This is a genomic window from Frankia tisae, assembly GCF_025403405.1.
Classification (GTDB): domain Bacteria; phylum Actinomycetota; class Actinomycetes; order Frankiales; family Frankiaceae; genus Frankia; species Frankia tisai.
The window spans coordinates 1-40928 of sequence record NZ_JANEZT010000009.1 but is presented as its reverse complement, the minus strand read 5'-3'; the positions used below and the strand labels follow the sequence as shown (position 1 = coordinate 40928).

The following is a 40928-nucleotide window of genomic DNA, read 5'->3' as shown; positions in this document are numbered from 1 at the left end:
GTTCGGGCTGGGCGGGGCGACGGGCGCGGGCCCGGCGGTTGTTCAGCAGCGCGCGCCCCGCCTCGCCGGACACGTCGCGGATCGCATCGGCCAGCAGGTTGCTGCCCCATACCGTCGCCATGATCAGGGCGGCGGGAACGACCGGAGCCCACGGCTGGTAGGACAGGTAGCCGAGGTCGGAGGCGAGCAGGCCCCCCCAGGTCGGCGCCGGCGGCTGCACGCCGATGCCGAGGAAGCTCAGGCTGGAGACGACGACGAAGCCGATACCGATGGTCTGGGCCAGTGCCACCGCGACGGGCGGCAGCACCTTTCCCCACACGTGGCGGCGGGCGATCCGGCCGATCGAGGCGCCGGAGATCAGTGCCGCCTCGACGTACTGCGACCGGGCGACCGTCAGGGTCGCCGCTCGCGCGACCCGGTAAAACAGCGGCGAGACGAGCACGCCGACGGTGAACATCGCCTGCGGGATCCCGTTGCCGAGCAGCGCGGTGACGGCCACGGCGTAGATGAGGAACGGCAGTGCGATGAGCGTGTCGGCGATCCGCAGGGTGAACCACTCGAACACCCGGCCGAAGTACACCGACAGGATGCCCGGGACGACGCCGACGGCCAGCGCTATCAGCGCGACCTCGACCGAGCCGAGCACGCTGGTGCGTGACCCGGCGAGCAGCCGGCTGAAGACGTCCCGGCCGAGGTAGTCCGTCCCGAGCCAGTGCTCCCAGGAGGGGCCGGCCAGGGTCAGTGCACTCGTCCCCAGCGGGTTGTGCGGAGCCAGGGTCGGGCCGAGGATCGCCAGCAGGACGATCACGGACAGGATGCCGACGGCGAGCCGGCCGGTCGGCAGCGCCAGGACGCGACGGACCATGTCACACCCCCCGCTGTGAGGCCGGGGTGACCCGGCCCAGGACGACGTTGACGATCAGGTTGAAGGTGACGACCAGCACAATCGAGACGACGAGCACGCCCTGGACCGCCGGCACGTCCCCGGCCTGCGCGGAGTCGTTGGCGAACCGGCCGAAGCCCTGCAGCCCGAAGATCCACTCGGTGACCACGGAGCCGCCGATGAGCGTGGGGAACCGCCAGCCCAGCACGCTCAGGGCCGGCCCCACTCCGTTGCGCAGCACGTGCCGGAAGAAGATCCGCCGCGGGCTGAGCCCGCGCACGATCGCCCCGGTCACGTAGTTCTCCTGGTAGGAGGCGATGAGGCCGGAACGAAGCTGGCGGGCGACGTCGGCCATCGGGTCGAGGCTGAGCGCCAGCGCCGGCAGCAGGATGTGGGTGAACCACGGCCACGTCCCCGCACTCGCCGGCACGTAGCCGGCGGCCGGCAGCCAGCCGAGCCCGACGGCGAAGACCGTCACCAGGACGATGCCGACCACGAAGGGCGGCATCACCGAGAAGACCGTCAGGAAGCCCGTGATCGCCCGGTCGATCCAGGTCGTGCGGCGCACCGCCGCCAGGGTGCCGAGCCCGAAGCCGAAGAGCACGCCGATGACCAGTGCCAGCGTCACCACCGACAGGCTGATGGCCAGGCCGTTGCTGATCAGCTCGGAGATGTTCGTGCCGTTGGACCAGCTCGCGCCGAGCTGGCCGTGCAGGATGTCGGTGAACCAGCTCCAGTACTGGGCGAGGAACGGGCGGTCCAGGCCCCACTGGTGCTCGATGCGGGCGACCGCGTCCGGGGTGGCGCTCTCCCCGAGCTGGATGCTGGCGGGGCTCAGGCCACTGATCGCCCGCAGGGCGAAGGTCAGGAAGGTCGCCACCAGGAAGACCGGGACGAAGATCGCGACCGAACGGGCGAGGGTGACCAGGACGCGGCCGGCGGCCCGCCGCGCCCTGGCGGCGGCGAGCGCTGCGCCCGGGTCGGCAACGACCGCGTGGTCAGCCGTGCTCACCGCCATGGGTTGCCTCCTGTCTCTTCAGGCCGGATGGGCGTGGGTGGGCATGGGATGAGCGCCGCGGGTCGGCGCAGGTGCGGTCGGGGTGGGCCGGATCAGTCGCCGATGGTCACACCGGTCCAGTCGATGTGGGCCGGGTTGGCGGGCAACGCGGAGATCGCCTTGCTCTTGGCGAACAGGTTCGGGCTGGAGTAGTCGAAGACGAGCGCCTTGCTCTGCAGGCCCGCGCGGGTGGCCGCCTGCAGGACCTGCGGGTAGTCCGGTGCGTCCAGCGGCGTCTGGCGGACCTTGGCGATCGCGGCCTCGAAGCCTTCCGGCTCGTACGGCGAGCTGAGGTTCAGCGGACCGTCCGGGCCGAAGTGCGCCGTGAGCGTCTGGACGGCCGAGTCACGACCGGTCGTGCCGTACAGCGAGAACGTCAGATCCTTGGCGAAGAAGGGCGTCGCCCAGTTCTTGTTGATCTTGATGGTGACGGTGATCCCGATCGCCGCGAGCTGCGACTGCACGATCTCCGCCGCCGGGTCCTCCTTCGGGATGACCAGGTCCAGCTTGATCTGGCCCGACTTGAAGCCGGCCTGCTCGAGCAGTTGCTTCGCCTTCGCGGGGTCGTACGGGTACAGGTTCGCCGACTTCTCGTCGTAGGCGACGTAACCCGGCGGGAAGGGCTGGTTGGTCGGCTTGCCGTACCCGAAGGTGAGCTTGTCGACGAACTCCTGCCGGTTGGTGGCGTAGCGGACCGCGTCGACGACCTTGGGGTTGTCGAACGGCGCCTTGTTGATGTTCAGGCTGATGTTCGAGGCGTTGAAGCCCGGCTGCACGAAGACGTCGAGACCGGCCGCCTTGGCGGCCTTCGCCTGGCTCGGGGCGAGGTCGGCGAAGTTGTAGACGCCCGTCTGCAGACCGGAGACGACCGTCGACACGTCGGGTGCCGAGACCAGCTGCACGTTGTCGATGTGGATGTTCTTGGCGTCCCAGTAGTTCGGGTTCTTCTTGAGCACGACCTTCGTGCCCGGAATCAGCTGCGTGACGATGAACGGTCCGGCGCCGACCGGGTTCTGGTCGAGCTTCGCCGGGTCCGCCGCGGCCTTGGGACTGGCGATCTGCAGCACGCGCTCACCGAGCAGCAGCGGGATCTGGTGATCGACCTGGGTGAGGTGGACGACCACGTCCAGGTCGCCGCCGGTCGTGACCGACTTGATCGAGGTGAGGTCACCGAACAGCGCCGAGTTCTTCTGCGTCTTGGCCCGGTCGATGGCGTTCTTGACCGCCGCGGCGTTGACCGGAGTGCCGTCGCTGAACGTCAGGTTCGGCCGCAGATGGAACGTGATCTCGTCGCCGGTCCCGTTGTAGACCCAGCTCTGTGCCAGATCCGGGACGGCGTTGCCCTTCGCGTCCGTCTTCGTCAGTGCCGCGTAGGGCAGGGCGAGGATGCGGAACTGGGCACCGCTACCCCCGACCACCGGATCCCAGTGCGTCGGGAAGAAGGAGGAGGCCCATTTGAGAGTGGTCGATTTGCCGCCACCGCCTCCGCCGCCGGCGGCCGCGGTGCCGGAGCCGGAGCCGGAGCCGCAGGCGCTGAGGACGAGGGCCGCGAGGGCCACCAGGGCCCCGAGGACGGCGCCGCGTCTCGTGCGGCGGGCGGACGGCAGATGTTGCGCGGAGGTCATTGGCTTCTTTCTCTGTTCGGATCTCGACGGGAATGTTGCGTGGTTCAGGGGACGAGCACCGGGGCCGTACTGTCGGCCACCGCCTCGCCGGTGGACTGCTCCTGGCCGGTGGACTGCTCCTCGCGGCGTCGGGCCGCCGTGTACCGGTTCTCGGGAATCGGCAGGCCGAGGTTGCCGCGCAGCGTGGTCGCCTCGTATTCGGCGCGGACGACGCCTCGTTCGCGCAGGATCGGCAGCACCTGATCGGTGAAGCGCGCGAACTCGCTCGGCACGTTCACGGTGATGTTGATGCCGTCGAAGCCGCCGCCTTCGAACCAGCGCGCAATCTCGTTCGCGACGGTCAGGGGCGATCCGACGAAGGGCGAGCGGCGGGCCTGCAGCTGACGCTCGACCACCTGGCGCAGCGTGAGATTGTTCTCCCGCGCCAGCGTGGTGATGGCGTCCGCGTGGGTGCGGAAGCTGCGCTCGGCGATCTCCCCCACCTCGGGGAACGGCGCATCCAAGTCGTACTGCGAGAAGTCGTGCCAGCCGAAGGGCCGGCCGAGCTCGGCCAGGGCCCGCTCGAAGCTGCCCTCCCCGACGATCGCATCCTCCTTGGCACGGGCCTGCTCATCGGTGTCGGCGATGATCGGGAAAATCCCGGGGACGATGAGCAGGTTTTCCGGGTCGCGCCCCTTGGCCGCCGCCCGGGCCCGCAGCTCGGTACGGAATGCCTGCGCCTGCTCGAGCGTCTGCGAGTGGGTGAAGATTGCGTCGGCGATACTCGCGCCGAGGTCGCGCCCTTCCTCCGAGTCGCCCGCCTGGAAGATGACCGGCTGCCCCTGGGGAGTGCGCTCCAGGTTCAGTGGTCCGACCACGGAGAAGAATTCGCCCTTGTGATTGAGCGCATGCTGACGGCTGCGGTCGAAGAACTGGCCGCGCTGCTTGTCGCGGGGGAAGGCGTCCGCCTCGTAGGAGTCCCAGAGCGCCTGTGCCACCCCCACGTGTTCGAACGCGCGCCCGTAACGGGTCGGATAGTCGTAGTGCTCGTCGCGGCTGTAGTTGCCCGCCGTTCCGGAGTCGCCACTGGTGACGACGTTCCAGCCGGCGCGGCCGCCGCTGATGTGGTCGAGGGAGGCAAGGCGGCGGGCGACGTTGAAGGGCTCGTTGTAGGACGTCGTGATCGTCCCGACCAGGCCGATGTGGTGGGTGTGAACGGCGATAGCGGACAGTAGCGTCAACGGCTCGAGCCGGCTGAGGTAGTGGTTCGGGGAGTCCGCGGTGATGAACTGGCTGTCCACGATGAAGACGTGATCGAACTTTGCGGCCTCCGCCTCCTGGGCGCGGGCGATGTACCAGCGGACGTCCACGCTGGCGTCACCCGGGAGCTCGGGGCTCAGCCACGTGTTGTGCTGCCCCGGACCGCCGACGCCGATGAGGACGGCGCCCAGTTTGAGCGTGCGAACAGACATGGTGGGACCTTCCCGAGCTGGGGACGGAACGCGCATGACGACAGCGGCGTCCATCGGGACGAATCCGGTTCCGGTTACGGCTCCGGTTACGACGTAATGGGCGCGCTCAAGCACGCGGAAAAGGGAGGGAGATACCTACGTCGCGTCGCGACGGGCGACGGCTTTGGCTGCGGCTGCGCAGCGACCGGTCAGGTCAGCGACAGAGCGCTGCCTGGCCACGGGCAAGATCGAGCCAACGGCAACACGTGAGCAACACGGCCGTCGACTGGGTCATGTCGATGAGCATGCTGGTCCGGCGTCAAAATGTCCAACGACGCTTCGTTATGGCGATCAATCGCGTTCGGTTATGAATGTCCAGTACCCTGACCGACATGCGACGAGTACTGGACATCGCCCCGCTGCGCAGCTTCGTCGCTGTCGCGGAGTGTGGCGGCTTCCAGCGGGCCGCGACGTCACTGCACCTGAGCCAGGCGGCGGTGAGCCAGCACGTGCGCCGGTTGGAGTCCGCCACGGAGCGCGCGCTGATCGAACGCCAGGGACGCGGCTCCCGGCTGACCCCCGACGGCGAGCACCTGCTCCGCCAGGCCCGGCGGATCCTGGCCATCCACGACGAGACCCTGCACGGTTTCGGCATGGAGACCGAGCAGACGGTCGTGATCGGCTCGACGGAGCATGCCGCGGCGCAGCTGCTGCCCTTCCTCGCCGCGGCGCTGGAGCAGTCCCTGCCCGGCTATCGCATCCGCTTCCGCATCGACCGCGGCACCACCCTGCGCGAAGGGCTGGACGCGGGGCGGATCGATCTGGCGTTGCTGCTCGGCCCGCCCAACGACCTGCGCGCGACGCCGGTCGGTGAGCTGGAGCTGACCTGGTATTCCTCCCCCATGTGGCGGCGGCCGGCGGCGGCGCAGCCGGTGCCCGTGGTCGCCTTCGACCATCCCTGCGCGCTGCGCACCTGCGCGCTGGAGGCATTGTCCTCGCAGGCGATCCCCGCGGTGATCGGCGCGGAGGCGATCCAGCTCGCCGGCGTCCAGGCGGCCGTGGGCGCCGGCCTGGGGGTCGCGTTGATGGCCACCATGGGGCAGACGCCCGAGGGACTCGCGGCGCGCGACGACCTGCCGAAACCCGCGCCGCTGCCGCTCGCGGTCTGGTCCCGGCACGGCCTGGCCACGATCATTTCGGAGCGGGTCGCGGCGGCGTTGGGGCGGCTGCTCGCCGAGCCGGCGGCGGCGGAGACGGAGACGGTCGTCGAGAGCCTCCAGCTCGTCAGGAGAGCCTGAAACTCCCTGTACCGTGCCGCGGTGCCGACGTGCCGCGGTGCCGATGCCCGGTGGCCGCCGCCCCGGCCCGCTCAGACGTGCGGGAGCACCTCGGCGGCGATCAGGTCGAGGTGGTCGAGGTCGTCCAGGTCGAGGACCTGAAGGTAGATCCGGCTGGCCCCGGCGCCGTCGGGGCCGAAGGTCGCGAGCTTGGCCAGGATCTCCTCGGGAGTGCCGGTGAAGCCGTTGGCGCGCAGCTCGTCGACCTCCCGGCCGATGCGTTCGGCCCGCCGGGCGAGGTCAGTGTCCGACTTCGCGCAGACGACAACGTTCGCCGTGGAGTAGACGAGGCCCGCCGGATCCCGCCCGGCCGCCGCGGCCACCTCCCGGACTCGGGCGAACCGCCGCCCGACCACCTCGGCGGGGGCGAAGGCGGCGTTGAACTCGGCCGCGTAGGCGACGGCGAGCTGCGGGGTGCGCCGCGGCCCGGCTCCCCCGATGATGATCGGCGGCCGGGGCCGCTGCGCCGGCTTCGGCAGCGCCGGGCTGTCGGCGAGCTGGTAGTACCGGCCGTCGTGGGAGAAGGTCTCGCCGGGTGGGGTTCCCCACAGCCCGGTGATGATCGCAAGCTGCTCGGTCAGCCGGTCGAACCGCTCCTCGACCGAGGGAAACGGGATGCCGTAGGCGGTGTGTTCCGCCTCGAACCATCCGGCGCCGAGGCCCAGCTCCACGCGGCCGCCGCTCATCGCGTCCACCTGCGCGACGGCGATGGCCAGCGGCCCGGGCAACCGGAAGGTCGCGGAGGTGACGAGGGTGCCCAGCCGAATCCGCGAGGTCTCGCGGGCCAGGGCCGCCAGCGTCACCCAGGAGTCCGAGGGGCCCGGCGACGGATCACCCGGCCCCATCCGCAGGTAGTGGTCGGAACGGAAGAATCCGTCGAAGCCGGCGTCCTCGGCGGCCCTCGCCACGGCGAGCTGCCGCTCGTAGGAGGCGCCTTGCTGAGGCTCGATGAAGATACGCAGGTCCATCCGTCCACCCTGGCAAACGGCCGCCCGATCCGCGCGGCGGCCCCCCGGGCCGGGAGGTGGGGTCGAGCTCGGGCGGGCGGCCCAACGCCGGTAGGATGATCGTCAAGGCATTTCCGGCGCTGCGGCGGGACGTGACGAGGGCGAGGAGGTGGCACCATGGCGGTCCTGGACGACCAGGACGACGAGCGAGAACTGATCATGAACGCCGCCTACCGGTGCCTGCTCGCGAGCGAAGGCGTCTCCGTGTCGATCACCGACATCCTGCACGCCGCCGGCCTGTCGACGCGCGCCTTCTACCGCCACTTCGCGTCCAAGGACAGCCTGTTGCTGGCGCTGTTCCGCCGCGACTGCGAGCGCGTCACCGCCGAGCTGACCTCGTCGATCACCGCGGCCGCGACCGCCCGCGAGGCGTTGCACCGCTGGATCGACGGCGTGCTGCACCTGATGTCGACGCAGCCCCGCCGCCGCCGCGCGCTGATCCTGAGCTCCGAGGAGACCCGCCGGGCCCGCGGTTTCGCCGCGGAACGGGAGCGGTTCCAGACCACGCAGGAAGAGGCCCTCGCGGCGATCCTGCGCCGAGGCGTCGAGGATGGTTCCTTCCCCTGGGCGGACCCGCGGGCCGACGCCGAGCAGATCCAGGCGGTTCTCGGCCGGGCCCTGGACCGCCAGCTCCTGTGCCCGTCGGCCGACGGCACCGACGGCACCGACGGCACCGACGAGACGGCGGACCGGGTTACCGACTTCGTCTTCCGGGCCCTCGGCGCGTCCGGCGGCGCCACCGCCGCCTGATCCCCGCCGCCACCGCCGCCTCAACCGCCGACGACGTGGCGCGCGCAGATCCTTGATCTCTCCGTCAGCATGACAGTTGTCATGGCGGGACGGTGACGGTGATGACTGGGGCGGCCGGCCGCGAACCGGGACCCTCGGACCATGACGAGAACCCCCTCGCCGCCCGGATCGGCGTTCCGGGCCGGCGCCGAGTCCGACCCGACGCCGCCGCACAGCGTGCACCTGGTCGGCGTCCGCAAGCGGTACGGCAGCGTGCAGGCCGTCGACGGCGTCGACCTGGCGATCGCGCCCGGCGAAGTGGTCGCCCTGCTCGGGCCGAACGGCGCCGGCAAGTCGACCACGATCGACATGCTGCTCGGCCTGACCCGCCCGGACTCCGGCACTGTGCGACTGTTCGGCCGCGCCCCGCGCCAGGCCTGCACCGCCGGGCTGGTCGGCGCGATGCTGCAGAACGGCGGGCTGCTGCCCGAGATCACCGTGGGGAAGATGCTGACGGCGGTGCGCGCCCTCTATCCCCACGCGCTGCCGACCGCCGAGGTGCTGGCCCGCGCCGGCATCGGCGATCTCGCCGACGCCCGCACCGACCGGCTCTCCGGCGGGCAGCGCCAGCGGGTCCGCTTCGCCCTCGCCCTGCTCCCCGACCCGGACCTCATCGTCCTCGACGAGCCGACGGCCGCGATGGACGTGGAGAGCCGCCGGGCGTTCTGGGCGGCGATGCGGGCCTGGGCGGCCGGCGGACGCACTGTCCTGTTCGCCACCCACTACCTGGAGGAGGCCGACGCCTTCGCCGACCGGATCGTCCTGCTGCGCCGCGGCCGCGTCATCGCCGACGGCCCGACCACCGAGGTCAAGGCCCTCGTCGGCGGCCGGACGATCCGGGCCACGCTGCGTGGGCTCGACGACGCCGGGCTCGCCGGGCTCGGCCGGCTGCCGGGCGTGGCGCGGGTCGAGAGCCGCGGCGAATCGATCACCCTGACCTGCCCCGACAGCGATGCGGCCCTGCGTGCCCTGCTCGCCGCCCACCCGGCGGCCGAGGATATCGAGGTCGTCGGCGCCGGCCTGGAAGACGCCTTCATCGCCCTGACCAGCGACGACGTAGCCACCACCGGCGCCGCCGCGGGCCGTGAGGAGACCTCGGCATGACCACCAGCCCCGCAGCCAGCCCCGCAGCCGTGCCCACCGCCGATGCCCCGATCACCGCGGTCCCGATCACCGGCGCGGCGGTCACGTACCTGCGCTACGTCCGGTCCGAGGTCAGCCGGGTCTGGCGCAATACCCGCCTGCTGATCTTCAGTCTCGCCCTACCGATCATCCTGTTCGGCGCGTTCAGCTCCTCGGGCGCCGACGACCGGCTGGGCGACCTCACCGTCGCCCCCTACATCATGATCAGCATGGCGTCGTTCGGGGCGATGAACGCCGTCCTCGGCACCGCCGGGCGGATCGCGACCGAACGCTCCATCGGCTGGAACCGGCAGCTTCGGCTGACCGCCCTGACCGGCCCGCAGTACGTGCTGGGCAAGGTGACCACCGGTTTCACCCTGGCCGTGCTGCCGATCGTCGCCGTGTTCGCGGCCGGCGACGCGATGCGCGGGGTCCGCCTGTCGGCCGGGACGTACCTCGGCGCGGGGGCGTCGATCCTGCTCGGCCTGGTGCCGCTCGCGGCGTTCGCGATCTGGCTCGGCTACCTGGTGCGCCCGGAGAACATGCAGGCGATCACCGGCGGGGTGTTCAGCCTGCTGGCCCTGGCCGGCGGGATCTGGGTGCCGGTGGAGAACTTCCCGGGCTGGCTCGCCGATATCGTGAAGCTGCTGCCCATGTACTGGTCGGCCCAGGCCGGCCGGGCGGTGCTCGCCGGCGGCTGGGTCGGCGGCCGCGGCCTGGCCACCCTGGCGGTGTGGACGGTCGTCCTCGGCGCCGTCGCCGGCCGCGCCTACCTGCGCGACCAGCTCCGCACCTGACGGGGAGGCGTTGACAATGCCCGAGCGGATGGCCGACACCGGCGCGGGCGGTACGTCCGCGCCGGGGGTGCTGCGCCGCTGGCTGTTGCAGCCGGCGCTGCCGCATCCGGTGCTGCCGGATCAGCGGAGCCGTGTCGGCATGGACCCGTGGCGGTGGCGTCGGGTCGCCAGCGTGTTCCTGATCTATCTCGGTTATGCCGTCTCGGACATGTTCGCCCTGCACGACGGCGTCGGCGTCATCGTGTTCGGCTTCGGCGTGCTCGTCGCGTTCAGCCTGCTCTACCTGTGGGCCATCCCGCTGATCGCCTTCCATGGCCGACGCGAGCTGCGGGTGCCGGTGCTGGTCGCCATGGCGGCCTGCATCGCCGCGTACCTGCCGCTCGTCGGCGGCGGCGGCCTGGTGATGACGACTTACCTGGCCGTGGCGCTGGTCCTGCTGCTTCGCCCGATCGTCTCCCTCCCGCTGATCCTCGCGATCGCCGCCGTGGACACCTGGCTGCCCGAACGGATCGGCTGGTGGCAGACGCACGGCGAGCAGTGGTCGCTGTCCGGGCCGGTGCTGTTCGTCGCGTTGACCATGTTCGGGATCCGCGCCGGTGCGCGTAACCAGGTCGAGCTGTCCCGCGCCCATCGGGAGATCGAACGGCTGGCCAAGGAGCAGGAGCGGCTGCGCATCGCCCGCGACCTGCACGACCTGCTCGGCCACGCGCTCACCACGATCACGGTGAAGGCGGAGCTCGCCTCGAAGCTCGCAGGCCGGGATCCGGCACGCGCCGCCGTCGAGATGGCCGAGGTCGCCGCCCTCGGCCGGCAGAGTCTGGCCGACGTGCGGGCCACGGTCGCCGGCTACCGGGAGGTCAGCCTGGTCACCGAGCTCGCCGCGGCGCGCCAGGTGCTCGCCGCGGCGGGGATCCGTGCCGAACTGCCCGGTTCCGTCGACGGGGTGCCGGGGGCCCTGCGGGAGCTGTTCGGCTGGGTGCTCCGCGAGGGGGTGGTGAACGCGGTACGCCACAGCGGCGCGAGCCATCTGCGGGTCACCGTCGACGAACGCGGCATCGAAGTGGTCGACGACGGCACCGGCCCGCGCTGGAGCAGCACGCCTGGGAGCAGCTCGCCCGGCGTCGGTCCGCACGGCGCGGCCCCGAACGACGGCGGTGGGCGTGGGGGCGCCGGGCTGGCGGGACTCTCGGAGCGGGTCGCGGCGTTCGACGGCCGGCTCGAGGCCGGGCCCGCGACCGTGGGCGCCGAGACACCCGGCTTCCGGCTGCGCGTCGTCGTCCCGCCGCAGACGCCGACCCCGGCCAGCGCCTCGCCGCCGGCCCCGGCGGCGAGGACTCTGCTGCCGGCCGCCGGCATGGACGGCGCGCAGACGGGCCCAGGAGAGACACCGCGATGATCAGAGTCCTGCTCGCCGACGACCAGCATCTCGTCCGAGGCGCGCTCGCCGCGCTGCTCTCCCTGGAGGACGACATCGAGGTCGTCGGGCAGGTCGGCCGCGGCGACGAGGTCGTGGCCCAGGTCGGCGCGCTGCACCCGGACGTCGTGCTGATGGACGTGGAGATGCCCGGCATCGACGGCCTGGCCGCCGCCGCGGCGGTGCGCGCCACCGCGCCGGCAACCCGGGTCCTGATCGTGACCACCTTCGGCCGCACCGGCTACCTGCGCCGGGCGATGGAGGCCGGCGCGCTCGGCTTCGTCGTCAAGGACGCTCCCGCCGAGGCCCTCGCCGACGCGATCCGCCGGGTCGCCCGCGGGGAACGGGTCGTCGACCCCACCCTCGCCGCCGCCACCCTCGCCGGCGGAGCGAGCCCGCTGACCGGCCGGGAACGTGACGTCCTCGTCGCCGCCCGCGACGGCGCGACCGTCGCCGACATCGCCGGCCGGCTGTTCCTCTCCGAGGGCACCGTGCGCAACTACCTGTCATCCGTGATCGCGAAGACCGGCACCCGCAACCGGATGGAGGCCCTGCGCGTCGCCGAGGACGCCGGCTGGCTGTGACCGTCTCAACGGAGCCGGGACGGCGGTCCCGGCCGCGCCGATCCGAAGGCGGACGACGGCCGTGCTGCTCGCCGAGGACCTGCTGCTGCTCGCCGACGTCCACGCCGTGCTCGGCACCGCCCGCGGGCGGCGGGCGGTCGATCAGCTCTACCGGTTGGACTCCGCGATCGGCGGGGGCTGGTCACGGGTCGTCGACGGGCTGGTCGACGCCGGCGTGGTCGGCCGCCACCGTGCTCGCCCTGTCCGGGCCGTCCCGCCTGCTGGAGGTCGTCGCCCCCGCGCGCGCCGACCGCCGCCACGCCAAGGCGCGCATCGCGGACGCGACGGAACAGACCCCGATCGCCCCGATCGTGCGCAAGGTCATCGAAATTGCGCAGCATGGGGCCGCCGCTGCCGCCGGGACCGCCATCACCATCGCCAGCGTGGTATCCGGCTGACCGGGCGGGCCGGGCGGGCCGGCGGTTCGCCTCGCTCCCACCCCGCGACGCCATGCGCACCCGTCCGGAACGGACCACACGTCGCACGCTGAAAGCCTCCACCCACACTGACAGTTCAACCTACGGGAGTTCCCCGCCTGGTTCACCGGCGCCGCGTTCGCCGCGGTCGCCATCGGCGCGCTGGTCCCTGCGGCGATCATGTCGATTGCGGCGGCGAACCTGTTCACCCGCACGGTCTACGTCGGGTACCTGCGGCCGGGCGCGACCGCGGCCGAGGAGGCACGCGTGTCGAAGGTCGCCTCGCTGCTGGTCAAGGCCGGTGCGCTGGTCTTCGTCCTCGGGTTCGACACCCAGAACTCCATCAACCTGCAGCTGCTCGGCGGGGTGTGGATCCTGCAGACGTTCCCGTCGGTGGTGCTCGCCCTGTGGCGGCCGCGGCTGCACCGGTGGGCGCTGCTGCGGGCCGTGGGCGTCCCGAACGGGCCCGACGCCACCGCGGCCGGGCCGGTCACTCTCGTGCCCGAGCAGGCCCGTCAGCCGGTGGCAATCGGCGGCACGGCGTCGTCGTAGGTGCTGATCTCGATCAGGTTGTCATCCGGGTCGCCGAGGTAGCAGCTGGTAATCGACCCGGTGGCGCCCGTGCGGCCAACCGGCCCTTCCTCTGTTCCTGCTGGCCGAAGGCCAGCGCCCGCCGGCCACCGCGGAACGTCACCGGCGTCATGCCCGGGACGCGCGTGTACCAGTCGGTGGTGCGGTCGATGCCGGCCACGGTCAGCACGAGATGATCGATACGGTCGATGTGCATGTTGCCCGCCTTCGGTGTTGTCTGAGCTATCAGGCTCCAGCACGAGCCGGTGAGCGGGTCCACCGATCGGTCCTCCAGACCGCCGAAGCCGCGGTGCGCGCGGACTTCGCACATCATCCGTGTCAAGCCTGCTTGCCGCCGCCTGCGGAGAGGACAGCCATGTCGCTGCTCGACGATGCCCGCTCCATGTCGGACGACCTCGTGCTCCTGCGGCGCCACCTGCACCGGGAACCGGAGATCGGCCTGGACCTGCCGCGTACCCAGGAACGGGTGCTCGCCGCCCTCGCCGGGCTCCCGCTGGAGATCACCACCGGCCGCGGCGCGACCTCGGTGACGGCGGTCCTGCGCGGCACCGCACCCGCGCCCAGTGCCACGCTCCACCCGGATCCCGCGGCGGCGGCGAACGCGCGCCCGCCGGCGGTGCTGCTGCGCGGGGACATGGACGCGCTGGCCGTGCAGGAACGCACCGGCCTCGACCACGCGTCCACCATCGAGGGCGTCATGCACGCCTGCGGCCATGACCTGCACACGGCGATGCTGGTCGGCGCTGCCCACCTGCTCAGCGCGCACCGCGACCGGCTGCCCGGCGACGTCGTGTTCATGTTCCAGCCCGGAGAGGAGGGCTGGGAGGGCGCCCAGCAGATGATCGACGAGGGCGTGCTCGACGCCTCCGGGCGCCGGGTGTCCGCGGCCTACGGGCTGCACGTGTTCTCCGGGGAGCTGCCCCGCGCGCAGTTCTGCGGCCGGGTCGGCGCGATCACCTCGGCGTCGGCGATGCTGGGCGTCACCGTGCGCGGCGAGGGCGGGCACGGCTCGATGCCGCACCGCGCCCACGACCCGGTCACCGCCGCCGCCGAGATGGTCCTCGCCCTGCAGACGATGGTGACCCGCCAGTTCGACGTGTTCGACCCGGTGGTGCTGACCGTCGGGGTGCTGCGGGCCGGCACCCGGCGGACCGTCATCCCGGACGAGGCGTACTTCGAGGCGACCGTGCGCACCTTCTCCGCGCGCACCGGCGAGCGGATCGAATCGGCCGTGCGCCGGCTGCTCGGCGGGATCGCCGACGGGCACGGCGTCGAGGTGGACATCGGCTTCGTGCCGGAACGGCCGGCGACAGTCAACCACGCCGCCGAGACCGCGCTCGCCGCCCGCGCCGTCGCGGAAACGTTCGGCGAACGCCGTTACACCGAGCTCACGCACCCCCTGGCCTGCTCGGAGGACTTCTCCCGGGTGCTGGCCCTCGTACCCGGCACCTTCGTCGCGATCGGCGCCGGCACCGCCGGCTCGGACCCGCGCACCGCACCGTTCAACCACAGCCCGCGCGCCCGCTTCGACGAGACGGTCCTGCCCGACGGCGCGGCGCTGCACGCCGAGCTCGCCCTGCGGGCCCTCGCCCTCGCCGCCGCCAGCCCGTGATCCGACAGACCTGCGAGACGCCCCGGAATGACGGCCCACCAGACCACGCCCGCCTCCTTGCCCGCGGCGACCGGGGCCGAGTGCTGATCCGTTCGCTGGGCGTCACCGCGGCCTGGCCGGCGGCCGCGCCGTGGAATGCCACGGCCCGTGCCATCATGAGGCGGCGGCATTCGAAGACCATCGGCCGACGGCACCGACCCCGTACAGACGACGAGTACCGACGATGAATGAGGAATACAGATTGAACGATCGGGTGATCTCCGTGGTCCGGGACTATCTGGTCGCGCATCCGAGGGAGGCCGAGAGGCTGGTCCCGCTGCTCGAGCTGGCGACCACCGCGGCGCCGGTCACCGCCCGCACCACCCTGCCAGGCCACGTGACCTGCGGGGCGATCGCCGTGAACACGACCTTTCGCGTTCTACAGGTCCGCCACCGCACCCTCGACCGCTGGCTTTTCCCCGGCGGCCACGTCGACGACACCGATCCCACGCTCGTGGCCACGGCCCTGCGGGAGCTCGCCGAGGAGACCGGCGTTCTCCCCTCGACGGTCCGGCCCCTGCGTACTATTCCGGTGGACATCGACGTCCATTCGATTCCCGAGAATCCGGAGAAGGGCGAACCGGAGCACACGCATTACGATTTCCGGTTTATCTTCCAGATCCTGCGGTCCACCGGTCCGGGCACGGTGGACCTGCGTCACGACGAGGTCACCGACCACCGCTGGATCCCGGTGTCGGATCTGGATGGGCCCACCGGGGCGAGAATCGCCGCCGTGCTGGCAGGCTGACCCGCACCGGCCGAGCACCGCCGAGCGACCGAGCGACCGAGCGACCAGCGCCGGGCGGACTGCGCCGGGCGGACTGCGGCATCGACCCGATGCCGCTGTGAGTACCGGTGGCGGCCCCGAGGAGCCGGGACGGCCGCCGCTGCCCTGACACCGGTGGTGCTGACCGTCAGGAGTGAGGCGGTTATGTGTCCGCCTGCTCGAAAATTTCAGCGGCGGGCCCGAGGGCGGCGTTCCCCCCGACATCGCTGCTCGCTCGATTCGTCAGGATCGCGCTCGCGACAACACCGAAGAGATGATCGGCTCGCGGCGCGAGCGAGGGTTGGTCGCCGAGCCACGCGAGCGCCCCGGCCAGCGCAAACAGGTCAGTGCCATCGATGTCGGCCCGCGCCACCCCCTCGGCCTGAGCGCGGGTGAGGAGCCGCGTGCCTGCCGCGCGCATCGTGACGCACGAAGCATGGAGTGCGGACTCGGTGTCTTCGATGGCGGCCATCATCAGCGCCACAACGCCCCGATACTCCTGTGCGCACGCGACGAAGTCGCGTAGCCACGACACGAGAGCATCCTCGCGCGAGCTCGACGTTTCGAACTCGGCTGCCTGTGCCGTCAGCTCGTCGAAGCCTGTGCGGAGCAGGGCCTCGAGCAACGCCTCCCGCGTCGGGAAGTGACGGTACAGCGTGCCGAGCCCGACGCCTGCTCTGCGGGCGATGTCGCGCAGCGATGCGTCGGCGCCCTGCTCGGTCACGACGGCGCGCGCGACGGCGAGTAGGTGGTCGTAGTTCTTCCTGGCGTCGGCTCGCATATGCCTACCTTGACAATCGGAGCACTGCTCCATATATTTGGAGCAGTGCTCCGTTAAGAGTAACCCGGCAGCCGGGCGCTCCGGGGGTCGACGCCGTTGCCGTCCGGCAGCGATACCGACCGCAACCTCGACAGCACTCATGGTTAGTACCGGCCCTCGCGGCACGCGTGGCGCTGGCACCAGCTGCAATGAAAGGAGAAACCGATGCCGACAAACACGATGAAGGCGATTCGGCTACACGATTTTGGTGGTCCCGAGGTGCTGCGTTACGACGAGGTGCCGATTCCCGAGCTGAAGCCGGGTGAGGTGCTCGTTCACGTTCGCGCGGTGGGCGTCAATCCCCCCGACTGGTACGTGCGCGAAGGAATGACCAACGTGCCTCCTGCGATGAGGCCGCCGTTGAGTTTGCCCATCATTCCGGGAACGGACGTGTCAGGCGTTGTCGAGGCCGTCGCCGCGGATGTAGCTGACCTCTCTGCCGGCGACGAAGTTTTCGGCCTCCTTCGCTTTCCCAGCCTCGAGGGCAGCGCCTATGCCGAGTACGTGGCCGCGCCTGCGTCGAACCTCGCACGCAAGCCGGCTCGCATCGATCACGCGCAGGCCGCAGGGGTGCCCATGGCAGGGCTCACCGCGTGGCAGTTCCTGATCGAGCTCGGACACGATCATCCATCGCCCTTTCAGGAGACGCAGCATCACCCGATGACACTGGACGCCGAGACGACGGTGCTCATCAATGGCGCCGCTGGCGGCGTGGGGCACTTCGCGGTACAGCTGGCAAAATGGAAGCGTGCGCGCGTCGTCGCGGTGGCATCGGGCGCGCATGAGTCGTTCCTGCGCGAGCTCGGCGCCGACGAGTTCATCGACTACACCAAGAGCCGTCCCGCGGAAGTCGCGCACAACGTTGATCTCGTTCTTGATACCGTCGGCGGTCCTGACAGCAGTCGTTTCCTGCGCACGCTCAGGCGCGGCGGCGCGTTGTACCCGGTGTTCTTCGGCGACTACGACCCCGCAGAGACCGCGAAGCTAGGCGTCACGACCTCGGGTACCCAGGTACGCTCGAACGGCCCACAGCTCGCAGAACTCGGACGCCTACTCGATGCGGGCACGCTTCGCATCGCCATAGACAGCACGTTTCCGCTTGCGGATGCCCGAAGAGCACACGAACGAGCTGCGCGTGGGCACATCCAGGGCAAGATCGTGCTCACGGTCGCGTGAGAACGGGCCGTTCGTAACGGGGCCCTCAGGGAGTACGCCGCCCGCCGGTGTGCAGCTGCCTGTCCGCGGTGCGGTCCTCGTGGGAATGCTGAGGCTGCGGAGAATGCTGGGGCTGCGGAGAATGCTGGGGCTGCGGAGAATGCTGGGGCTGCTGGGGGTGGCGGCGCGACCACAGCCACCGGCCGGCCTCGATGGCCACGGTGACTGTCCCCGCCAGCCCGAACGCGAGCAGGAAGCCCTTCCACGGCGCGTCGGTGAAGGTGGACCCGCCCACGAATCCCAGCAGCGCGTTGTAGCCGCTCCAGCCGACGGCGCCCACCGCGGCCGCCGGCACGAACCGCCGGTAGTCGAAGTGGGTGGTGCCCGCCACCAGGGTGGTGGCGGTCCGGCCGCCCGGCACGAACCTGGCGGCGATGATCAGGGTGACGCCGCGGCGGTCGAGGGTTCGCCGGGCCCAGTCGAGCGTCCGTTCCCCGCGCGGTCCCCGGACGACCAGGCGGGCGACGCGCTCACCGAACAGGTGCCCCAGGCCGTAGGCGAGGTTGTCGCCCGCGAACGCCCCGACGGCCCCGGCAACCATGATCAGTATGAGGTTGAGGTCGCCGGAGCTCGCGAGCACCCCGCCGGTGATGACCATCGTCTCGCTGGGGACGATCGGCAGGACCGCGTCGAGCAGGCAGATCCCCCAGACCAGCAGGTAGGTCCACCAGGCACCGGACATGGCGTCCACGAGTTGATCGAACACAGCACAAGTCGTTTCCCACCGGAGCCGACACAACCGCACGGGCGTCGACGGATCCGCCCGGTGGCACGGGCGTCACCCGGCGAGACGGTCTTGCTCTGCAGGCCGGCGAGGACGAGGCCGAGACCTACCGTCCGGCGCGGAAGGCCGGCGCGTGGTCCTCGGCCCAGGTGGCGAAGGTGCGCGCCGGCCGGCCCGTGACCGCGCCGACGGTGTCCGACACCGCGACCGGCCGGCCGTCGCTGTCCGCCTGGTAACGCAGCAGCGTGTCCACGATCCCGGGCCACGCGGAGGCGCTCATCTGCGTCAACATCTGCGCCCGGGCCTGGTCGAGCGGGAGGGCCTCGAAGCGCAGGGGACGGCCGATCGCCGCGCCGATCAGCTCGACCTGCGCTCGCGCCGCCAGCGACTCCGGGCCGGTGAGGGCGTAGTGCTTCCCCTCGTGGCCGGGTTCGAGCAGCGCGCGGGCGGCCACCGCCGCCATGTCCCGCTCGTGGATCGGCGCGGAGTGCGACTCGGGGTAGGCGCCGCGCACCACGCCCTCGGCCCGGATCGACGGCGCCCAGCCCAGCGCGTTCGTGGCGAACGCCCCAGGCCGGACGAAGGTCCACGCCAGCCCGGACGCCGCGATCGCCTCCTCCACCACCGCGTGCCGGTGGACGATCGGATTCGAGCGATCGGACTCCTGCGCCGACTGCGAGGACAGCAGCACGATCCGTTCGACCTTCGCCGCCGCAGCGGCGTCGAGAAATCCGTCGATGCCCGCCGGTTCCGCGTAGAGGAACACGGCGGTGACGCCGTCGAGCACCGCCGGGATCGACTCCGGCCGAGCGAGGTCGGCCGCCGCGACCTGCACCCCGGCCGGCACGTCCGCCCGGGCCGGATCCCGGCTCACCACCCGCACCGGCGCGTCCACGGCCAGCAGTTCGTCGATCAGCGCATGGGCGACCGACCCGCGCCCACCCGTCACCAGAACCGTCATACGACTGCAGCCTCCTCGCGATACACAGGCAGTACTACCGTTCAGCCATGGTGCGGCATCGGCCGGCCCGGCGGGCGTGACCTGCGTCGAGGCGTTCCGAGTCGGGTAGCCGCACTGCCGAGAGCACCCCGGTCGGGGTCAGGGAGCGCGGTCGGGCGGCGTCGGCGTCCAGATTCCGGCGTGGCGCTCGACGACGACGGGAACGAGTCGGTCACGGCGAGGTGCTGGACGAGCCGGGCGTGGAGGACGAGCCGGGCGTGGAGGGACGGCCCCGTCGTGGGTGACCCGGCCGGAGACGTCGCGGCGAGCCGCGGTGCCCAGGGTGGTCAGGAAGCCGTACGGATTGCGGCGCAGCAGGGCCTGCGCCGCCGCCAGAGCCTCCTCGACGGGTCCCGCCCCCGCCGCGGGCTCGGGAACGGCATCGGGCATGGGACGGACGATAGCGATCGGCCGGGGCCGCCCACCGGCAGCGGCCGGCAGCGGCCGGCGGGAGCCTCCCCGGTGCCCCGATCTGACCGGATCGGATACCGTCCAGGTGGCAGGTACGGTTCCGGCCGGGCCACGGTCGGATCGCACCGCGGCGGGCAACCGCTGGGACGATCGTCAGGGAGGCGTGGGACTGTGCGAGCAACCCTGCTGGAGGACGTCGGGAAGATCGCGCTGCGGGAGTTCCCCGACCCGGTCGTCCAGCGCCCCACCGACGCGGTGGTGCGCGTCACCGCGAGCTGTATCTGCGGTTCGGACCTGCACCCCTACCGCGGCAAGACGCCCAGCGTGTTCCCGAAGCGCATCGGGCACGAGTTCGTCGGGGTCGTCGAGGACATCGGCGACCAGGTCGGCACCGTGCGGCCCGGCGACGTGGTCGTCGCCCCCTTCCTGATCAGCTGCGGCGCCTGCCGGTACTGCCGCGCCGGCCTGCAGACCTCCTGTGAGAACGGCTCGGTCTGGGGAACCGACGACGGGTCCGGCGCCCGCTCCGACGCCTGCCAGGGTGACCTGATCCGGGCGCCGTTGGCCGACGGCACCCTGGTCCGGGTCGGCACCGAGCTGCCCGACGCGTTGCTGCCCGACGTCCTGGCGCTGTCCGACGTGATGGGCACCGGTCACCACGCCGCGGTCAGCGCGGGGGTGGGTCCGGGTTCCACCGTCGTGGTCGTCGGCGACGGCGCCGTGGGCCTGTGCGCGGTGCTCGCCGCCCGCCGCCTCGGGGCGGAGCGCGTCGTGGCGATGTCGCGGACGCCAAGCCGGCAGAAGCTCGCGGCCGAGTTCGGGGCCACCGACATCGTCGCCGGTCGCGGGGCGGAGGGCATCGCGCAGGTGCTCGAGCTGCTCGGCGATGGAGCCGACGCTGTCCTGGAGTGCGTCGGATCGCAGGAGTCGCTGGAGCAGGCCGCCGCGGTCGCCCACCCCGGCGGGCGGCTGGGCTGCGTCGGCGCCCCGCTGGGCAACCTGCCCCTGGGCCCGTTGTTCATGAAGAACGTGCGGCTGGCGGGCGGGGTCGCGCCGGTGCGCGCCTACCTGCCCGAGCTGCTCGCGGACGTGCTCGCCGGCCGGGTGCGGCCGGGGCGGATCTTCGATCTGGAACTGCCGTTGGACGAGGTCGCCGAGGGCTATCGGGCGATGGACGAGCGCCGGGCGATCAAGGTGCTGCTGCGTCCCTGAGGCCGCACCGCCGCGGACGCCCCGGACCGTGACGCGAGCCGAGCCGAGCCGAGCCCGGTGCGCGTTTCGTGCCGCCGACACGCCGTCCCGCCGGGCACGACGGGCATGGCGGTGGACTGCACCATGGCCGGGGCATACGGTTGTTTCATGCGCGCGGATCCCACTCTGGTCTGCCGCCTGCACGTGGATTTCGCCCGGGTGGCCAGCGCGCTGTGTCGCGTCCCGCGCCGCCCGATGTCCCACTGATCGGCGTCGCGGCCGGCCCGTCGAGCGGCTGATCCGCCGGCAGGATCGCGGGGCTCGCGTCCACCGGTCCGGACGCGCCGTCGGTCCGAGGCTCAAGCCCTTCAGCTCGTCCTTCCGGTACCTGCCCCTCGCCCTCCGGCATACGGGAGATCCGCGTGAGCGTGCATGCACACTGGTTCCTGCCCACCTCGGGAGACAGCCGCAACCTCGACGCCGCCGCGGTGAGCGCCAAGGAAGCCCCCCACCTGCAGCCCGCCGCGCAGCGGCCGCCGAGCATCGAATACCTCGCCCAGATCGCCGGCGCGGCCGAGCACCTCGGGTACGAGGCCGTGCTCACCCCGACCGGAACCTGGTGCGAGGACGCCTGGCTCACCACCGCGGCCCTGCTGCGCGAGACCACCCGGCTGCGTTTCCTGGTGGCATTGCGGCCCGGCTTCCTCAGCCCCACCCTCGCCGCGCAGATGGCGGCGACTTACCAGCACATCTCCGGCGGACGGCTGCTACTCAACGTGGTCACCGGCGGCGACGCCGACGAGCAGCAGCGCTTCGGCGACTGGTTGAACCACGACGCCCGGTACCGGCGTACCGAGGAGTTCCTGCAGATCGTCCGGGGGGCGTGGACGGGCCAGCCGTTCACCTTCGACGGCGAGCACTACGCGGTGCGGGGTGCCACCGTCCGGGAGCGTCCCGATCCGACGCCGCCGATCTTCTTCGGTGGTGCCTCCCCCGCGGCCGAACTCGTCGCCGCCAGACAGTCCGACGTCTACCTGCTGTGGGGTGAGCCGCCGGCCGCCGTCGCCGAGCGGCTCGACCGGATGCGGCCGCTGGCCAAAGAACAGGACCGCGAGCTGAAATTCGGCATCCGGCTGCACGTCATCACCCGGGACACCGCCGGCGCCGCCTGGGCGGTCGCCGACGAACTGCTCGCCCAGCTCGATCCGGCGGCGATTGCCGCGGCGCAGCGGCGTTTCGCCCAGACCGAGTCCGTGGGACAGCAGCGGATGGCCGCCCTGCACCGCGGCAGCAGCGACGCCCTGGAGATCTCCCCGAATCTCTGGGCGGGCTTCGGCCTCGTCCGCGGCGGCGCCGGCACCGCGCTCGTCGGCAGCCACGCCGAGGTCGCGGACCGCATCGCGGAATACCACGACCTCGGCATCGAGCACGTCATCCTCTCCGGCCATCCGCACCTGGAGGAGGCGTACTGGTTCGCCGAAGGCGTTCTGCCCCTGCTGCGCCGCCGAGGCCTGCTCGCCGAGACGCCCTAGACCCCGGACTTATCCCGCGGGGGCAGGACACCGGCCGGATACATCCCGTCTCTTAGCGCAGGCGCGAAGTCACCCACTATGGTGGTTTGGTGACATTCCGCCAACACGAAGGGCGTGACACGGTGACGGGAACCGAGAGCGTACTGAGCACCGTCGGCGAGAGCCCCGAGGAATCCGGTGGCACGCGGGCCGGACAGGCACCGGACGGCGCAGGCCAGGACCTGAAGGTCGACGTGCCTCACCCGGCTCGCATGTACGACTACTTTCTCGGCGGCAAGGACAACTTTCCCGCCGACCGCAAGACCGCGGAACAGATGCTCGGCGTGTTTCCGAGCTCCCGGATCGTGGTCCGGCAGAACCGCCTGTTCATGACCCGGACGACCCGCTATCTGGCCGCCGAGCTCGGGATACGCCAGTTCCTGGACATCGGCACGGGCATCCCGACCTCCCCGAACCTGCACGAGGTCGCCCAGGACGTCGCCCCCGACGCGCGGGTCGTCTACACCGACAACGATCCGCTCGTGCTGGCGCAGGTTCAGGCGTCTCACCAGCATCTTTATTAGGTAGTCGGGCCAGCCCTTGGTCCGCACCCGCGTTGCACACGCCGCACGGCTCGGGTGCAGTATGCCGACCACCGCGCGGCCAGACCCTGTTGACGACGCCGTCCCCGAACCAGCCCCGAAGAAGTCGAAGACGGCCCAATACGATCACGCAAACCTACTGGTCAGCATCCCGACTGCTCGGATAAGGCGGCGCACTCTCGGAGCAACAGCCCGTCCCGCCAGCCGTAGGGACGCACGGCCGGCGCGCTGGTCGGCCTGCTACCAGTGCTTGCGTGAGCGTGGCGCGTGAGGCGGTGTAATGGGGTGAGGACGAGGGTTGTCGCTGGACGGTCTGCCCCTCGTGCTCAGCGGACGTGGTAAAGCCAGCATTTTGATGGAGGTGCCCCCAGCCCAGCGCGCAGGGGGATAGTTGAACGGATGGGACGGGATCGGTGTTCGGGACGGGTGAAGCAGTGAGGATCGAACCGGCGGACGATGCCATGTTCGGCGAGCGCACCGCCTGGCGGTACGACCCGCCCTACGACTTCTACGACGACGACGGCCTACCCGTGAAGAACCCCGAGCGTTTCTTCGCTGTGCGCGACGACGACGGTGCGCTCATGGGTTTCTACTTCTTCGAGTTGCACGGCGACGCGCTGTTCTACGGGTTCGGCCTGCGGCCCGATCTCACCGGCCGAGGGCTCGGCGGGCAGTTCGTGCTGGCCGGGTTGGAGTTCGCCCGCCCCTTCTACGGGCAGCGCCGGGTCGTGCTCTACGTCGCCGCCTTCAACGAACGCGCCATCCGCCTGTACCAGCGCCTCGGTTTCACCGAGACCGGCCGGCATGCCGAGACGTTCGACGGTTACGGGGCCGTGGAGTTCGTCGACATGGAAAAGCCAGGCTGAGCGCCCTCTGCGCCGGGCCGGGTCGATGCGGAGGGCATGTTCACCGAGAACGGCCCGTGGCTCGTAGACGCCCGAGAGCATGTGACAGAACGCCACCGAGAGCGGCGACTGCTCGGATAAATCTGACCGCTGCTCACGTACTGCTCATATACACGGTCGGTTGCTCAGCTGTACCCGACGCCTACTGTAGAGATCGCTGGATCATGGCCAGTCGCCGTGCCTGGCAACGAGCTTGTTGGCCACCGGCCGTGGGTCGACCGTCGTCGTAGTTCGCCAAACGCGTCGGTGCCGATGGTGATTCAGTACCGGTCCAACGCGTGCGCGTAGGGCACCGGCAGCGCCGCCGTGCCGCCACCCGGAAACCACGCCGAGCATGTTCGCCGATGGTGTTCCGGGACGACCGCCGCGAGCGTCGACGCGTCAGCGGCCGAGGAGTATCCGAGGAGCAGGCGGACCAGAAGCCCATTGCCGGGGATGAGCTCCCCGCGGGCCAGCTCGTCCATCGCGACGTCGACGGCGGCGCCGACGGCGGCGCCGCGGTTCCGGCGCCGAAGTTCCGACTCAAGGGCTGCCAGCAGCCCCGGCCGGTTCAGGATCGCGGCCATCATCCCGCCGGTCGGCGGGAACTCCTGCTGGTACGCGCAGCCCAGGTGCCGCGCGAGCCGCCCCACGACGCCATCGGACGGCTCCCGCACCCGAAACTCGCTGACACGCAGCTCCCAGGCCATCGCGGCTACGTCGGCGAGCAGACAGAGGGCGACGTCCGCGTCGCTGGCCGCCATCTCCTGGACAGTCAGCCCGAAGTAGCCGTCGCCGAACGACCGGCCCGCCACGATCGCATATCCCGCGAGCATCCCCTCGGCCTCCGCGACGAGGATCTCCGAGCCTGGCCGCCAGGTCGTCCGGGTTACCAGACGGTTCCAGTCCGCGGGGCGTTCGTGGGTCCACGGCCGGTGGGCGTGCGTCGAGTTGTAAAGGTCCACCATCGCCGGCAGGTCCTCGGTCGAGCCAGGCCGGACCCGCGCGGTGGCCGGCGCAGCGGCGGCAGCGGCGCGTTCGACGTCGCGAACGCGAAGGTCCAAGTGGCCCTCGGCAACGGACGTGGCGAAGCCGAACTTCTCGTACACGCCCTGGATACCGTCGGAGACCGCCGCGACGGTCACCCGGCGTGACATGCGCTCCAGCGTCTGGCGGAGAAGCCGGCCCATGTGGCCACGCCGACGGAAGGACGGTTGCACCTCCACCCCGCCGATACCCTCGGCGTCGACCGCCATCGCACCGAAACGCCACCGGAAGGAATCCTCCAGCTCGCCCACGGGCGTGTCCTCGTCTGCCACGAGCCGGCAGTAGCGCACGGACCGGTCACCCGCACCCGACTCGATCGTCTCCATGTAGCGCAGACCGGGCTCCAGCACGACGTCGACCACCGGATGCATGTCCCGAATGTCTTCCCTCCCGGTAGATCGCGCAAATCACTGGCTGTGCCACGGTGACGTCAGCTGTCCAACGGCCTGGCGTCGCCACGGGAGCCTCAAGAGTAGGCATGCGCAACCCAGGGGTGGTACCGACCGTCCTTGCCCGTCTTTAGGCTTCTGACCTGTGCCTTTTGACAATCTGGCCGGTCTGGGGTCCGTCCGTCCCCGGGCTGCACATGCCGCGGGGCTCGGCCGGCAGCGGCCCAGGGACTGTCCGGTGACACGGTCCCGGCGGCCCGACGTCTGGTGGAGTCCCGCCGCGAGCGTTCAGGCCGGGTGGTCTGGGACGACCTCATGTCGCGCTAGCAGGGGGAGCAGGGTGTCGTGGCCCTGGGTGATGTTCCACTGCTCCGCAGCGAGACCAGCGATACGGGCGCCTGCGATGTTTTTCTCGTTGTCGTCGATGAACAGGATACTGGCCGAGTCCACCCCGATGCGGCGGGCAGCCTCGACGAAAAAGGCAGGGGCAGGCTTGGCGATGCCGAGATCGCAGGAATAGCAGCTGACGTCGAACAGGCGGTCGTAGCCAAGCGCCGAGCGCATGTAGGAGGCGCGGCGCCGTTCCTGATTCGTGCCGAGATGGACGCCGTAGCCGCTGAGCCGGAAAGCCCGGACCAGGGCTAGAGATTCGTCCATGACGTCGATCCGGTGCCACACGTCTCGGTACACATCTTCGACCGGTGTCGACACAGAGAACTCGGCCAGGGTCGCCGCGAGCACCGGCATGTAGTCACCGCGTCCCGCGAGCATCGGGAGCTCGTCCTTCCAGGTTCGGTGGAGGAACTCCCTCGAACGCTCGCCCAGGTACGGCTCCATCGCCGCGTACCAACCTCCAGGGATCTCCTGAAGGACTCCGTCCGCGTCGAACAGCACGTGCCTGACGCCTGCCACCGATCTTCGTCTCCTTTTCGAAATCGGGTCGATGGGGCAGCCGTTCTCACAATATCGAGAAGATGTCCCACAGAGTCCCGTCCGCCAGGCAGAGGCTGCTGGTGGGGGGCCTTCCACAAGATGCCCGGGGGTGTCCAGTCGTGAGGGGAGGCTGATGTACGGGGAGCGCCGGGCGATGCGTCAGCGAAGCAGGCCGAGATAGCGCGAAAGGGTGTGCTCAACCTGCGCCATGTCGTCGCGGGAGAGGTAGTCCACGAGTTCACCCGTGACATAGGAGCTGTCGATGGTCCGGATCTGGTCGATCAGGATCCTGGTCGACCGTCCCGCAATGATCAACTCTGGCCTGAAGGCGGATGCCTGCGCGCCGGTCGACGTGGGAACGATCGTGACCGTGGACCATGCGTTCTGCTCAATACTCATGACGAGACCGAGCCGACGCCCCCGCTGCTCATGCCCGCGCTTGGCGTCGCCAAGGTCCACCGGGTACACCGCCCCACGAATCACGGTTGGTCCTGCGGCCTGACTGGTACCGCGAGGTTCGTACCCGTGATCACGATGTTGCCGTTGGTGTCGTATTCCCATGCATCGGGCTCGGCGGACAGGTCCTCGTTCCGCAGCCGGTACATATCCTCGCGGGCACGCACCTCCCACGCCTCCCGGTCAAGCAGTCGCAGGGCGCGCCGGATGACGTCGCTGGTCTTCTCGTCCTGACGGCGGTTGGCCTCAACGATCCGGAGGTCCTCTTCGGTGGGGCGGAATCCGACACTCATGAGGTCACCGTACAACAAACGTACAACATCGGGGTGGCCGGTGGACGCGCAAGTCGGGGGTGTGTAGCCGAGGGGTGGTACCGATCGTGATTGCCCCGCACACCTCCGCCTGGCGGCCATCGCTCGCCCGGTTGCGCACGCCAGGCGTCGCGGGCGAACGTACCAGCCGCCGCGCCGCGGAACCTTCGCGTGTAGCGTTACTCCGAACAAGCCCCAAGCGCACACAGATGATCTAGCGTGACCCGACAAACCTGCTGGTCGCGACGCCCCGAACGGTTGGCAGGACTGCGCTCTCTCGAAGGCGGCTGCGTGCATGCGCTGCCGTTGCGCCGTCGTGTGACGCGGCTCCAGTGACTATGCGCCCGGCCATCAAGCGGACGCGGCTAGAGCGATTATCCTTCCCAATCGCTGGCAATCGCATCAGCAATCGCCCATATCGCGTCTGAACTCATGTCTGCGACTACGCAGAGCGGCAGACGGCCCCAGTCGCCGACGCTTAACGCAGCGCCGAGAAGGCGGTTAGCCACCGTAGAGCTGTCGGCTTGAGCGAGAGCCACCGCCACCAACGCCCGAGCCTGGGAGTCCGGGTCGGTGATGGTGCGGGCGAGCTGCTCAGCGTGGTCGTTTGCCCCAGCCTGGACCAGAGCCTCGACCACCGCCTCCAACGCGGGGCCTGAAAGTACGGGTGGGTGATGCCACGGGCGAGCTGCTCGGCGCAGGCCGCGGTGTCGCCGCCGGTCAGGTCGAGCATCCGGTCAGGTCGAGCATCCGGTCGTGGCGTGCCTGGTCGGTGGCGCAGTCGACGGCGCGAGCTAGATCACCGGCTGCCAGCAGGAGCCGGTAATAGCCGCGTAGCAGGTATTCCGGGGTGCCGTGGGGCCAGCGTCGTTGCCGGTAGTCCTGTGCCCAGGCGTGGAGCCGGTCCCGGTAGGCGGCGAGTCTCCTGGACCCATAGGCGCGGATGGCGTCCTGTTGGAGTTCCTCATGGCCGAGCAGGTACACCCGCGGTCCGTCGGTCGGGTTCCAGTGCGAGGCGCGGCTGGCGAAGCTGCGGCCGGCGACGGTGGACAGCAGGTGCTCGATGTGCCATTCGGTGACGTCGTGATCGGTCGAGAGCTCTTCGAGGTCACGGCCGGACAGACCACCGCCCGCCGCGGTCACCAGACCCAGCAGCTCCCGTTCCTGCGTGCGACCGGTCAACAGCCGGAGCAGATCAGCCTGCATGTCCGCCCTGATCGCGGCAGCGCGCTCGGACCGGTCCAGCACCTGGATGATCACCGGGTCGCGCAGCGGATGGCCGGGGGGAACATCTGCGGGGATCGGCGGGTCCGGGCGGCCCGCGACCACCACCCGCGCACCGTGCGGCGGGTTGGCGGGTAGCAGCCCGGCGATGCTGCGCGCCCCGGGTCCGGTCACCCCCCGGTCCTCGTCCAGTCCGTCCACGACCAGCACCAACCACTGCCCACGGGCTTCGCAGTACGCGGCGGCGTCCGCGAACCACTGGAACCACAGCCGCTCCCGGCGGCCCTCGTCCTGAAACGGGGGGAACCGACTCGCCGAGGAGTTCAGCGAGTTGCTCGGTGACGATCTCGACGAACGCGGCCCGGTCGCTGTTACCCGCATATCGGGCGGTGATGAAGAACGACACCACCCGCACCCCCGGCGGAGGGTCGAGCACGAAGCGGGACATCAACGCGGACTTCCCCGTCCACGCCGCCGCCCGCCACCACGCATACCGGCTGCCCGTCGCATCGTCCGGGGCGGCGCAGAACGCGGCCAGCCCGGCGAGTTCCGCCTCCCTGCCAAGCAGGCGTGGCGGTGCGATCTGCCGCACCTGCTCCAGATACGCCGACCGGGCGACGGGAACGGACAGCGCCCGATCGTGCCGTGAGGGTGACGGCGCTCTCGCGCCCGGTCCCGCTATCGCGGGAAAGCAGGCTCTACCCCGGGCTTTCGGCGGCGCGGCGTGATCGCGTCCAACAGCCGTCGCCGCGCCGTATCCAGGTCGACACCGAACAGGTCCACCGACACGACCGGGCGCAACAGCCCCGGCCGCTCGCAGTCCTCTACCCGCGCGACGAGCAGAAGACGCTTTGTGCCAGCCGGGTCGGCCGCCCACGCGGCCTGCCACTCCGTCGTCGCGAACGCCGACGTCAAATACGCAGCCGACAAGACAACCACGATCCGCCGGTCGTCGGACAAAGCCCGGTGCATCTCGTCGACAAAATTCGACCCCGGGCCGAAGTCCCACGCCTGAATCAGCGCCTCATGACCGGCGGCTTCCAATGTCCAAGCGACCCACACCGCCCACTTGACGTCAATACTTGTGTACGACACGAAGAAGCGCTGCGCCCCGCCGTCCCCACCGGCCATACGATCAGCACCCCACACCACCCGCGAACAACACCCACGGCCAGCGCACCCCCAGCAGCGAAAGGCCACCGCACCAGCGACGGCCACCCATCCGCCCCACGCCGTTGGAGCATTGCACCGCTGAATCCCTGGACAGCAGCGGCGCTACCGGCCCGCGCCTCGGGGCGCTGGTATGCCTGCGATACGTGGATCGGCATCGGAGTGGCATGTGCAACCAAGGGGTGGTACCGATCGTGCTCGCGCACGCCCGCGCCCTGCTCGCCAGCACCCCGCAGGGACGCACCGCCTACATCGACGCGGACCTGCGCGACACCCGGCGCATCCTCACCGCCCCCGAGCTGCCCGAGACCCTCGACCTGACCAGGCCGATCGCGCTGTCACTCATCGCGATCTTCCACTTCATCCCGGGCGGCGACGACCCGTACGGGATCATGCGTCGCCTCGTCGACCTGCTCCCCTCGGGCAGCTACGTCTCGCTGACCCACCTGACCGCCGACCTGGATCCGGCGATGCGCGAGGTCGAGCGGGCCTACCTGGCCAGCGGCGTCCCCATGCACCTGCGCACCCACGCCCAGGTCGAGCGGTTCTTCGAAGGCCTGGACCTCGTCGAGCCCGGCCTGCAGGTCGTCCACCGCCGGCGGCCCGAACTCGCGGACCCGGCCGAGACGACCCCGGTCGAGACGACCCCGGTCGAGACGACCCCGGTCGGCGACGGCGCGAGCGCGACGGACCCGGCCTCGCGGGTAAACGCCATCCCGCTGTCGGAACTGACCGACGCGCAGGTGAGCATCTACGGCGCGGTCGGCTACAAGCCCTGATGCGGGCCGGGCCCCGATGGTGGCGGCGCGTCAGGTGGCCGCCTCCGACCGGGCAGCGTAGCGGCTCGGTGGACGCGGCAGGCCGAGGTGCTCGCGCAGCGTGCGCCCGGTGTAGGCGGTGCGGAACAGGCCGCGGCGGCGCAGCTCGGGGATGACCAGGTCGACGAAGTCGTCCAGGGCGTCCGGTAGATACGGGAAGATCACGTTGAAGCCGTCGGCGGCGCGCTGCTCGAACCACTCCTGGATGTGGTCGGCCACGGTCGCCGGCGTGCCGACGAGGGTCCGGTCGTCCCGGGCGATCTGCTCGGCGAGCTGGCGGATGGTCAGGTTGTCCGCCCGCGCCTGGTCGAGAATCTGTCGCTGGCCGCTGAGACTCTGGTTGGACGCCGGCAGCTCGGGCAGCGGGCCGTCGAGCGGGAACGCGGTGAGATCGAAACCGCCGAGCCGGTAGGCCAGGTCGGCGAGTGCCACCCGCGGGTCGAGCAGCGAGCGCAGCGCGGCGATCTTGTCCTCCGCCTCGGCCTGGGTCCGCCCCACGATCGTGGACAGCGCGGGCAGCACGAGCACGTGGTCGGGGTTGCGCCCGGCGGCCGCGGCCCGCGCCTTCATGTCGGCGTAGTGCGCCTGCGCCTGCGGCAGGGTCGGCGGCGCGGTGAAGATCACCTCGCCGACTCGGGCCGCGAGCTCCCGGCCCGTCTCGGAGGCGCCGGCCTGGACGATCACCGGCCGGCCCTGCGGTGGCCGGGCGATGTTCAGTGGCCCGGCGACCCGCAGGTGCGTCCCGGTGTGGTTCAGCCAGTGCAGCTTCTCCGCGTCGAAGTAGATCCCGGACGCCTGGTCGTGGCGGAAGGCGTCGTCGTCGAAGCTGTCCCACAGGCCGGTCACCACGTCGTGGAACTCGGCGGCGCGCGCGTAGCGCAGCTCATGGTCGACGTGGCTGTCCAGCCCGAAGTTGCGCGCCTCCGCGTCGTTGAGGGAGGTGACCAGGTTCCAGCCGGCCCGCCCGCCGGAGATGTGGTCCAGCGAGGCGAAGGTCCTGGCCAGGTGGTAGGGCTCGTTGTAGGTCGTCGACGCCGTCGCGACGAGCCCGATCCGGGTGGTCGCCGTGGCGAGTGCGGCGAGCAGGGTCGTCGGCTCGAACGAGTCGTTGACGACCGAGACGCGGGAAAGCACCTCCTGGCTGGTCAGCGGGACACCGACCAGATCGGCGAGAAAGATCGCGTCGAAGGTCCCCCGCTCGGCGGTGCGCGCCAGCTCGATCACGTGCCGGATGTTCACCCCGGCGTCGGCGACGGCATGGGGGTGGCGCCAGGCGGCGAGGAACTCCCCCGGCGGCTTGAGGAAGGCGTTGAGGTGCACCTGACCGGTCCGCCGCGGTTCGGTCGATGTCATCGGGCTCCCGCCTTGCTCGTTTCGGCACCGGGCTCGGCGCGGTCCCGCGCGCCCGGCCGCGGCAGGCCGAGATGCCCCCGCAGCGTGGTCTCGGTGTAGGACTCGCGGAACAGGCCCCGGCGGCGTAGCTCCGGCACGACGTGGTCGACGAAGTCCTCGGCGGCGCCGGGCAGGTAGGGGAAGCCGACGTTGAAGCCGTCCGCGCCGCGCCCGGTGAACCATTCCTCGATATGGTCGGCGATCGTCTCCGGCGTGCCGGTGATCATGCCGCCGCCCGAGGACCGCCGGGCGAGCTCCCGGATCGTCAGGTTCTCGCCGCGGGCGAGGCCGACCATCTGCTCCTGGCGGCTGCGGCTGCCGTTCGTCTCGCCGATCTCGGGCAGCGGCCCGTCCAGCGAATAGCCGGACAGGTCCAGGTCGCCGACGGTGTCCTGGACGAGGCGGCGGGCCACGTCGTCATGGATGAGATCCAGCAGCTCGTCGCGCCGTGCGCGGGCGGCGGCCTCGGTGTCGGCGACGATCGGCGCGAGGACCGGCCAGACCAGCAGATGGTCGGGGTTGCGCCCCCGCGCCGCGGCCCGCGCCTTCACGTCGGCGTAGAACCGCTGCGCGCCGGCCAGCTCGCGCTGCGCGGTGAACACCACCTCGCCGTCGCGGGCGGCGAAGTCCTTGCCCGCCTCGGACGAACCGGCCTGGAAGATGACCGGGTGGCCCTGCGGCGGGCGGGAGATGCTCAGTGGCCCGCGCACGGTGAAGTGCTCGCCGCGGTGATGCGGGGTGTGCAGGCCGGCGGGGTCGTAGTAGCGGCCCGCGGCGGCGTCCCGCAGCACGGCGCCGTCGTCGAAGCTGTCCCACAGCGCGCGGACGACGTCGACGAACTCCGCGGCACGCCTGTACCGCAGGCCGTGTTCGAGGTGGGTGTCCCGCCCGAAGTTCGCGGCCTCCCGCGGGCTCACCGAGGTCACCACGTTCCAGCCGGCGCGGCCGGCGGACAGATGGTCGAGCGAGGCGAACTTGCGGGCGACGTGGAACGGCTCGTTGTAGGTCGTGCTGGCCGTGCCGACCAGGCCGATCCGCTCGGTCACCGTGGACAGCGCGGCCAGCAGGGTCAGGGGTTCGAACGTGTTCGACCGGGCGGTACGGGGCAGCGAGTCCAGGTGCGCGCCCGAGACCGCGAGGAGGTCGGCGACGAACACGACGTCGAAGGTGCCGCGCTCCAGCGTCTGCGCGACCCGGATGTGATGGGCGAGGTCGAGCCCGCCGTCGGGCGGCGACAGCGGATGGCGCCAGCCGGCGATGTGACCGCCGGCGCCCTGCAGCACGGCACCGAACGCCAGCATCCGCCGCCCACGGCCATTGCGGGTGGTGGTCATCTACTGTTCCTCTCCGGGCCGATCGGAGTCGGCCTGTCGGGCACGGGTGCGTGCACGGGTGTGGCCGCGGGCCGCCAGCCCAGTGCCGGGGCGATCTCGGTGGCGATGAGCTCCATGCGGCGCAGCGTCGCGTCGAGATCGGCCGCCGCACCGGTCTCACCCTGCACCGCGGCGATGAAGTACGACACGGCGGTGGGGCCGACGGGGTTGGTCGCGAGACTGTGGATCACCACGCCGACCGGGCCGTGGTGGACGTTCATCGCGTCGAGTGCGGCGCCGTCGTCGAGGTCGGGGGAAAAACCGAAGTGCCCCAGGTAGGGGCGGAACCGGGCGATGTCGGGGGCCAGGTCCACCCGGGCGGTCAGCCGGTCCGGCCCCGGGAACACCCCGTGCGAGACGGCGAGCCGCGCCCCCGCGGGCACCGGCCGGGCAGCCAGGTGGACAGCCGGGTGGACAGCCCGGTGGGCGGCCAGATGGGCGGCCAGATGGGCGGCCAGGTAGGCGTCGGCGAGGGGACGCTGCGCGGAAGCCGCCGGGCCGATGCCCAGCAGCAGCCCGTCGCCGGCCCGTGCCGCCGCCCGCGCCCCGTCGGCGTTCGTCGTCGAGTCCCAGAACCGGCTGGTGAGGGTCGGCGCGGGCGGATGCAGCCGCAGCCCGTCGGTCCCGGTGATCTGCTCGCCGGCGAGCAGCTCCCGTAGCCGGGCGCGAGCCTCGGCGAACAGCTCCCGGCGCCGGGCGGCGTCGCGCCCGAAGGCGCCGAAGGCGGGGGCACTCGGGCCGCCGGTGCCGAGCCCGAGCTGCAGGCGACCGCCGCTGAGCGCGTCGAGGACGGCGGCGTCCTCGGCGAGGCGGATCGGGTCCTCCAGCGGCAGGACGACGACGGCGGTGCCCAGCTCGATGCGCCGGGTCGCCTGGGCGGCCGCGGCGAGCAGCAGCAGCGGCGACGGCAGGCGACCGTAGTCGGGCGAGAAGTGATGCTGGGCGAGCCAGCCGCCGTCGAACCCGAGCTCCTCGCCGGCGACGAACAACTCCACCAGCTCGCGGTAGACGGCGCCGACCGGCCGTCCGCGGCCGTGCACATGGGTCAGGAAGCCCAGCCTGAACGGGCCGGGTCCGCCGGGTACGGTCATCGTGTCCCTTCTCTCCGGGTCGGGCGGCTCTCATTGGGTCGGGCGGCTCCCGTCGGGTCAGGCGGCCTGCCCGGTCAGGGCGGCGGCAGTCGTGGCACCGCCGCGAGCAACGCCTGGGTGTAGGGATGCGCCGGCCGGGACAGCACGGCGTCGGTCGCGCCCTGCTCGACCAGCGTGCCATCGCGCATGACGGCGATCTGGTCGCAGAGCCGGGCGACCACGCCGACATCGTGGGAGACGAGCACGAGGCCAAGCCGGTGCCGCTGCGCCAGCCGGCCGAGCAGATCCAGGATCTGGGCGCGGACGGCGACGTCGAGAGCGCTGACCGGTTCGTCGCCGACGAGCACCCGCGGCCGGGGCGCCAACGCCCGGGCGATGGCGATGCGCTGGCGCTGGCCGCCGGAGAACTCGTGCGGATAACGCCCGCGGACGTCGGGATCGAGGTCGACCGCCCGCAGCACCTCGTCGACCCGCTCGCGGTGGTCGCCGGGAACGCCCAGGCAGGCCAGCGGCTCCGCGACGGCCGCGCCGACGGTCATCCGCGGGTCGAGCGATCCGGCCGGATCCTGGAACACGACCTGGACCTCGCGGCGGAACCAGCGAAGCGCCCGCGGGCGTCCAGGGACGACCGGCCGACCCCGGTAGCGGACGGTGCCGGCATCGGGGCGGTCCAGGCCCAGGAGCAGGCGGACGAGGGTCGACTTGCCCGACCCGGACTCGCCGACGATGCCGAGCGCCGCGCCGTCGGCGAGGCGCAGGGTCACCTCGTGCACGGCGTGGCGGACGCCGGGCGGGCCGAACGGGGATGTCCGCGGCAGGCGGTAGCTCCGGCCGAGCCCCTCGGCCTCGAACAACGGCACGGCGGCCTCGGCGGTCTCGGCGGTCTCGGCGGCGGTCGCGTCGCCGCCGGCCTGCTCCCTCGCCGCGGTCACGGGCTCGTCCTCGCCGCCGCGGATTCGGCGGTCGGAAGATCCCACTGGGTGAGCCGGGCCGCCGCCAGCAGCTCGCGGGTGTGCGGGTCGGCGGGGGCGCGCAGCACGTCGTCGGTCGCGCCGGTCTCCACGACCCGGCCGTGGCGCAGCACGGCGAGCCGGCGGGTCACCGCGGCGACCACCGCCAGGTCGTGGGTGATGAACAGCAGAGCGGTGCCGGCCTCGGAGACGAGCCGGCCGAGCAGGGCGAGGATCTCGGCCTGGACGGTGACGTCGAGCGCCGTCGTCGGCTCGTCCGCGATCAGCAGCGCCGGCCGGCACGCCAGCGCCGCGGCGATGCAGACCCGTTGGCGCTGGCCGCCGGAGAGCTCGTGCGGGTAGGACCGGACGAGCCGCTGCGGGTCCGGCAGCCCGACCGCCGCGGCGAATTCCACCGCGGCGGTCGCCGCCGCTGTGCGGGAGTACCCGCGGTGCAGTCGTAGAGGTTCGGAGATCTGACGGCCGACCCGCATCAGCGGGTTGAGCGCGGTCGACGGCTCCTGGAAGATCATCGCGAGCTCGCGGCCACGCAGCCGGGACAGCTCCCGGTCGGAGCCGCCGAGCAGCTCGCGGCCGTGCAGGCGGGCGCTGCCGGTGACGCGCGCCCCCGGGGGCAGCAGGCCGAGAACGGCGAGCGCGGTCAGCGACTTGCCCGACCCGGACTCGCCGATGAGCCCCACCCGTTCGCCCGCGGCCAGGGCGAAGCTGACACCGTCCACCACATCGACGCCGCCGAAACGCACCCGCAGGTCGGTCACCTCCAGCAACGCCACATCGGCCGTCATGTCTGGCCCGCCCGCTCGGCCGAGCGCTCGACCGCCCGCTCGCGCAGCCGCGGGTCGCCGGCCTCGCGCAGGCCGTCCCCGAGCAGGTTGAAGCCGAGGACCGTCAGCACGACCGCGAGGCCGGGCCACAGCAGCGTCAGTGGGCGCAGGGTGAGGTACGGCTGGAGCTCGGCGAGCGTCCGCCCCCAGGACGGGGTCGGCGGCGGGGTGCCGAAGCCCAGGTAGGACAGCGCCGCCTCGGTCAGCACGGACAGGCCGAGGATGAGCGAGAGCTGGACCCACACCGTCGGCGCGATGTTCGGCAGCACGTGGCGGCGCACGATCCGGCCGGTGCCGGCGCCGGCGGCCCGCGCGGCGAGCACGTAGTCGGCGCCCAGCACCCGGCGGACCTCGCCACGGGTGACCCGGCCCAGCCCGATGCCCGCCCCGACGCCGATGGCGACGATCGCGGTCCAGCGCGAGCCGCCGTACACGGCCGCGAGCACCATGGCGAGCAGCAGCACCGGGAACGCCAGCAGCACGTCGACGAGGTGGGCGACCCCCTCGGCGACCAGGCGCGGTGGCAGGGTCGCCAGCAGCGCGAGCCCCACCCCGACGACCGCGGCGATCGCGGTGGCCGCCACCGCGACCGCCAGGGTGGTGCGCGCACCGACGAGAACCTGGCTGAACAGGTCCCGGCCGAGCCGGTCGGCGCCGAACCAGTGGGCGGTCCCGACCGGCGCCCAGGACGCCGCCGGGTCCACCCGGGTCGGGTCGTAGGGCGTCCAGACCAGCGACACGGCGGCCGCGACGACGACGAGCCCGGACAGGACCGCGCCGAGCCGACCGGACCGGCTGCCCCACACGCCGCGGGCCAGCGCCCGCACCGACCCGGTCAACGGGCGCTCCGCAACCGCGGGTCGAGCAGCCGGTTCGCGAGGTCGACGCCGAAGCCGACGACGAGCACGGCCGCGGTGACCAGCAGCACCGTGCCCTGGACCTTCACCAGGTCACGGTTGCCGATGTCGGCGACGAGCATCTGGCCAAGCCCGGGCAGCGCGAACACGTTCTCGACGATGACGGCGCCGAGCAGCAACGTCGCGAACTCCACGCCGAGAATCGACACCACCGGCAGGGCCGCGTTGCGCAGGCCGTGGCGGCGAAGGGCCTGGCCGCGCGTGAGGCCCTTCGCCCGGGCGGTCCGGATGAAGTCGGCGTTCAGCACCTCCAGGGTCGCCGAGCGGACGAAGCGCAGCAGCACCGCAGCCTCGACCACCGCCAGGGTGACCGCGGGCAGCACGAGGCTGCGCGCGGCCGCGACCGGATCAGCCCAGCCGTCGGTGGGGAACCCGCCGGCGGGCAGCAGTCGCCAGTCGACCGCGAACACCGTGATCAGCATCAGCCCGATCCAGAAGGCCGGGACAGCGAGGCCGAGCTGGCTCAGCGCCGACAGGGCGACCCCGGACGCCCGCCGGTGGCGTGCCGCGGCGAGGATGCCCAGCGGCACGGCGACCGCGAGCGCCAGCAGGGTGGCGCCCCCGACGAGCGGGGCGGTCACCCTCAGCTTCTCGGAGAGCTCCGCCGACACCGAGGCGCCGCTGAGCGCCGAGACCCCGAAGTCCCCGGTCAGCACGCCGCCCATCCAGTCCAGGTACTGCGCGGGCAGGGACCGGTCGGCGCCGATCTCGTGGCGGATCCGCAGCACCTGGTCGGGCGAGGCGGACGTCCCGGCCAGCACGTCGGCGACGTCGCCGGGCAGCAGCCGCAGCAGCGCGAACACGAGCAGGCTGGCAACGAACAGCGAGACCACCAGCAGACCCAGGCGCCGCAGGATGATCACCGCCATCGACGCGCCGCCCCGGCCCGGCTGCCGCGGCTGCCCCGGCCGGGGCAGCCGCCGACCGGGCGGGTCAAGACTTCAACACCTCGATCTTCGACAGGTCGTAGACCGCGGAGACGTCGTCGGTCGGGTAGCCGGTGACGCCGACCCGGGCGACCTGCCGCGCCTTGCCGAGCAGCAGCCAGTCGGCGATGGCGTCCTCCGAGTAGCGGCGGGCGAGGCCGCGCAGGGCCGTGTTGCGGTCGGCGTCGGAGGCGGCGGTGGCACCGGCCTTCGCGAGATCGCGGGCCTGCGGGGAACGGTCGCCGAAGTAGTAGCCGGGCTTGACGTAGAAGGCGAGGTCCCGCGCCTCGGCGTGGTCGACGATGCTCAGGTCGTAGTCGTGCTTGGTGTAGACGCCGGTGAGCCAGGCGGGGAACTCGACGCGGCGCACCTCGACGGTGACGCCGATCTCGCGTAGCTGCGAGGTGACGTAGTCGCCGATGCTCGGCGGGTAGATGTTCGGGATGGTGAGGCCGAGGCGCAGCCCGCCGCCGTGCCCCGCCTGCGCGAGCAGCCGGCGGGCACCCGCGGGATCGTACCGGTCGATATTCGTGAGGTCCTCGTACCAGGGGTCCAACGGCGGCACGGGCGAGCCGATCCGGGTCCCGGCGCCGAGCACCTTGATCAGGCCGTCCTTGTCGATGCCCTGGCGGATCGCGCGGCGGACCCGGACATCGGCCAGCGGCCCGCGGTCCTGGTTGAACGCCAGGGTGAACTTGTCGGTGGTCGTGCCCTCGGCGACGACGAACTTCGGGTTGCCCCGGTAGGTGTCGACCAGGTCGTTGTCGGAGATCACGCCGACGTCGACCTGACCGGTGCGCACCGCGTTGTTCTGCGCGTTCGTGTCGGTGAGGTAGCGGAAGACCACCCGGGCGACCTTGGCCTTCGGCCCCCGGTAGGCGTCGTTGCGCACGAGCGTGATGCTGTCGCCGCGCCGCCAGGAGTCGAAGCGGAACGGCCCGGTGCCGTCGGGACGACCGTCGAGGCCGGTGGCGCTCTGGCGCACGATGACGCCGGCCGGGCCGGTCAGGTTGAACAGCAGCCCGCTGTCGCGCTCCTTCAGAGTCAGCACCACCGTGTGCGCGTCGGGGCTGCTGACCGCGGAGATGGAGGCCAGGTCGCTGGCGTGCGGGTTCGTCGAGTTCGGGGCGATCACCTGGGTCAGCGACGACACCACGTCCGCGGCGCGCACCGGGGCGCCGTCCTGGAAGGCGGCGTTGTCCGCGAGGGTGAACGTGTACGTGCGCCCGTCCGGAGAGATCCGGTAGGCCGTCGCGAGCGCCGGGCTCACGACGCCTTTCTGATCCCGTTTCAGCAGCCCCTCGTACACGTTGCCGAGCAGGATCTGGCCGACGGCGACCCCGCTGGCCCGGGTGATGTCGAGGCTCGTCGGTTCGAGGACGGCACCGATGGTGACGGTGGCGTCGGGATTGGCGCGACCGCCGGTCGACGCCGACCCGCCGCCACTACCGCTACCACCACTACCGCCGCCGTCCGACCCACAGGCCGCCAGGGCCAGACCTGCGACGGCGACGGTGGCGGCGAGAGTTCTGATTCTCATGAAGCGCCCTTTGCGAGGCAGCAATGATGCCGGCGGGCGCGCGGAAGTCAGCGCCCGGCGACCGGAAGGATTCAGGCGGCGGGCCGGGAACGGCCGCGTCGAGAATGCGCCCCGCCTGCCGGCGCCGCCATCCAGCGAGGACGCGCCCGTCGAGGTGGCGGGTGGCGATGGGGGTGGCGGGAACGGTTATGGAGACGGCGTTGGTGCACCGAGCCGGGGGCGGCTGGCGACCGGCCCGGAGAAGGCCGCCGTCAGACGTTGATCAACAAAAGATCTGGTTGATCAACAACAGACCTGGTCGAAGTGGTGCGCGCGACGGGAATTCCAGAACGCGTCCAGAATCGCCGGCCGTGGCGGCCGCCCAGTTCCCACAGCCTGACTGTAACCAGGTGCGTGGCGATCGGTCCAGAGGTGCACAGAACGCCCGGGAACGTCTGGGCCACGCTCGACCGGACGCCACCCGGAGCGTGCCCCCGCCTGGCACAGTGGCGGGGTGGCTTCGCGCATCCGGCTCACCCGGCGCCGTCCGGTCGATCACATGCAGGTGGCCAGCCGGCTGTGTCCCTGACCGCCCGCGCCGCTCCTGATAGTGACACCGACGCGCCGGGAGGCGAACCACCGTGACCAGCGCCCGTACGCTGCCCACCCTCGACATCGGCCCGTTCCGGGCCGGCACCGCCGACCGCACGCGGTTCCTCGCGCAGCTGCGCGCGGCCTGCCACGGTCCCGGTTTCTTCTACCTGACCGGGCACGGAATCCCCGCCGCGCGGACCGCGGCCGTGCTCGACGTCAGCCGCCGCTTCTTCCACCTCTCCGAGGCGGCGAAGCTGGAGATCGAGAACGTCCATTCGCCGCATTTCCGCGGCTACACCCGCCTGGGCCACGAGATCACCCGCGGCAACCCCGACATCCGCGAGCAGATCGACATCTCCGACGAACGCCCGGCCCGGGTACTGGGCCCCCACGACCCGGCGTACCTGCGCCTCGACGGCCCCAACCAGTGGCCGGCCCAGGTCCCCGAGCTGCGTGCGAGCGTGCTCGCCTACATGGACGAGCTCGGCGGGCTGTCCCGCCTGCTGGTCCGGGCCTTCGCCGAGTCACTGGGGCTGCCGGCCGACCATCTCGACCGGACCTTCGCCGACGAACCCCGCTCGCACCTGAAACTGATCCGTTACCTGACCGCCCCCCCGGCCCACCCCGCCGGCTACGACCAGGGCGTCGGCTCCCACAAGGACGGCGGCTTCCTCAGCTTCGTTCTCCAGGACGACGTCCGGGCGCTGAGCGAGGGGGGCGACGGCGCTGCCGGCGATGAGGGCCGGGACGGCGCTGCCGATCGACCGGGGGACGCGCTCGGGCCGGCCCCGGGGCTGCAGGTGGCCGACGGCGCCGGCGGCTGGATCGACGCGGTCCCGAGGCCCGGAACCTTCGTCGTCAACATCGGTGAGATGTTCGAACTGGCGACCCGCGGCTACTACCGCGCCACGGTGCACCGGGTCGTCAGCCCACCGCCGGGCCACGAACGGCTGTCCGTGGCGTTCTTCTTCGGCCCGCGGCTGTCCGCCACCCTCGAACCCGTTCCCCTACCCGAGGAGCTCCTGCGCGAGATCGGCGACGCTCCCCCGCCCGACCCGCACAACCCGATCTTCGCGCAGCACGGCGTGAACACGCTGAAGAGCTGGC

General features: G+C 71.6%; 39 protein-coding genes and 2 pseudogenes. 17 read left to right on the top strand and 24 right to left on the bottom strand.

Translation table 11 applies throughout. The features are described from left to right. The 4 genes from NBZ85_RS01970 to NBZ85_RS01955 form a co-directional block, all read right to left on the bottom strand. Positions 1-865, bottom strand: an 865-nt coding sequence (locus NBZ85_RS01970) for an ABC transporter permease (RefSeq protein WP_261561428.1), incomplete at its 3' end; no start/stop codon positions are given. Position 866: 1 nt separating this feature from the next. Then, entirely contained in the window at positions 867-1901 is a 1035-nt protein-coding gene (locus tag NBZ85_RS01965; protein WP_261558080.1) for an ABC transporter permease, read from the bottom strand. 92 nt (positions 1902-1993) lie between these two features. Further along, entirely contained in the window at positions 1994-3565 is a 1572-nt protein-coding gene (locus tag NBZ85_RS01960; protein ID WP_261561427.1) for an ABC transporter substrate-binding protein, read from the bottom strand. Positions 3566-3609: 44 nt separating this feature from the next. Beyond that, on the bottom strand, positions 3610-5016 hold the full coding sequence (locus NBZ85_RS01955; protein ID WP_261558078.1) for an LLM class flavin-dependent oxidoreductase: 1407 nt from the start codon (positions 5014-5016) through the stop codon (positions 3610-3612). A gap of 350 nt (positions 5017-5366) precedes the next feature. On the opposite strand from NBZ85_RS01955, the gene NBZ85_RS01950 reads away from it, so the two are divergent. Beyond that, complete coding sequence (locus NBZ85_RS01950) at positions 5367-6293, top strand: LysR family transcriptional regulator (protein WP_261558077.1); 927 nt, start codon at positions 5367-5369, stop codon at positions 6291-6293. A 71-nt stretch (positions 6294-6364) separates the two neighbouring features. Here the strand turns inward: NBZ85_RS01950 and NBZ85_RS01945 are convergent, their stop codons facing one another. Then, positions 6365-7300 (bottom strand): LLM class F420-dependent oxidoreductase, encoded by a 936-nt coding sequence (locus NBZ85_RS01945; RefSeq protein ID WP_261558076.1) that lies wholly within the window; start codon positions 7298-7300, stop codon positions 6365-6367. 156 nt (positions 7301-7456) lie between these two features. Between NBZ85_RS01945 and NBZ85_RS01940 the strand changes: the two genes are divergently transcribed. The 7 genes from NBZ85_RS01940 (at position 7457) to NBZ85_RS01910 (ending at position 13052) form a co-directional block, all read left to right on the top strand. Further along, positions 7457-8089, top strand: coding sequence for a TetR/AcrR family transcriptional regulator (locus NBZ85_RS01940; RefSeq protein WP_261561426.1), 633 nt, complete (start codon positions 7457-7459; stop codon positions 8087-8089). Between the two features lie 141 nt (positions 8090-8230). Beyond that, positions 8231-9232 carry an ABC transporter ATP-binding protein gene (locus tag NBZ85_RS01935; protein WP_261558074.1) on the top strand — a complete coding sequence of 334 codons (1002 nt, stop codon included), beginning with the start codon at positions 8231-8233 and terminating at the stop codon, positions 9230-9232. Continuing rightward, entirely contained in the window at positions 9229-10047 is an 819-nt protein-coding gene (locus NBZ85_RS01930; RefSeq protein WP_261558073.1) for an ABC transporter permease, read from the top strand. The genes NBZ85_RS01935 and NBZ85_RS01930 overlap by 4 nt, the downstream gene beginning before the upstream one ends. 16 nt (positions 10048-10063) lie before the next feature. Beyond that, a complete protein-coding gene (locus NBZ85_RS01925) occupies positions 10064-11443 on the top strand; it encodes a sensor histidine kinase (RefSeq protein ID WP_261558072.1) in 1380 nt (459 codons plus the stop codon). Beyond that, the gene (locus tag NBZ85_RS01920; RefSeq protein ID WP_261558071.1) at positions 11440-12045 is read left to right on the top strand and encodes a response regulator transcription factor; all 606 of its coding nucleotides are present in this window, start codon (positions 11440-11442) and stop codon (positions 12043-12045) included. Before NBZ85_RS01925 ends, NBZ85_RS01920 begins: the two co-directional genes overlap by 4 nt. Positions 12046-12275: 230 nt before the next feature. Beyond that, positions 12276-12482, top strand: a complete 207-nt coding sequence (locus tag NBZ85_RS01915; RefSeq protein WP_261558070.1) for a hypothetical protein — start codon at positions 12276-12278, stop codon at positions 12480-12482. A gap of 198 nt (positions 12483-12680) precedes the next feature. Next, positions 12681-13052 carry a hypothetical protein gene (locus NBZ85_RS01910; protein ID WP_261557176.1) on the top strand — a complete coding sequence of 124 codons (372 nt, stop codon included), beginning with the start codon at positions 12681-12683 and terminating at the stop codon, positions 13050-13052. 13 nt (positions 13053-13065) lie between these two features. Here the strand turns inward: NBZ85_RS01910 and NBZ85_RS01905 are convergent, their stop codons facing one another. Beyond that, positions 13066-13287 carry a VOC family protein gene (locus tag NBZ85_RS01905; protein ID WP_261557177.1) on the bottom strand — a complete coding sequence of 74 codons (222 nt, stop codon included), beginning with the start codon at positions 13285-13287 and terminating at the stop codon, positions 13066-13068. A gap of 159 nt (positions 13288-13446) precedes the next feature. Between NBZ85_RS01905 and NBZ85_RS01900 the strand changes: the two genes are divergently transcribed. Together NBZ85_RS01900 and NBZ85_RS01895 are read left to right on the top strand one after the other, a co-directional pair. After that, entirely contained in the window at positions 13447-14703 is a 1257-nt protein-coding gene (locus NBZ85_RS01900; RefSeq protein WP_261557178.1) for a M20 metallopeptidase family protein, read from the top strand. A 241-nt stretch (positions 14704-14944) separates the two neighbouring features. Continuing rightward, positions 14945-15490, top strand: coding sequence for an NUDIX hydrolase (locus NBZ85_RS01895; RefSeq protein WP_261557180.1), 546 nt, complete (start codon positions 14945-14947; stop codon positions 15488-15490). A 181-nt stretch (positions 15491-15671) separates the two neighbouring features. Here the strand turns inward: NBZ85_RS01895 and NBZ85_RS01890 are convergent, their stop codons facing one another. After that, positions 15672-16289: a TetR/AcrR family transcriptional regulator gene (locus NBZ85_RS01890; RefSeq protein ID WP_261557181.1), complete on the bottom strand. Its 618-nt coding sequence runs from the start codon at positions 16287-16289 to the stop codon at positions 15672-15674. 204 nt (positions 16290-16493) lie between these two features. Between NBZ85_RS01890 and NBZ85_RS01885 the strand changes: the two genes are divergently transcribed. Further along, positions 16494-17504 (top strand): NADP-dependent oxidoreductase, encoded by a 1011-nt coding sequence (locus NBZ85_RS01885; protein WP_261561425.1) that lies wholly within the window; start codon positions 16494-16496, stop codon positions 17502-17504. 25 nt (positions 17505-17529) lie between these two features. On the opposite strand, the gene NBZ85_RS01880 is transcribed toward NBZ85_RS01885, so the two are convergent. The 3 genes from NBZ85_RS01880 to NBZ85_RS01870 form a co-directional block, all read right to left on the bottom strand. Next, positions 17530-18249: a DedA family protein gene (locus NBZ85_RS01880; protein ID WP_261561424.1), complete on the bottom strand. Its 720-nt coding sequence runs from the start codon at positions 18247-18249 to the stop codon at positions 17530-17532. 124 nt (positions 18250-18373) lie between these two features. Further along, complete coding sequence (locus NBZ85_RS01875; RefSeq protein ID WP_261561423.1) at positions 18374-19228, bottom strand: NAD(P)H-binding protein; 855 nt, start codon at positions 19226-19228, stop codon at positions 18374-18376. Positions 19229-19366: 138 nt separating this feature from the next. After that, a complete protein-coding gene (locus tag NBZ85_RS01870) occupies positions 19367-19657 on the bottom strand; it encodes a hypothetical protein (RefSeq protein ID WP_261557188.1) in 291 nt (96 codons plus the stop codon). 192 nt (positions 19658-19849) lie between these two features. On the opposite strand from NBZ85_RS01870, the gene NBZ85_RS01865 reads away from it, so the two are divergent. The 4 genes and pseudogenes from NBZ85_RS01865 to NBZ85_RS01850 all read left to right on the top strand — a co-directional run bounded on the left by NBZ85_RS01865 (position 19850) and on the right by NBZ85_RS01850 (position 23848). Then, the gene (locus NBZ85_RS01865; protein WP_261561422.1) at positions 19850-20890 is read left to right on the top strand and encodes a zinc-dependent alcohol dehydrogenase family protein; all 1041 of its coding nucleotides are present in this window, start codon (positions 19850-19852) and stop codon (positions 20888-20890) included. Between the two features lie 401 nt (positions 20891-21291). After that, entirely contained in the window at positions 21292-22401 is a 1110-nt protein-coding gene (locus NBZ85_RS01860) for an LLM class flavin-dependent oxidoreductase (RefSeq protein ID WP_261557192.1), read from the top strand. Between the two features lie 122 nt (positions 22402-22523). Beyond that, a pseudogene (locus NBZ85_RS01855) lies at positions 22524-22943 on the top strand (SAM-dependent methyltransferase); the annotation flags it as partial. A gap of 473 nt (positions 22944-23416) precedes the next feature. Further along, complete coding sequence (locus tag NBZ85_RS01850; RefSeq protein ID WP_261557194.1) at positions 23417-23848, top strand: GNAT family N-acetyltransferase; 432 nt, start codon at positions 23417-23419, stop codon at positions 23846-23848. Between the two features lie 299 nt (positions 23849-24147). Here the strand turns inward: NBZ85_RS01850 and NBZ85_RS01845 are convergent, their stop codons facing one another. From NBZ85_RS01845 to NBZ85_RS01820, 6 genes are all read right to left on the bottom strand, one after another. Then, positions 24148-25284 (bottom strand): GNAT family N-acetyltransferase, encoded by a 1137-nt coding sequence (locus NBZ85_RS01845; RefSeq protein ID WP_261557201.1) that lies wholly within the window; start codon positions 25282-25284, stop codon positions 24148-24150. A 306-nt stretch (positions 25285-25590) separates the two neighbouring features. Beyond that, positions 25591-26214 carry an HAD family hydrolase gene (locus tag NBZ85_RS01840; RefSeq protein WP_261557204.1) on the bottom strand — a complete coding sequence of 208 codons (624 nt, stop codon included), beginning with the start codon at positions 26212-26214 and terminating at the stop codon, positions 25591-25593. A 180-nt stretch (positions 26215-26394) separates the two neighbouring features. After that, positions 26395-26718: a type II toxin-antitoxin system PemK/MazF family toxin gene (locus NBZ85_RS01835; RefSeq protein ID WP_261557212.1), complete on the bottom strand. Its 324-nt coding sequence runs from the start codon at positions 26716-26718 to the stop codon at positions 26395-26397. Continuing rightward, a complete protein-coding gene (locus NBZ85_RS01830; RefSeq protein ID WP_261557214.1) occupies positions 26715-26984 on the bottom strand; it encodes a hypothetical protein in 270 nt (89 codons plus the stop codon). Before NBZ85_RS01830 ends, NBZ85_RS01835 begins: the two co-directional genes overlap by 4 nt. A gap of 738 nt (positions 26985-27722) precedes the next feature. Further along, positions 27723-28607: a hypothetical protein gene (locus NBZ85_RS01825; RefSeq protein WP_261561421.1), complete on the bottom strand. Its 885-nt coding sequence runs from the start codon at positions 28605-28607 to the stop codon at positions 27723-27725. Between the two features lie 297 nt (positions 28608-28904). Then, positions 28905-29357: a toll/interleukin-1 receptor domain-containing protein gene (locus tag NBZ85_RS01820; RefSeq protein WP_261561420.1), complete on the bottom strand. Its 453-nt coding sequence runs from the start codon at positions 29355-29357 to the stop codon at positions 28905-28907. Positions 29358-29584: 227 nt separating this feature from the next. Between NBZ85_RS01820 and NBZ85_RS01815 the strand changes: the two are divergent. Further along, positions 29585-30175, top strand: a pseudogene (locus tag NBZ85_RS01815) (SAM-dependent methyltransferase); the annotation flags it as partial. Between the two features lie 30 nt (positions 30176-30205). Here NBZ85_RS01815 and NBZ85_RS01810 read toward each other — a convergent pair. The 8 genes from NBZ85_RS01810 to NBZ85_RS01775 form a co-directional block, all read right to left on the bottom strand. After that, positions 30206-31567: an LLM class flavin-dependent oxidoreductase gene (locus tag NBZ85_RS01810; protein ID WP_261558186.1), complete on the bottom strand. Its 1362-nt coding sequence runs from the start codon at positions 31565-31567 to the stop codon at positions 30206-30208. Beyond that, positions 31564-32940: an LLM class flavin-dependent oxidoreductase gene (locus tag NBZ85_RS01805; protein ID WP_261558187.1), complete on the bottom strand. Its 1377-nt coding sequence runs from the start codon at positions 32938-32940 to the stop codon at positions 31564-31566. The genes NBZ85_RS01810 and NBZ85_RS01805 overlap by 4 nt, the downstream gene beginning before the upstream one ends. Continuing rightward, positions 32937-34070, bottom strand: a complete 1134-nt coding sequence (locus NBZ85_RS01800; RefSeq protein ID WP_261561419.1) for an LLM class flavin-dependent oxidoreductase — start codon at positions 34068-34070, stop codon at positions 32937-32939. The genes NBZ85_RS01805 and NBZ85_RS01800 overlap by 4 nt, the downstream gene beginning before the upstream one ends. Before the next feature lie 74 nt (positions 34071-34144). Continuing rightward, positions 34145-35002, bottom strand: a complete 858-nt coding sequence (locus tag NBZ85_RS01795; RefSeq protein WP_261561418.1) for an ABC transporter ATP-binding protein — start codon at positions 35000-35002, stop codon at positions 34145-34147. After that, positions 34999-35826 (bottom strand): ATP-binding cassette domain-containing protein, encoded by an 828-nt coding sequence (locus tag NBZ85_RS01790; RefSeq protein ID WP_261561417.1) that lies wholly within the window; start codon positions 35824-35826, stop codon positions 34999-35001. The genes NBZ85_RS01795 and NBZ85_RS01790 overlap by 4 nt, the downstream gene beginning before the upstream one ends. Further along, positions 35823-36704 carry an ABC transporter permease gene (locus tag NBZ85_RS01785; RefSeq protein WP_261558191.1) on the bottom strand — a complete coding sequence of 294 codons (882 nt, stop codon included), beginning with the start codon at positions 36702-36704 and terminating at the stop codon, positions 35823-35825. Before NBZ85_RS01785 ends, NBZ85_RS01790 begins: the two co-directional genes overlap by 4 nt. Then, a complete protein-coding gene (locus tag NBZ85_RS01780) occupies positions 36701-37651 on the bottom strand; it encodes an ABC transporter permease (RefSeq protein ID WP_261558192.1) in 951 nt (316 codons plus the stop codon). Before NBZ85_RS01780 ends, NBZ85_RS01785 begins: the two co-directional genes overlap by 4 nt. Positions 37652-37715: 64 nt before the next feature. Beyond that, positions 37716-39248, bottom strand: a complete 1533-nt coding sequence (locus tag NBZ85_RS01775; protein ID WP_261561416.1) for an ABC transporter substrate-binding protein — start codon at positions 39246-39248, stop codon at positions 37716-37718. A gap of 620 nt (positions 39249-39868) precedes the next feature. Between NBZ85_RS01775 and NBZ85_RS01770 the strand changes: the two genes are divergently transcribed. Continuing rightward, on the top strand, positions 39869-40928 hold a 1060-nt coding region (locus tag NBZ85_RS01770; protein WP_261561415.1), incomplete at its 3' end, for an isopenicillin N synthase family dioxygenase.

Bases quoted from the DNA above. Each gene is read 5' to 3' on its own strand.
- NBZ85_RS01945 (WP_261558076.1), bottom strand. From the start codon at position 7,300: ATGGACCTGCGTATCTTCATCGAGCCTCAGCAAGGCGCCTCCTACGAG.
- NBZ85_RS01790 (WP_261561417.1), bottom strand. From the start codon at position 35,826: ATGACGGCCGATGTGGCGTTGCTGGAGGTGACCGACCTGCGGGTGCGT.
- NBZ85_RS01810 (WP_261558186.1), bottom strand. From the start codon at position 31,567: ATGACATCGACCGAACCGCGGCGGACCGGTCAGGTGCACCTCAACGCC.
- NBZ85_RS01955 (WP_261558078.1), bottom strand. From the start codon at position 5,016: ATGTCTGTTCGCACGCTCAAACTGGGCGCCGTCCTCATCGGCGTCGGC.
- NBZ85_RS01935 (WP_261558074.1), top strand. From the start codon at position 8,231: ATGACGAGAACCCCCTCGCCGCCCGGATCGGCGTTCCGGGCCGGCGCC.
- NBZ85_RS01885 (WP_261561425.1), top strand. From the start codon at position 16,494: ATGCCGACAAACACGATGAAGGCGATTCGGCTACACGATTTTGGTGGT.
- NBZ85_RS01940 (WP_261561426.1), top strand. From the start codon at position 7,457: ATGGCGGTCCTGGACGACCAGGACGACGAGCGAGAACTGATCATGAAC.
- NBZ85_RS01950 (WP_261558077.1), top strand. From the start codon at position 5,367: ATGTCCAGTACCCTGACCGACATGCGACGAGTACTGGACATCGCCCCG.
- NBZ85_RS01965 (WP_261558080.1), bottom strand. From the start codon at position 1,901: ATGGCGGTGAGCACGGCTGACCACGCGGTCGTTGCCGACCCGGGCGCA.
- NBZ85_RS01820 (WP_261561420.1), bottom strand. From the start codon at position 29,357: ATGGCCGGTGGGGACGGCGGGGCGCAGCGCTTCTTCGTGTCGTACACA.
- NBZ85_RS01780 (WP_261558192.1), bottom strand. From the start codon at position 37,651: ATGGCGGTGATCATCCTGCGGCGCCTGGGTCTGCTGGTGGTCTCGCTG.
- NBZ85_RS01910 (WP_261557176.1), top strand. From the start codon at position 12,681: ATGTCGATTGCGGCGGCGAACCTGTTCACCCGCACGGTCTACGTCGGG.
- NBZ85_RS01890 (WP_261557181.1), bottom strand. From the start codon at position 16,289: ATGCGAGCCGACGCCAGGAAGAACTACGACCACCTACTCGCCGTCGCG.
- NBZ85_RS01905 (WP_261557177.1), bottom strand. From the start codon at position 13,287: ATGCACATCGACCGTATCGATCATCTCGTGCTGACCGTGGCCGGCATC.
- NBZ85_RS01830 (WP_261557214.1), bottom strand. From the start codon at position 26,984: ATGAGTGTCGGATTCCGCCCCACCGAAGAGGACCTCCGGATCGTTGAG.
- NBZ85_RS01845 (WP_261557201.1), bottom strand. From the start codon at position 25,284: ATGCATCCGGTGGTCGACGTCGTGCTGGAGCCCGGTCTGCGCTACATG.
- NBZ85_RS01900 (WP_261557178.1), top strand. From the start codon at position 13,447: ATGTCGCTGCTCGACGATGCCCGCTCCATGTCGGACGACCTCGTGCTC.
- NBZ85_RS01800 (WP_261561419.1), bottom strand. From the start codon at position 34,070: ATGACCGTACCCGGCGGACCCGGCCCGTTCAGGCTGGGCTTCCTGACC.
- NBZ85_RS01930 (WP_261558073.1), top strand. From the start codon at position 9,229: ATGACCACCAGCCCCGCAGCCAGCCCCGCAGCCGTGCCCACCGCCGAT.
- NBZ85_RS01825 (WP_261561421.1), bottom strand. From the start codon at position 28,607: ATGCGGGTAACAGCGACCGGGCCGCGTTCGTCGAGATCGTCACCGAGC.
- NBZ85_RS01960 (WP_261561427.1), bottom strand. From the start codon at position 3,565: ATGACCTCCGCGCAACATCTGCCGTCCGCCCGCCGCACGAGACGCGGC.
- NBZ85_RS01775 (WP_261561416.1), bottom strand. From the start codon at position 39,248: ATGAGAATCAGAACTCTCGCCGCCACCGTCGCCGTCGCAGGTCTGGCC.
- NBZ85_RS01925 (WP_261558072.1), top strand. From the start codon at position 10,064: ATGCCCGAGCGGATGGCCGACACCGGCGCGGGCGGTACGTCCGCGCCG.
- NBZ85_RS01805 (WP_261558187.1), bottom strand. From the start codon at position 32,940: ATGACCACCACCCGCAATGGCCGTGGGCGGCGGATGCTGGCGTTCGGT.
- NBZ85_RS01870 (WP_261557188.1), bottom strand. From the start codon at position 19,657: ATGCCCGATGCCGTTCCCGAGCCCGCGGCGGGGGCGGGACCCGTCGAG.
- NBZ85_RS01920 (WP_261558071.1), top strand. From the start codon at position 11,440: ATGATCAGAGTCCTGCTCGCCGACGACCAGCATCTCGTCCGAGGCGCG.
- NBZ85_RS01875 (WP_261561423.1), bottom strand. From the start codon at position 19,228: ATGACGGTTCTGGTGACGGGTGGGCGCGGGTCGGTCGCCCATGCGCTG.